Origin of the sequence: Pseudomonas sp. WS 5027 (assembly GCF_012985695.1) — a bacterium.
Lineage (GTDB): Bacteria > Pseudomonadota > Gammaproteobacteria > Pseudomonadales > Pseudomonadaceae > Aquipseudomonas > Aquipseudomonas hygromyciniae.
Genome location: NZ_JAAQWU010000011.1, coordinates 1 through 57,671, shown reverse-complemented (window position 1 = coordinate 57,671; position 57,671 = coordinate 1). Strand labels below are relative to the sequence as shown.

Genomic DNA, 57,671 nt, shown 5'->3' with positions numbered 1-57,671 from the left:
TTACTTTTTTCATTATTAGAACTCCGAGGTGATCACCGCTGCGGAAAGTACCAATAAAATTAACTCAGCGCTATAGGCTGTAATGTAGGAGATAGAGCAGTTTTGTAGGACAATCCGACCAAAATTGCCGATTTTTGCCGAACCTTGCAAAGTGCCCGATCAGCAGGCGACCTGATTCATTGGGTTTACACAGGTTTGCCAGGCCTGGGTGTAATCGCGCAGCCGGCCCTGGGGATGAAATATTTCTTTCCAGATACGGGCCATGGCGAGCACGTCATCGGGTTGGGGGAGTTCGGGGCGATGTTGTTCCACCAGCAGCCAGGCGATGGCGGTGGCGTAACGCAGGTTGACCGTCAGTTCCAGTTGCGGCCCGCTGAGGAAGGCATGTTGGCTGGCGAGGCCGCGCACCAGGCTGGCCCGTTCCGGGTCGAGGGCCAGGTAGTCGTCCCACAGGGCCCTGTGGCGCGGTTCGGTAATGCGATACAGGCCGTGGCCGCGCCGGTCGTGCAAGGCTGAGCCCAGTTCCGATTGGCTGGCGGCAACCCCCAGTAGCAGGGTCTCTGCGGTCTGACTGTGGCGGCCCAGGTAGATCAACGTGGGTCGGATCACATAACGACACAACTCGCCGGCGGCAATGCCCATAAAACCCTCGAAACGTTGAAAGTGGTCGACGAGGCCTGAGAAGGGGAGGGCTTGGCAGCGGTGGATCGGATCTCAGGCTCGCCGGAGGCGGAACAGGCCGCCTGAGTTGAAGTGTAGTGTCAGATTCACGACGTAAAGGACTGTTTTTAAAATATTTCCCGCCGCTGGTTATAAGCTTTATATCTGTTTGGCCTAAGGGCAGCCGTTAAAAAGCCGAATCGCAGGCAATAAAAAACCCTGCCTTGCGGGCAGGGTTTTCGATGTTCAGCGTCGGGTCAATCAGGCAACCAGGGCCTGACGGGTACGCTCGATCACGGCCTGCAGCGGTTCTGCGCTGGAGTATTGATCGGGGTACAGGCGTTCGCTGTGACGAGCGATGCCGTGTTCGTTGACCAGGGTGAAGCTGAAGCAGCCTTTGCGAGCGGCCATGATCAGGCAGTTCATTGGAGCAAAAGCATTGGTTAGGGTGCGAATGGCATCCTGAGTATGGATTTGAGTGGACATATTATTGGTGTTCCTACAAATGACACGGATAAGAACCGTGCAACGTTAAAACGTTCCAGTGACGCTGATCACCATTGATCATGCGAAGAACCCGACTGGAACAAAGCAGCCAGTTTGAAGCGCTAAATAATTTGGCGCGCTTGGGCTGGCAGGTAGGTACTTAGGAGGGCAGGCAACACAACAGGGGCAAAGGTTCTGGGCCCAGGGTGAAGATCCTGATCAATTTGCAGGTTGGTTCGGTCAGAGTATGGATACTTCGCGACACCCTTTGCATTGTTCAAAGGCAGTGTCGTCGCAAGTGATACCTGGAAACCATCGAGGTGGTCGATCCCATCAAGATTGACAGAACTTCTCTTTAGGGAAGCTACGTCGCGGGGATTAGTTCGACCAGAATTGACTTTCAGCTTGGTACTAACGCTGCGGATAGTAATGGCTTGAAACAGGTAAAGCAAGTGTGTTAGCACAAATACTTTAATCAGCCGCCCATCAGCCCGCGATAAATCAGCACAGTGGACGCTGCGGCCAACGAACAGCCCAGTGCATAGGCGGCGAGGGTCAGACGCAGGGATTGGCCGGTTTCGATGACCTTCACCACATCGCGCATGTCGTTGACCCGCCCGTCACCCAGCTCGATACACAAGCTGACTGCCGTGAAGGCGGCCGACAACAGGATAGCAATGGCAAACAACGCGCCATCAGGGGACGGCAGCGCGGCATTGGTGCCCAGGGAAATCACACAAACGGCGAGCAGCAATAACGCGAACACTAGGATTCCTTTCATGAAGTGGCGCACCTCCTTGCTGTAGGACGAACAGTGTGGCGAGCGCACGGACCTTTGAAAAGTGGCGTTTGTGTGTCACCCGTAACGTTTTGTTGTGCCCTTGGCCCACAAAAGCATGGGGATATAGCCGCCAGGCAGGTAGTTGTGCACATTGGTTGCGTAGTGTGTCACCGGGATGGTGCGGCGCTGGCTTGGCCCGTGAATGCCTGCATCAAAAATTTAAGTCAATGAAAAATCTGGCTTTTTTTTATTGGTGAAAAAATCGTCAGTTTAAGCGCGGCCCCCGCCCCATGGGCCTTTGCGCGAGTTAAAGCATGGTTGTCCACTGAGTTATCCACAGCTTCTGTGGATTGTCCCAAGCGCTTGCTCTAGAACGGGCGTGCAGGTTTTTTTCAGCTTTACCCGTACGAAAAAAGGAGTAGAGTGGCGCGCCTTCCGTTCTGCCCTACAGTGCTTTATGAAGTTTCGCTCAGTATCATCTTCTGTTACCGACAACCCACCGAGTGTTACCGCACCCAAGCGTTTCTCCTTGAAAGTGGCCTTGTGGTTGCTGGATAGCCCGCGCATTGGCGATCACCCCAATATCAAGCATTTCGCCGGACGTTTGCTCAAGCAGCCGGCGCGTGAAGGGGTGGTCGTGGCACAGAGCCGCCTGGGTCTGTTGATGTGTCGCGAGTGTGGCAGCGCCCGGGACCGCCGCATCGGTCACGACCTTCTGCGCCAGGCCGCCCGTGCCGGCGACGTGGGCGCCCAGCGTGAACTGGGCCAGATCAAAGACTGAGCTGTCCACGAAGCGCCCGCTTGGTTAACCTTCCTCTTTTTCCGTAATGGCAGGAATGGCTATGGCTTTTGACTGGACCAGTGTTGCACTGGGCCTCGCCGCTGCGGCGTTGCCTCTGTCGGTCCTGTGCTGGCAGATCCAGCGCCGCCTGAATGCACGCAGCGCCGGCTGGGAACTGTTGGAGGAGCGCCTGGCCACGGCGCAGATGGCCCAGGAAGGACTGGCCGCGCAACTGGACGCCAGCCGTGACGAGATCAGCTACCTGAGCCAGGCCAATGCTGCCAAGCAGGCAGATCTGGCAGCAGTACGCCGGGAAGTCGAGTTGCTGCAGATCGACCGCGACAATGCGCGTGATGCCGCTCATGCCTGGAACATCGAGCGCGGCGCGAAGGAAGGCGAGCTACGCCGCCTGGACGCCTTGTCGGCCTCCTTGCGTGCCGAGCTGCGTGAGCAGCAGGACAGCCATCAACAACGCCTCAACGACCTGCAAGGCTCGCGTGACGAGTTGCGAGCGCAGTTCGCCGAACTGGCCGGGAAAATCTTCGATGAGCGCGAGCAGCGGTTTGCCGAGACCAGCCAGCAGCGCCTGGGGCAATTGCTCGACCCGTTGAAGGAACGCATCCAGTCGTTCGAAAAACGCGTGGAAGAAAGCTATCAGAACGAGGCGCGGGAGCGTTTTTCCCTGGCCAAGGAGCTGGAGCGCCTGCAGCAACTGAACCTGCGTCTGTCGGACGAGGCCACCAACCTCACCCGTGCCCTCAAAGGGCAGAAGACCCAGGGTAACTGGGGCGAGTTGATTCTGGAGCGGGTGCTGGAGCATGCCGGCCTGGAGAAGGGTCGCGAGTACCAGACCCAAGTCAGCCTCAAAGGCCCGGATGGCGAGCGCTTCCAGCCGGACGTGTTGATCATGTTGCCCGGCGACAAGCAGGTGGTGGTGGACTCCAAAGTCAGCCTGACGGCCTACCAGCAGTACGTGGCGGCCGATGACGAGGTGATCGGCCAGGTCGCGCTCAAGCAGCACGTGTTGTCTTTGCGCAACCATGTCAAAGGCTTGGCCGGCAAGGACTACAAGCGTCTGGAAGGCCTGCACAGCCTGGATTTCGTGTTGTTGTTCGTGCCCATCGAAGCGGCGTTTTCCGCCGCGTTGCAGGCCGAGCCGAACCTGTTCCAGGAAGCCTTCGACCGCCACATCGTGATTGTCAGCCCAACCACCTTGCTGGCGACCCTGCGGGTGATCGACAGCCTGTGGAAGCAGGAGCGGCAAAGCCAGAACGCCCGGGAAATCGCCGAGCGCGCCGGCTGGCTGTACGACAAGTTCGTGCTCTTTATCCAAGACCTGGACGAAGTGGGCAATCGATTACAGCAGCTGGATAAGGCTTACAGTGCAGCGCGCAATAAGCTCACAGACGGTCGCGGCAATCTGGTCAGCCGGGTTGAGCAATTGAAGCTGCTGGGCGCGCGCGCAAGCAAAGGCTTGCCGTCCGATCTGTTGGAGAAAGCGATGACCGATGAAGATGGCGTCGCACAGCTACCTGACTAAACGCAGAGCCCAAGTGTGGCATCGGGTATCTACACAACGTTCAGAAACTGACGACTCTCCCTGTGGCGAGCGGGCTTGCCCCGCGCTGGGCTGCGCAGCAGCCCCACCCCAGGCACCGCGGTTGTTTAAGACATACCGAGCCGGCAGGTTTTGGGGCGGCTGCGCCACCCAACGCGGGCGATACGGCGTTCCGACAAGCCCGCTCGCCACAGCAGCCCTATCTGCTTGGGTTTAAACAAGCTACAGCGGCAAATGCCGATTCAACAGCGCCCGCAACGCCGCTGGCTTCACCGGCTTGGCCAGGTAATCCAACCCCGCTGCATGCACTTGGGCCACCATCTCCGGCCGGCCATCGGCGCTGATCACCACCCCTGGAATCGGCTCTGCCAGTTGTGCCCGCAGCCAGGCCATCAACTCGGTGCCCGTCTCGCCGTGGTCCAGGTGGTAATCCACCAGTGCCAATTGCGGGCGCATGCCCTCGGCCAGCAACACCGCGCATTGCGCCTGGTCGCGTGCGGTCCAGACCTGGCAGCCCCAACGACTCAACAGGCTGCGCATGCCAATCAGGATGCTGTCTTCGTTGTCCACGCACAGCACTTGGGCGCCGCTCAGTGGCAGGCCCTTGTCCGGTGTGACCTGCACCTGCACGCTGGTTTGCGCCTTGGCCAGCGGCACGCTGACGCTGAACACGCTGCCTTTGCCTGGCCATGAGCGCACGCGCAAGCGGTGGCCGAGTACGCGGCACAGCCCGTCGGCGATGGCCAGGCCGAGCCCCAGGCCCTTCTCGGCACGGGTCTGGTGGCTGTCCAGGCGCTTGAACTCTTCGAAGATCACTTTCTGCTTATCCAGTGGAATACCAGGGCCACGGTCCCACACCTCCAAGCGCAGTTCGCCGCGACGGCGTCGTACTCCCAGCAGCACTGGGCCGTGGGCATAACGGAAGGCATTGGTCAGGAAATTCTGCAGGATTCGCCGCAGCAGCTTGATATCACTGTCGATGCGCAAGTGGCTGCCGCGCAGGCGGAAGCGCAAGCCTTGTTCCTGGGCCAGCACCTTGAACTCCGCGCCCAGGGCGTCGAACAGTTCGCTCAAGGCAAACGGCTGGCGATGGGGATTGATCTTGCCGTTTTCCAGGCGCGAAATATCCAGCAAGTCGCTGATCAGATCTTCGGCCGAACGCAGCGAGCTGTCCAAGTGGTGCACCAGTTGCCGGGCCTCGCCGGACAATCCTTCGCTCTGGTGGGAGAGGGCAGCCGAGAACAGTCGCGCAGCGTTCAGCGGCTGCATCAGGTCATGACTGACTGCGGCGAGGAAGCGGGTTTTCGATTGATTGGCCGACTCGGCCACGCCTTTGGCATCGGTCAGGGCGACGTTGAGTTGCGACAGTTCATGGGTGCGCTCGGTGACCCGTTGTTCCAGGCCTTCGTTGGCTTCGGTCAGGGCCTGTTCGGCCTCGCGGAAGGCAGTAATGTCGGTGAAACTCATGACAAACCCGCCGCCCGGCATCGGGTTGCCGATCAGCTCGATCACCCGTCCGTTGGGAAACAGCCGCTCCGAGGTATGCGCCCGGCCCTGGCGCATCCAGTGCAGGCGCCGCGCCACATGCACTTCGGCCTCGCCGGGGCCGCACAGGCCACGCTCGGCGTTGTAGCGAATAATGTCGGCAATCGGCCGACCGACACTGATCAGGCCGTCGGGGTAGTTGAACAGTTCCAGGTAGCGGCGGTTCCAGGCCACCAGCTTGAGGGACTGATCCACCACGCTGATGCCCTGGGTAATGTTCTCGATTGCACCTTGCAACAGTGCCCGGTTGAACTGCAGCACTTCGGAGGCTTCGTCAGCGATACGGACTACGTCCTCCAGCTGCATTTCGCGGCCCTCAATCGCTGCTTTCACCACCGCCCGCGTGGATGAGGCGCCCAGTACGCCGGCCAACAGCCGCTCGGTGTGGGCAATCCAGTCGTTGTCGGCATTCTGGTTGGGGTTAAAGCCCTTGCCTTGGCGGTAGGCGAAGCGGATGAAGCTCTGCTGCGCCCGTTCCTCGCCGACAAAGCGCGCCGCCAGGCTCAACAGGTCATTGATCTGCACCGACAACATGGAGCGGGCGCTGGCGCGCTGGCTGGTTTCCTGGCCGATAAATCGCCCGGCCTGCCAATGCTCCGACACCCGAGTGCGCGACAGGACCGAGACCCAGGCAAACAGGGTGAAGTTGCCGGCCAGGGACAGCACCACACCCTGGGTCAGCGGGGTGATCGGCAGTCCCAGCGGGTTGCCGTGTAGCCACGAGAGGCCCGGGAAGATATTCAGCGACCAACCCAGGCTATGGGCGGCAATTGGCAGCACCAGGGTGTAGAACCACAGGAACGTGCCCGCCGCCAGACCGGCAAACACGCCACGCCGGTTGGCCTGCTTCCAGTACAGCGCGCCGAGCATCGCCGGGGCCAGTTGGGTCACGGCGGCAAAGGCAATCTGGCCGATGGTCGCCAGGCTCGCGGTGGAGCCGAGCAGGCGATAACTCACATAGGCCAGCAGCAGAATAATCACGATACTGACCCGACGTACCGAGAGCATCCAGTGGCGGAAAACTTCGAACGGGCGCTCGGCGTTGGTGCGACGCAGCAGCCAGGGCAGCAGCATATCGTTGGAGACCATGGTCGACAGCGCCACGCTCGCGACGATAACCATGCCGGTCGCCGCCGAAGCACCGCCGATAAATGCCAGCAGCGCCAGGGCCGGATGGGCTTCTGCCAGGGGCAGGCTGATCACGTAGGAGTCCGGCAGCACCGAGCTTGGCAGCAGCATCTTGCCGCCCAGTGCAATCGGCACCACAAACAGTGCGGCCAGCACCAAGTAGGCCGGGAACACCCACTTGGCCAGGCGCAGGTCCTGGGGCTCGATGTTCTCCACCACGGTGACGTGGAACTGCCGGGGCAGGCAGATAATCGCCATCATCGCCACGCCGGTCTGCACCACCATGGATGGCCAATTGACGGTCTCTTTCCAGTACTCCTCAAGCCTCGGCGCGAGCATTGCCTGGCTGAACAGGTCATTGAAACCGTCGTACAGGCCGTAGGTGACAAACGCGCCGACTGCAAGAAACGCGAACAGCTTGACCAGGGATTCGAAGGCAATCGCCAGCACCATGCCACGGTGGTGTTCCGTGGCGTCGAGGTTGCGGGTGCCGAACACGATGGTGAACAGCGCGAGCACCAGGGACACGATTAATGCGGTGTCCTGGGCTCGTGTGCCGGTGGCATCGGCCCCGGCGCCAATCAGCAGGTTGACCCCCAGCACGATGCCTTTGAGTTGCAGGGCAATATAAGGCAACACGCCCACTAGGCAGATCAGCGCCACGACCACGGCCAGGGACTGGGATTTGCCATAGCGTGCGGCAATAAAGTCGGCGATGGAGGTGATGTTTTCCTGCTTGCTGATCAGCACCATCTTCTGCAGGACCCAGGGCGCCAGTACCAGAAGTAGTACGGGTCCCAGGTAGATCGGTAAAAAAGCCCATAACTGTTCGGCGGCCTGGCCTACGGCGCCGAAGAAGGTCCAACTGGTGCAGTACACCGCCAGCGACAGGCTATACACCCACGCACGCACCCGTGGCGGCAGCGGCGCGTGGCGGCGGTCACCGTAGAAAGCGATGGCAAACATAATGGCCATATAGGCCAGGGCAACGGCGGCGATCAGCCCGCTGGACAGCGTCATGAGTACTCCGGACATAAGAACACCCAGGCATTCCAGGCCCGGGGTGACAGTCTCGCATGATGCTCGGGGTTAGTCAGTGTCGACGAAGGTCGTGTAGGTGCCGTCATGCGGGGTGGATGGGCTTGTCGTGGCGAGGGGGCTTGCCCCCCGTTGGGCTGCGCAGCAGCCCCAGAACCATCCCCCCCGGTATACCTGACACTACTCGGTGGGACTTATTGGGGCTGCTGCGCAGCCCAACGGGGGACAAGCCCCCTCGCCACGGGTCAGTTGGGTCGTGGAGGCAGGGTTTTCTGGCGCAGGATATAGATCGTCACCAGCACCGCACTGGTCAACATGAACCCGCGTGCCCAGGGCAATGGCACCAGGTAGCAGGACAGGCCGATGCTCAGCCACATCAGGCCGATGGCGTAGACCTTGCCCTTGAGAGGGATGCCGTTGCCATCCAGGTAATCCCGAATCCATGGGCCCAGGCGCGGATGGTTGACCAGCCAGGCGTAGAAACGCGGTGAGCTACGGGCAAAGCAGCCAGCAGCCAGGAGCAGGAAGGGAGTGGTCGGCAAGACCGGCAAGAAGATTCCGATCACGCCGAGCACCACGCTCAACCAGCCAATGGCCAGAAGCGCGTAGCGCACAATCGGGGAGCGGTTGCCCATGGGCGCCACGGGCGGGGGACTCAGTGGTGGCGAGGCTTGAGGATCGCCGGTTTTTCGTCGGGGGCATTGCACAGCAGGTACAGGGCGGTCAGCGCTTCCGGGATTTGTACGATCATGTCGTCCATCAGGTTGGCGTCGCTGGCGATATCGGCGAACTCAGGCTGGTCATCGAACAGGCCGGAACCGACCATGATCGGCAGCAACATTTCGCTGACTTCTTCCTCGGCGGTTTCGAACCAGGCCGCTTCACGCAGGAACACGCCTTCCATGAAGCCAATGCACCAGCCGCGCAGGTCGGAGTCGTCCGGCTCTTCGCCCAGGTCGAGGTCGCATGGCAGCTCGAACTCTTCATCGGCTGCGAGTTGGCGAGAGATGTGCGCCTTGAGCTGGACCAGGGTTTCTTCGATTTCGGTGCGCTGGGCCTCGTCCTTGTAGTGTGGCTCTTCGGCGAACAGCGCGTCGATCCATTCGCGATCAGGTACAACCTCGGAGCAGATCGACAGCGCGGTCAGGTAGCCGTGGGCGGCCACATAGTCCAGCGCCTCGTCATGCAGCTCATCGGCATCGAGGAAGGCTTGCAGGCGGTTTAGTTGCTCAGCGAAGGACATTGAAAGACTACCTTGGGAATAAACGATGCTGAATTCTAGGCCTTCTTGAGCGTGCAGGCCAGCCGCACTGCATATTTGCAAGGTTTTCGGATGGGCCGCTATTCGTCAGTGGCGCCCTTTGCCGGGGAGTGCTCGGGTATACTGCCGCGTTTTGTGATGCCCCTGCAGGCCGGAGGCGGTTGCGGGAAAAGTTCGCTTACGGATTATTTCCCGGCCAAGCGCGCTTTTTCAGCCAGCCTGTACAGAGGGATTTCGGTGGAATTTGGAGTTTTTCATGCTTGAACAGGCTCAACGCGTCCTCAAGGACATCTTCGGCTACGACAGCTTTCGTGGCCGCCAGGGTGCGATCATTGAGCGCGTGGCCAGCGGCGGTGATGCGCTGGTCCTGATGCCTACCGGTGGTGGCAAGTCGTTGTGCTTCCAGGTGCCGGCATTGTTGCGTGAAGGGCTGGCGGTGGTGGTTTCGCCGTTGATCGCACTGATGGACGACCAAGTGGCCACCCTCGAAGAACTGGGTGTCGCCGCTGCCGCATTGAACTCCACCCTCAGCGCCGAGCAGCAACGTGACCTGGCGGCGCGGATCCGCCGGGGCGAAGTGAAGATGCTCTACCTTGCGCCCGAGCGTCTGGTGCAGCCGCGGATGCTGGCGTTCCTGCAAAGTCTGGAAATTTCCCTGTTCGCCATCGACGAGGCCCACTGCGTTTCCCAGTGGGGCCACGATTTCCGGCGTGAATACCTGCAATTGGGGCAACTGGCCGAGCTGTTCCCCAATGTGCCACGCATCGCCCTGACCGCCACGGCCGACAAGCGGACCCGCGAAGAAATCGTCGAACGCCTGCATCTGCAGAACGCCGAGCGCTTTCTCTCCAGCTTCGACCGGCCGAATATCTTTTATCGCATCGTGCCCAAGGAGCAGCCGCGCAAGCAATTGCTGGCGTTCCTCTCGGAGCGGCGTAGCGATGCCGGGATTGTCTACTGCCTGTCGCGCAAGAAGGTCGATGAAGTGGCTGCGTTCCTCTGCGAACAGGGCTACCCCGCGTTGCCCTACCACGCCGGCCTGCCCAACGAGTTGCGGGCCTATCACCAGAAGCGCTTCCTCAACGAGGAAGGCCTGATCATGGTGGCAACCATTGCGTTTGGCATGGGCATCGATAAGTCCAACGTACGCTTCGTCGCGCACATGGACCTGCCCAAGTCCCTTGAGGCGTACTACCAGGAAACCGGTCGTGCCGGCCGCGATGGCCTGCCGGCGGATGCCTGGATGGTCTACGGCCTGCAGGATGTGGTGATGCTCAAGCAGATGCTGCAGAACTCCGAAGGCGATGAGCGCCACAAGCGCCTGGAGCAGCACAAGCTCGATGCCATGCTGTCGCTGTGCGAAGAAACCCGCTGCCGCCGCCAGACCTTGCTCGCCTATTTCGATGAAGACATGCCCCAGCCGTGCGGGCATTGCGATAACTGTGTGGACGGCGTGCAGACCTGGGACGCAACCGAACCGGCACGCCAGGGGCTGTCGGCGATCTTCCGTACCGGCCAGCGTTATGGCGTCGGTCATCTGGTGGATGTGCTGCTGGGCAAGGACAACGAAAAAATCCGCAGTTTCGGTCACCAGCATCTGTCGGTGTATGGCGTGGGCAAGGCGCGGGCTGAAGGCGAATGGCGGTCTTTGTTCCGCCAAATGGTGGCCCGTGGCCTGGTGGATATTGACCTTGAAGGTTACGGCGGCTTGCGCCTGAACGACAGTTGCCGGCCACTGCTCAAGGGCGAGGTCAGCCTGGAGCTACGTCGGGATCTCAAGCCGCAGACCACCGCCAAATCCAGCAGCACCAGCCAGGCCAGTCAACTGGTACGTGGCGAAGAACGCGAACAGTGGGAAGCCCTGCGTGCGTTGCGGCGCAAGCTGGCGCAAGAGCACAGCGTGCCGCCCTACGTCATTTTCCCCGATTCCACCTTGCTGGAAATGCTGCGCGAGCAGCCGACCACCATGGCTGAAATGGCCCGGGTCAGTGGCGTTGGCGCACGTAAGCTGGAGCGTTATGGCCAGGCCTTCCTGGAAGTCCTTGGCGGCCAGACCGAGGCACCGAAGGAAATCGCCGATATCCGTCACGAACTGATCAGCCTGGCCCGCGCCGGCATGACACCGATCCAGATCGCCGGGCAGTTGCAGTGCTCGGAAAAGAACGTCTACACCTTGTTGGCCGAGTCCATTGGCAAGCAGCAGTTGTCTCTGGAGCAGGCCCTCGACCTGCCAGAAGACTTGCTCGGTGAAATCCAGGACGCGTTTCTTGATGGCGAGGGGGAATTACCCCCGGTTTCCGATATAGCGCCGCTGTTTACCGGACGGGTACCCGAGGGCGTTTTGTACTGTGTACGGGCCGCTTTGCAGTCGGAATTCGAGATTTAATGTGTCAATTACGACAATGTAACGAATCAGTACATTGCAAACCTTGCCTACTGTCATGGGTCATGCTTAGCTGACTAATAATTAGCCATACTTTATTTTCAGTCTAACCCACGAGTTTTTTATGCCGTTAACCGATCAACACCGTTTTGGCATGCAGTTGGCGCAAATGTCCCGTGGCTGGCGCGCCGAACTGGATCGCCGCCTGGCGGGGCTGGGATTGTCTCAGGCCCGCTGGTTGGTGCTGCTGCATCTGGCCCGCTTTGAAGAAGCACCGACCCAGCGCGAATTGGCGCAGAGCGTCGGGGTAGAAGGGCCAACATTGGCTCGCCTTCTCGACAGTCTGGAGAACCAGGGCCTGGTGCAACGCCAGGCTGTGGTGGAAGACCGACGTGCCAAGCGTATTGTGTTGTGTGATCCCGCCCGCCCGTTGATCGATCAGATCGAGACCATTGCCACGGCCTTGCGCCAGGAGCTGTTTGTGGGTGTCGATGAAGAAGACATGCGGGTGTGCATGCGGGTGCACGGGCATATCCTGGCGAACCTGGAAAAGACCTGATCCGATTACGCCGCTGATCAAAATGTGGGAGCGGGCTTGCTCGCGAAAGCGGTGTGTCAGTCAATATATTCGGTGACTGAACCACTGCTTTCGCGGGCAAGCCCGCTCCCACACAAGCCCGCTCCGTCTTGGTTAAGTGTCGTTAGAAGGTCTGGCCGAGGTTCAGGTACACCGCCTTCTGATTGTCATCATTAAACCCATAGCTGAAGTTCAACGGCCCCAGCGGCGTATCGAACCCGAGGAAGATGCTCGCGGCATTGATATAGCCACTGTCGAACTCATTGTCGTTGTTCCACGCCCGCCCGCGCTCCAGGGAGGCTCCCAGGTACAGTGGGAAGTCCAGCGGCAAGTATGAGCGTGGTGTCAGGCGACGGTAGTAGACGGCGCGCATCAGGCTGACGTTTTGCCCGGAAATCGCATCCTGGCGGAACCCTGACAACTGCCGCGCGCCGCCCAGCAGGAAGCTGGAAATCACCACGTCGGAATTATCCAGGGTGCGCCCGTAGCGACCGCCCAGCACCAGGGTGTCGGGGCCGTGGCTCATGGCCTTGTCCAGCTTGAATTCCCATTGCCGGTAGCGCTGGTCGGAGCCCAGGCCAGGTTCGAATTCCCGGTAGGCCAGGCCGATATCTTCGCCGGTGTGAGGGAAGTACACGTTATCCAGGGAGTCGAACGAGTACTTCAGTTCGTAGAAACCCTCGCTGAAGCTCACGCTTGGCAAGTCGCGGTCGCCAATACGCACATCGGCCTTGCCCCACGCCTCGCCGACGCCGAAGCGGATTTCGCCGCTGTTGCCGATCTGCCGACCGACGTTCAGGCCAAACCCGTAGCGCTCAAGGCGGTATTCGGAGATCGGGTCGTTGTCCAGGATCAGTTCGACGTTCTGCGCCTGGGCGCTGATATAGGGGGCGACGAAATAACGTGAGCCGGTATCCATCGGCTGATAGAACTCGCTGTACAGCTCCTGGCGATCACCGATCTGTACCCTGGTCAGCCATTCGGCGCCGAGGCGGTTGATGCCGTTGACCCGATAGCTGGCGCCGAGGTTGAAAGCGCTGTCGCCGCGCATGTCATCGGACAGGTTGAGCCCCAGGCGCAGGTAATCGGTGCCGCTGCGTTTGCCACGGGCGCTGATGACCAGGGTGTTGTCCGGGCCCTTTTTCACCACGCGGTATTGCACCTGCTCGAAGTAATCCAGGCCGTACAGGGTGCCCATGTCAGATTGCAGGCGGGCCAGGTTCAGCGGCTCGCCGATGGGTTGGCGGATGTAGTAGCGAATCACGTCGTCGCCGACTTTCGAGTCGTTCTCTACCTTGATCGCGGTCACTATCGGGTTGCGCTGGCCGGGCGTACGGGCGGCGGTCAGTTCGGCATCCACCGAGCCGTTGGGGCGCAGGCGTGCCAGGCGTGCATCCAGGACCCGGGTGGCGCGGTAGCCAGCGTCGATCATGTCTTTGGCGCGGCCAAAGTCCGTCACGCCATAGGCGGCCAACGGTGGTTGGATCAGCACGTCGCCGGGAAGCAGGGCCTTGAGTTGCTCCTCGGAATTTCGGCGGGTCATCAGGGTGATGGATTGGTTGAGCACATCCACCACCGTCGCCAGTTGCTTGCGGCTGCGCAATGGCGTGCCGATATCCACCACGATGGCGATATCGACCCCCATCTCACGTGCCACATCCAGGGGAATGTTGTCGGTCATGCCGCCATCCACCAGCAGTCGGCCGTCCAGTTCCACCGGGGCAAACACCGCCGGGATCGACATGCTGGCGCGAATCACCTGGGGCAGGTGGCCCTTGCGAAACACCACTTTCTCGCCGCTGGTGATATCGGTGGCCACGGCGCGGAATGGAATCGGCAGCTTGTCGAAGTCGCGGGTGTTACTGCTGTGGGCGAACATGCTCTCCAGCAGCAGCGCCAGGTTCTGGCCTTGGATCACGCCCAAGGGTAGCCCGAGGCTGCCGTCGTCGCGAAAGCTCAGTTTCTGCTTGATCAGGAAGTCCCGGTCATCCTGCTTGCGCCGGAATGGCACGTCTTCCCTGGGCGGGGCATCGGACAGCGCCAACTGCCAGTCGATGCTCAGTGCCAGCTTTTCCAGTTCGTCAATCTTGTAGCCCGACGCGTACAGCCCGCCAATCACCGCCCCCATGCTGGTGCCGGCAATTGCATCAATGTGGATGCCTTGCTCTTCCAGGGCCTTGAGCACGCCGATGTGCGCCAGGCCACGGGCGGCACCGCCGGACAACACCAGGCCGACTTTCGGGCGGGGTGCTTCCACGGCTTGGGCAAGGACAGGGAGCAGGCACAGCAACAGGCAGGACAACAGGCGGCGCATCATCAATCTCGGGGCTGGACGGCAAAGGCCGGTATTATAGCCATCCGATCCAGCTGTCTCGTCATCTCAGGAGTTCTTCATTTTATGTCCGCATCCAAGCCCGAGATTGTCATCACCTATTGCACCCAATGTCAGTGGCTGCTGCGCGCCGCGTGGCTGGCCCAGGAACTGCTGAGCACCTTTGCCGATGACCTCGGCAAAGTGGCCCTGGAACCGGCGACCGGTGGGGCGTTTCGCATTACCTGCGACGGCGTGCAGATCTGGGAGCGCAAGGCTGATGGCGGCTTCCCGGAGGCCAAGGTGCTCAAGCAGAGGGTTCGCGACCAGATCGATCCAGAGCGTGACCTGGGGCACAACGACCGGACCTCGTAAGCGGCACTGCCGGCGTGCGGCCGGCAGTGCCAGTGGGTTTACTTGGCGGCCATTTTATTTTTGATCCAGCCGACGACAAACGTCAGCACCAGGCCGCCGACACCGCCGCCGACGATATTGCTGCCCACCGCCGCGACATCCAGCGCGCCGCCAGGAGGCAGGCCGCTGATGGCCGAGACGATCTGCCCCAGCACCAGGCCGCCGACGCCGCCAACCACGGTATTGAGCCCGGAGCCCAGGCCTTGCTTGCTCAGGCCAGCCAGGTTGCCGCCAACGGCGCCACTGATGATCTGAATGATCAGGGTGATAAACATGTCCATGGTGAAACTCCTGCATAGCGTTAGGGGAGCGACCACTCGCATGCAGCAACTTCAAGGATCACGGCTGTCGTCGAGGAGTCTGTATCCGTTGAACGACAGCTGACTGTTGCGGATAGGAAAAGTATAGATCAGGCCATGGCCGATGGCTGTTTGGCCTTGACGGGGCGGCTCATCAAGCCAGAAACGACGATGGCGGCAATGATCAGCGCGCCGCCCAGCAGCATGCGCAGGGTCGGGGTTTCGCTGAACAGCAGCCAGGCCACGGTGATGCCATACACCGGCTCCATGGCGAACACCACGGCAGCGGTGCGCGCCTTGAGCACTTTAAGGCTGGCGACAAACAAACTGTGGGCCAGGCCGGTACAGAACACCCCCAGCAGGCCGATCCATAGCCAGTCTAGAGCGCGTACTTCGCCCAGGCCCGGGGCGGCGACGGGCAACAGGCACATCGCCACCACCACGTTTTGACAGAGGGCCGCCTGCACTGGCGGGATGCTGCCGCTGGCCCGATTGTTCAACGACAGCAGCGAGAACAACAGGCCCGAGACCACGGCCCAGATCAGGCCGCTGGTGGCCTGGCTGGCGAGATCGAAGTCCGGGGTGACCAGCACCAGGCCGATGCTGACCAGCAGCACCAGCACCATTTCATTAGCGCGAATCCGTTCGCGGAAGATCAGGCCTTCGAGGATCACGGTAAATGCCGGGAATGTGGCAAACCCCAAGGTCGCAATCGCCACGCCGGCCACTTTCACCGCGATAAAGAAGCTCACCCAGTGCCCGGCCAGCAGCAGGCCACTGAGCAGCAGGCGCCGCAGGTCGTTGCTGGAGAGTTTTTGCCACGGCGTGCTGCTGGCAAAACGTGCGAACAGCGCCAGGGCGAGCACCGCGAAAGCGGCACGGCCAAACACGATGATGCTGGGCGATGCGGCGGCAAGCTTGCCGAAGACGCCGGTCAGGCCAAACATCAGTGCACCGATGTGCAGGGCGCCGAGGGCAGTGCGTGGAGTCATGACAGTCCTTAAAACAGTAAGCAGGCAGGCATCCAGTCTAGAGCGCCGGGCGCTTGGCTGTCTGTCGTGAGAGTCGCCGGTTTTATCGCAGGACTAGCGCCCGTTGTCGAGCCGGCGCAGGGCCCCGGGCGAGCTGCCGAACTCGCGCAACACGGCCGCGGAAAACGCGCTTTGCGAGCTATAGCCGACCCGTGCGGCAATCTCGCCAATGGGCAGTTGGCTGTGGCGCAACAAGCCGCGGGCCATTTGCAGGCGGCGGGTGCGGATGTAGTCCATAGGGGTCAGCCCGCATTCGGCGATAAAGCGTGCGTGCAGGCGGGCGACGGACATATCTGCCAGTCGTGCCAGATCCGCGACCTGCAGCGGGTAGGCCGCGTGCTGGTCGATATGGGCGTTGAATGCGCCATAGGGCAGGCGTCGCACGCTGGCTTGAGCAGGCGGCTGGCCATTGAACGTAGCCAATAACAGCACCGCACCTTGCTGGGCGATCAGAGGGTCATCCAGTGCGCCGCTCGCCAGCCAGTTGACCAATTGGCCCTGACGGGCATTCAGCGACACCCGTGCCGGTTGGTTCAGCAGGCGGCGACTGGCATCCGCGTGCTCGCCCAAAGATTGCATTACCCACTGTTCGTCGGGCACATCCAGCACCAGGCATTGGCTGCCTCGGGGGCTGCCACAGCTGTGTTGGGTGGAGAAGGGCAGAACCATCACCCCTTGCGGGCAAACTTCGCCGCCGATGCCTTCCACCTCGAAGTCCAGGCGACCGGCCAGGCCAAACACCAGTTGCGCGTGGTCATGGCTATGGGTGATCAGGTCATGGGTGTAATGGCGCAGCGTGAGGGTCGGTCTCATCGCAATCTCCCGGGCAGGCCGGCAGTTTACACCGCCCGACGCGCGGCCGGCGCTGTCATCTGACTGACGCAAGACTGTCATGGGCTATTAATTGCCCGGGAGCAAGCTGGCGAAAACACCCTCGAGGTATGCCCATGACCAGCGCCGAGCTCGCCAAACCCAGTCGCAAGCAACGGGTTCGCACCCTGTGGATCTCCGACGTGCACCTGGGCACCCGGGATTGCCAGGCCGAACACTTGTCGCAGTTTCTCAAGGGCTACCACGCCGACAAGGTGTACCTGGTGGGCGATATCATCGACGGTTGGAAAATGCGCGGCGGCATGTATTGGCCCCAGGCCCATACCAACGTAATCCGCCGCCTGCTGACCATGAGCAAGCGCGGCACCGAGGTGATCTACGTCACCGGCAACCACGACGAGTTCCTGCGCCGTTATTCAAAGCTGATTCTGGGCAATATCCAGTTGGTGGACGAAGCGGTGCATGTGACCGCCGATGGCCGGCACCTGCTGGTGATCCACGGCGACCAGTTCGACGTAATCACCCGCTACCACCGCTGGCTGGCGTTTCTTGGCGATTCGGCCTACGAATTCACCCTGACCCTCAACCGCTGGCTGAACCACTGGCGGGCGCGCTACGGCTACGGCTACTGGTCGCTGTCGGCGTACCTCAAGCACAAGGTGAAGACGGCAGTGAGCTTTATCAGCGATTTCGAGGAAGCCATCGCCCATGAAGTGACCAAGCGCGAGTTGCACGGCGTGGTGTGCGGGCATATTCATCATGCGGAGATTCGCAAGGTGGGCGAGGTGGACTACCTCAATTGCGGGGATTGGGTGGAGTCGTGCACGGCGTTGATCGAGCACTGGGACGGGCATATCGAGCTGTATCGGTTGGCGGATGCCCAGGCCAAGGAGGCGCAGGTCAAGGCCGAGATGGTTGCGGGCTGAAGATCGCCTCGGTCAAAAATGTGGGAGCTGCGGTGCGACGATTCGACTTGCTCGCGAATGCGGTGGGTCAGTGATGGATATGTTGACTGATACACCGCATTCGCGGGCAAGTCGAATCGTCGCACCGCCGCTCCCACACAGGGCAATGCAGATTCGCGCTGTGGCCTTGCTGTTGCTCTGCTTTTGATCTGGCTTTTGACCTTGGGCGCCCCGTCAAACCACGATGGCCGCAGGCAGGTATTGCGCAGTGGGCACCCCGGCATGGATGCCGGGGTAGCCGCGACACGGCCATGGATGGCCGATCGCGGCGGGCCCACGGAGCAATGCCTGACTGCGGGCATGCCGAGCCTAGGCGAGGCACCGAGTGGTGGGGCAAGAGCCTTTTGGTTACTTTGGGGCTTTTCCAAAGTGACCCGCCGTCAGGGCGGAACCCTAAGTGGCCCTGACCGCAGCAACGGATATGTACACATCCCCAAGAACCATCAAAGAGTTGCGTAGATACTCATGCCGCGATAGCTGTGTGTCAGTCACTGCATGTATCGACTGACACACCCTCATCGCGAGCAAGCCCGCTCCCACATTTGATTCGGTTTCGTCAGTTGCGGCACACGTCTGCAATGGCCTCGGCCAGCAACCCCAGCCGCGTCTCATCAATCCCCGCCACGTTAGCGCGCCCGGAGCTGACCATGTACACGCTGTGTTTTTCCCGCAGTTGCTTGACCTGTTCGGCGCTCAGGCCGGTATAGGAAAACATCCCGCGCTGCACGCCGACATGGGCAAAACGCTCGGCCAGTCCATGGGGCACCAGAGCTTCAACCAATCCCGAGCGCAACTGCGCAATACGCGAACGCATGCCTTCGACTTCGGCGCTCCACAGCTGTTTGAGCTCGGTATCGCCGAGGATAGTCGCGACCACGGCAGCCCCGTGATCCGGCGGTGTCGACCACAGGTTGCGCGCAATAAACGCCAGTTGGCTGCGCACATCCAGCAGCTTCTCGGCATCGTTGGCGCACACGATCAGCGCGCCGACGCGGTCGCTGTACAAGCCGAAATTCTTCGAGCAGGAACTGGTGATCAGCACCTCAGGCAGCTCGTCGGCAAACAAGCGTACCGCCCACGCGTCCTGCTCCAGGCCGTCGCCAAAACCCTGGTAGGCGAAGTCGATCAGCGGCAGCAGGTGGCGCTCGCGCACGATCTGCAGCACCTCGCGCCAGTCGTCCTGGGACAGGTCAAAACCGGTGGGGTTGTGGCAGCAAGCGTGCAGCAGTACCACGTCGCCCTCGGGCACGGTGGCCAGGGTGGCGAGCATGGCCGGCACGTCCAGGCGGTTGTCACTGCCCACATAGGGGTAGTGACTGACCTTGAGCCCGGCCTTGGCGAAGATGGTTTCGTGGATCGGCCACGTCGGGTTGCTCAGCCACACGCCACGGCCTGGCAGGCTGTGGGCGATAAAGTCGGCGCTCAGGCGCAGGGCGCCGGTGCCACCCGGGGTTTGCGTGGCGCCAGCGCGTTGTGCCTTGAGCAGTGCCGAATCGGCGCCCAGCACCAGCTCACTGACCAGCCGGCCAAAAGCCGGGTCGCCATGCCCGCCGATATAGGTCTTGGTGGTTTGCTGCTCGACCAGGCGTTGCTCGGCGCGCTTTACCGCCTGCAGGATCGGGGTCAGGCCCTGGGCATCCTTATAGACACCCACGCCGAGGTCGAATTTTTGCGGGTTGGCGTCCTTGGCATAGGACTCCATCAGGCCCAGGATCGGATCACCCGGCACCCGGCCAATCGCGGCGAAATGCATCACTTGCGGCCCTCGGCATCCTTGGCCACTTCGTCGGTGCGCGCGGCCATGATGAAGTCGTTGCGGTGCAGGCCTTTGATCGAATGGCTCCACCAGGTCACGGTGACTTTGCCCCACTCGGTCAGCAGGCCTGGGTGGTGGCCTTCAGCCTCGGAGATTTCGCCCACCGCGTTGGTAAAGGCCAGGGCAAATTTGAAGTTCTTGAACAGGAAGACTTTTTCCAACTGCATCACGCCGTCGCGCACTTCGATGTTCCAGTCGGGGATCTGCTTGATCAACACCGGCAGTTCTTCGTCGCTGACTTGTGGGGCATCGGCGCGGCAGGCTTCGCAATGGGCTTGGTTCAAGGTGGTCATAAAGGTGTTCCTGAAATCGAGTATGTGGAATTCGGTTGCCAGTGGCGTCACCCTAAAGCAACGCGCGGCCAGGGAACAGACTCACCTGGCCTTTAAAGCATCAGTTCAAGCCGCCTTGGGCTTGGGTGGGAACAGCGGCGCGTGCAGACCCAACTGCATACCGCGCTCGACCATGCCCATGATGTCTTCCTGCGCCACTTCAAACAGGCGCTTGAGGTTGGGCAGGACAAAATACAGCGGCTGCAGGATGTCGATGCGATAGGGCGTGCGCATGGCTTCCAGCGGGTCGAAGGCTTGGTGCTTGGGCTCATCCGAGAGGCAGTACACCGTCTCCTTGGGTGACGACAGAATGCCGCCACCATAGATGCGTCGGCCTTCAGGGGTGTCCACCAGGCCGAACTCGATAGTCATCCAGTACAGGCGCGCCAGGTACACGCGCTGCTCCTTGGTGGCGGCGAGGCCGAGCTTGCCGTAGGTGTGGGTGAATTCGGCGAACCAGGGGTTGGTCAGCAGTGGGCAGTGGCCGAAAATCTCGTGGAAAATATCCGGTTCTTGCAGGTAATCCAGTTCTTCGCGGGTACGAATAAAGGTCGCCACCGGAAACTGCTTGTTGGCGAGCAATTCAAAGAAGGTCTGGAAGGGGATCAGCGCCGGCACCCGCGTCACTTGCCAGCCGGTGGTTTGGGCTAGCACTTTGTTGATTTGGGCCAACTGCGGAATACGGTCGTGGGGCAGGCCGAGCTTGTCGATGCCGTCCAGGTATTCCTGGCACGCACGACCCTCGATCACTTTCAGTTGGCGGGTGATCAGGGTGTTCCACACCGCATGTTCTTCGGGCGGGTAGTGGATAAAACCTTGCGCATCGGGCTCGCGGGCCACGTAGTGCGTCTGCTTCATACGGCTCTCCTGCTAGGCATTCGTTCTTGTTATGTCCTGCTATGGCCTTATTGATACTCCGCCTGGCGGTGGATTCCACCTGTCATTAGGGCTGGGCTGTAGGAAAATTCACTGATTATTGTAAAGTATTCGTTACGGATTAAGCGTGGCGCACGCTGCATTGTGATTTCCGGATGGGAAAAGGTCGTTGACTGTCACATAATCTTGACGACTATCTGCGTCCGGCGACAAAAAGACGCAGCCCCGATCAGCCCTCCTACAACAAACCGGGCCTTTACATGCGTATTAAAGTGCACTGCCAGAACCGCATCGGCATCCTGCGGGACATCCTCAACCTGCTGGTGGAGTACGGCGTCAACGTGGCCAAGGGCGAGGTCGGTGGCGAGCATGGCAATGCCATTTACCTGTACTGCCCGAACCTGGTGAACATGCAGTTCCAGGCCCTGCGCCCGCAGTTCGAGGCGATCGCCGGGGTGTTTGGCGTCAAGCGGGTAGGGCTGATGCCCAGCGAGCGTCGGCACATGGAACTCAACGCCTTGCTCGGAGCGTTGGAGTTCCCGGTGCTGTCCATCGACATGGGCGGCTCGATTGTCGCGGCCAACCGGGCGGCGGCGCAGTTGCTCGGGGTGCGGGTGGACGAAGTGCCGGGCATTCCCTTGTCGCGCTACGCCGAGGACTTCGACCTGCCGGAACTGGTGCGCGCCAGCAAGTCGCGGATCAATGGCCTGCGGGTCAAGGTCAAGGGTGACGTGTTTCTGGCCGATATCGCCCCGCTGCAATCCTCAGAGCATGACGAGAGTGAAGCCATGGCTGGCGCGGTATTGACCTTGCACCGTGCCGACCGCGTCGGTGAGCGTATCTACAATGTGCGCAAGCAGGAGCTGCGGGGCTTCGACAGCATCTTCCAGAGTTCCAAAGTGATGGCTGCGGTGGTGCGTGAAGCCCGGCGCATGGCGCCCCTCGACGCCCCTCTATTAATAGAAGGTGAAACCGGCACCGGCAAGGAACTGCTGGCCCGCGCCTGTCACCTGGCCAGCCCGCGCGGGCAGTCTCCGTTGATGGCGCTCAATTGCGCGGGCTTGCCGGAGTCGATGGCCGAGACCGAGCTGTTTGGCTACGGTCCCGGCGCATTTGAAGGGGCGCGTGCAGAGGGCAAGCTCGGGCTGCTGGAGCTGACGGCAGGCGGTACGTTGTTTTTGGATGGCGTGGGCGAAATGAGCGCGCGCTTGCAGGTGAAGTTGCTGCGCTTTCTGCAGGACGGCTGCTTCCGACGTGTAGGCAGTGATGAAGAGGTCTATCTGGATGTGCGAGTGATCTGCGCGACCCAGGTGGATTTGTCGGAACTGTGTGCCCGGGGGGAGTTTCGCCAGGACCTGTATCACCGGCTCAACGTGTTATCGCTGCATATCCCGCCGCTGCGTGAATGCCTCGACGGTTTACCGCCGTTGGTCGAGCACTTTATCGACCAGGCCAGCCGCCTGATTGGTTGCCCGCTGCCCAAGCTGGCGCCGGCGGCCATGGAGCGGCTCAGTCACTACCATTGGCCGGGTAACGTGCGGCAGTTGGAAAACGTGCTGTTCCAGGCGGTGTCGTTGTGTGAAGGCGGCACGATCAAGGCTGAGCATATTCGCCTGCCGGACTACGGCGTGCGCCAGCCCCTTGGCGATTTCTCCCTGGAGGGCGGCCTGGAGGAGATTGTCGGGCGGTTTGAAAAGGCGGTGCTGGAAAGCCTGTATGCCGAGCATCCCAGCAGTCGGCTATTGGGTAAGCGCCTGGGTGTATCCCACACCACCATCGCCAATAAACTGCGCGATTACGCAGTGCTCAAGGCCGACAAATAACCCCTGACACAAGCCCACTCCCCATTGAATTTGTATAGCTGCCAAGACCGGTGTTTGCCGCAACCGGCAGAACTCCGCCGTTTTTCCGACTCGTCCTGTCCCTGCAATAATCCTCGATACGCCCCAACCCCTTGCCCCACCTGCCTTTCCCCAACTTTTAAAAAGTTGGTGCGCAAATTGCTAAAGACTCCTCAGTACATCGGTGGGCGGCAAACGTCCGTCAGTAAGAGGAATGAGCGTGGACAAGTACCTTTATGTGGCAATGACCGGCGCCAGCCAGAATGCACTGGCGCAAAAGGCCCATGCCAACAACCTGGCGAACATTTCCACCAACGGTTTTCAGCGTGACCTGGAACAGGCCCGCTCGATGCCGGTGTTTGGTGACAGCTTTCCGGCGCGGGCGTTTGCCCTGACCGAACGCCCTGGCACTGACTTTTCCCCTGGCTCGATGGTCCAGACCGGTCGTGACCTGGACGTCGCCGTCGGCGGCGATGGCTGGATCGCGGTGCAAACCCCCGATGGTGGCGAAGCCTACGTGCGTACCGCCAGCATGAATATTGATGCGCTCGGCGTCCTGCGGGCCGGCAACGGCATGCCGATCATGGGCAATGGCGGGCCGATTTCCGTGCCGCCCGAGCAGAAGGTCGAAATCGGCGAAGACGGCACCATCAGCATCCGCGCCATGGGCGAAGGCCCGCGGGTGATGGCTGAAGTGGACCGCATCAAGCTGGTCAAGCCGGACCTGGCCAATATGACCAAGGGCCTGGACGGCGCGATCCACACCAAGGACGGCCAGCCGGCGGTGGCCGATGCCAGCGTCAAGGTGAATTCGGGCTTTTTGCAGTCGAGCAACGTCAATGCCGTCGAAGAAATGACCGCGGTGCTGGCCCTGTCCAAGCAGTTCGAATTGCACGTGAAAATGATGAACAGCGCCAAAGAAGACGACCAGGCCATGACCCGCGTCATGCAGATGAGCTGATTGCAGCGCCACTGACTACCAATTTCGTAACGCGGCGCCAACAAACAGGCGCACGAAGGAGAACAGCATGCTTCCGGCTCTATGGGTTGCCAAAACCGGTCTGTCCGCCCAGGACACCAACCTGACCGTTATTTCCAACAACCTGGCGAACGTTTCGACCACGGGCTTCAAACGTGATCGCGCCGAATTCCAGGACCTGCTCTATCAGATCAAGCGCCAGCCGGGTGCACAGTCGACCCAGGACAGCGAATTGCCGTCGGGCCTGCAAGTGGGTACGGGTGTGTCCATCGTCGGCACCCAGAAGAACTTTACCGCCGGTAACCTGCAACAGACTGGGCAGCCGCTGGACATGGCGATCAATGGCCGTGGTTTCTTCCAGATCCTGCAACCGGATGGCACTACTTCCTACACCCGTGACGGCACCTTCCACCTGGACTCCAATGGCCAGGTCGTGACCGCCAACGGCTTTGCCCTGGAACCGGCGATTGTCGTGCCCAACGATGCCCAGACCTTCACGGTCGGTGCCGACGGCACCGTGTCCGTCACCATCGCCGGCAACCCGGCGTCGCAAGTGATCGGCAACCTGCAGACCGCCGACTTCATCAACCCGGCCGGCCTGCAAGCCACCGGCAACAACCTGTTCCTGGAAACCGCCGCCAGCGGCGCGCCGCAAGTCGGCACCCCGGGCCTCAACGGGTTTGGCACCACCCTGCAAAGCACCCTGGAAACCTCCAACGTCAGCACCGTGGAAGAGATGGTCAACATGATCACCACCCAGCGTGCCTACGAGATGAACTCCAAGGTGATTTCCACCGCCGACCAGATGCTTTCGTTCGTTACGCAGAATCTGTAATCCAGTCTATGGGGCGCTCAGAAGGCGCCTGCAACACCGTGAGGTAAGGGTCATGAGTCGCTTTGTTTCTGTTCTGGCATTGAGTGGGATTGCCGTGCTCGCGGGCTGTGTCGCCCCGACGCCAAAACCCAATGACCCGTACTACGCGCCAGTGTTGCCGCGCACGCCGCTGCCTGCCGCCGCCAACAACGGTTCGATCTACCAGGCCGGCTTCGAACAGAACCTGTACAGCGACCGCAAGGCGTTCCGCGTCGGTGACATCATCACCATCACCCTTAACGAGCGCACCACGGCGAGCAAGAACGCCAACTCCCAGGTGGCCAAGAACAGCAAGACCGGCATCGGCCTGACTTCGCTGTTTGGGGGGGGCTTGAACACCAATAACCCCTTGGGCAGCGGTGACTTGAGCTTGGACGTGGGCTACAGCGGCGACCGTGCCACCAACGGCAGCAGCAAGGCCGGGCAGGGTAACAGCCTGGTGGGCTCGATCACCGTGACCGTGGCTGATGTGCTGCCCAACGGCATCATCGCCATACGCGGCGAGAAGTGGATGACCCTCAATACCGGTGACGAGCTGGTGCGCATTGCCGGCATGGTGCGGGCGGACGATATCGCCACCGACAACACCGTGCCGTCTACGCGGATTGCCGATGCACGCATTACCTATTCGGGTACGGGTTCGTTTGCCGACGCCAGTCAGCCGGGTTGGTTTGACCGTTTCTTCCTTAGCCCGCTGTTCCCTTTCTAGGTGATCACTTTGAATCTCAAACAGCTGATGGCAGCGGTGTTGTTGCTCTCCCTGAGCGTCGCTGCCCAGGCCGAACGCCTGAAGGACATCGCCAGTATTTCCGGGGTGCGCAGCAACCAGTTGATTGGCTACGGCCTGGTGGTGGGGCTCAACGGTACGGGCGACCAGACCACCCAGACCCCGTTCACCTTGCAGACCTTCAATAACATGCTCTCGCAGTTCGGGATCAAGGTGCCGGCAGGCTCGGGCAACGTGCAGTTGAAAAACGTCGCGGCGGTGTCGATCAGTGCCGATCTGCCGGCGTTCTCCAAGCCGGGGCAGGTGGTGGATATCACCGTGTCGTCCATCGGGAACTCCAAAAGCCTGCGCGGCGGCACCTTGCTGATGACGCCGCTCAAAGGTATCGACGGCAACGTCTACGCCATCGCCCAGGGCAACCTGGTGGTGGGCGGGTTTGATGCTGAAGGTCGCGACGGTTCGAAGATCACTGTCAACGTGCCATCGGCCGGGCGGATTCCTGGCGGCGCCACGGTGGAACGCACCGTGCCCAGCGGGTTCAACCAGGGCAACAGTCTGACCCTGAACCTCAACCGTTCGGACTTCACCACCGCCAAGCGTGTGGTGGACAAAATCAACGACATGCTCGGCCCAGGCGTGGCCCAGGCCATCGATGGCGGTTCGATCCGTGTGACCGCGCCGCTGGACCCGAGCCAGCGTGTGGACTACCTGTCGATCCTGGAAAACCTTGAGGTTGATCCGGGCCAGGCGGTGGCCAAGGTCATCATCAACTCGCGTACCGGCACCATCGTGATCGGGCAGAACGTCAAGGTATCGCCAGCGGCCGTGACCCACGGCAGCCTGACCGTGACCATTACCGAAGACCCGATTGTCAGCCAGCCTGGGGCGTTCTCCAACGGCGAGACCGCCGTGGTCCCGCGCTCGCGGGTCAATGCCCAGCAAGAAGCCAAGCCGATGTTCAAGTTCGGCCCCGGCACCACCCTGGATGAAATCGTGCGTGCGGTGAACCAGGTGGGCGCGGCGCCCGGCGACTTGATGGCGATCCTTGAAGCCCTGAAACAGGCCGGCGCCTTGCAAGCCGACCTGATCGTGATTTGAGGTCGTGGCCATGGACATGCGCAAGAGCGGTATCGCCAGCACTGCAGACTCGGGGTCTTACTCGGACCTGAACCGGCTTAACCAGCTCAAGTTCGGCGACAAGAACAGCGACGGCAACATGCGCAAGGTGGCGCAGGAGTTCGAGTCGCTGTTTCTCAACGAGATGCTTAAATCCATGCGCTCGGCCACCGATGCCCTGGGCAAGGACAACCCGCTGAACACCCCGGCGGCCAAGCAGTATCAGGAAATGTACGACCAGCAACTGGCAGTCTCGCTGTCCCGCGAGGGCGGCGGCATCGGCCTGGCGGACGTGCTGCTGCGCCAGATGCAAAAGAACAAGCCGGTGGAAGGGCAGGCCTCGACCTTGCAGGGCCCCGACGCGGTAGAGAAGAAAGTCGACGTACCGACGCCGATTGCCGCTGGCACCCAGGCGGTTGGCCCGCTGGGTCGTTCCAATGGCCAGCGCGCGCTGTGGGCGGCGCGGGTCGAGGTGGCGCCGCGGGCCGATGATGGCACCCTGCGCAATGACATGGCCCTGATGAATCAGCGGCGCATTGCCTTGCCAAGCAAACTCACCGATCGCCTGCTGGCTGGCATCGTGCCAGGTGTCGAGGCGACGGGCGCTGCCAAGGCGGCGCCATTGCGCAACAGTGCCGCCGAAGATGGCGTGATCAACGGTGCGGCGCGCACCTTTGCCGCCCGCGATTCGCGCATGCAGATCTATGGCCGTGCCGTGGCCCAGCCACCGCTGGCCCCAGCTAAAAAAGCCTTTAGTTCCCAAGACGAGTTTGTCGCCACCATGCTGCCGATGGCCAAGCAGGCGGCCGAGCGTATTGGTATCGACCCACGCTACCTGGTGGCCCAGGCCGCCCTGGAAACCGGTTGGGGCAAATCGGTGATGCGCCAGCAAGACGGCAGCAGCAGCCACAACCTTTTTGGCATCAAGGCAGGCCAAAGCTGGCAGGGTGCCCAGGCGCGGGCGATCACCAGCGAGTTTCGCAATGGCGAGATGGTCAAGGAAACGGCGCAGTTCCGCTCCTACGACTCTTACCAGGACAGCTTCCACGACCTCGTGACCTTGCTGCAAAGCAATGAAAGATATCAAGAAGTCCTGAAGTCGGCCGATAACCCGGAACAGTTTGTACGCGAGTTGCAAAAAGCCGGTTATGCAACGGATCCGGCGTACGCCAGCAAGATTTCGCAGATCGCCAAAACCATGAACAGCTATCAAAACTACGCTGCCGCTGGCGCATCCACTCATTTATAAGGTTTGAACCATGGGTTTGCTCAATATCGGGATGTCAGGACTCAATGCGGCTCAGGGATCGCTTGCGACCTTGAGTAACAACATTGCCAACGCCAAGACCCCTGGATACTCGCGTCAGCAGACCATGCAGACGGCCAATGGTATGACTGCGGCCGGCGGGGTCTTTGTCGGCACCGGCACCACGCTGTCGGATGTGCGCCGGGTGTATAACCAGTTTCTTGACACCCAGTTGCAGACCACCACGTCGCTGAACTTCGACGCCAAGGCTTATCTGGACCAGATCGGTTCGGTGGACAAGCTGCTGTCCGATAAGTCCACCGGTGTCGGCGCGGCCTTGAACAGCTTCTTCGCCGCGTTGCAGACGTCTTCGGCCAACCCCAGCGACAACTCCGCGCGCCAACTGGTACTGACCATTGCCCAGACCCTGGGCAATCGCTTCAACTCGATTGCAACCGAACTGAACAAACAGAAAGAAGGCATCAACAGCCAGTTGGAGACCATCACCGGTCAGGTCAACCAGTTGACCTCCTCGATCGCTGCCCTCAATCAGCAGATTTCCCAGGCCAAGGGCCAGGGCAATGGCGAGCCGGCGAACCTGCTGGATGCGCGCAACGAAGCGGTGCGCTCGCTCAACGAGCTGGTTGGGGTCAAGGTCACTGAGTCGGACGGCCATTTCAATGTCTCCCTGGGCTCCGGGCAAACCCTGGTCGCGGACGGCGTATCGAACAAGCTGTCGGCGGTGCCGAGCAAGGATGACAAGAGCCAGTACTCGGTGGTGTTGACCACCGGCGGGCAACCGATGGACGTCAGTTCGGTGGTCAGCGGTGGCTCCATCGGCGGCTTGCTGCGTTATCGCCAGGACGTGCTGATGCCGGCCATCAACGACCTGGGGCGTACCGCCATGGTCGTTGGCGAGGCCATCAACACCCAGTTGGGGCAGGGCCTGGACGCCAATGGGCAGTTCGGCGCCGCGTTGTTCAATGACATCAACAGCGTGTTTGCCATTGGCCAGCGCAGTGTGGGCGACTCGAACAACAGTGCGAACTCCGGCAACCTGAACGTTACGATCAAAGACACCAGCAAGCTGAGCACCTTTGACTACAAGGTGACCTTCAGCGACGACAAGATGTACAGCGTCCTGCGTTCGGACGGCAAGTCCATGGGCCCCTTCGACGTCACCCAGACGCCACCGGAAATCGATGGCTTCACCCTGGCCCTCGATGGCAAGGGACCAGTGGCTGCGGGCGATACGTTCAAGGTCAGCCCGACCGCCGGTGGCGCGATGGACCTCAAGGTGGTGATGACCGACCCCAACAAGCTGGCGTTTTCTGCGCCGTTGCTGGCCGAGGGCAACAAGAACAACAGTGGCACTGGTGTGTTTGGTCCGCCGACCCTGACACTGCCCCTGGATATCCATGGTGGTGCCGGTACGGCGCAGTTGGAAGCGGCGATCAAGAGCTCGATGCCGGTCAAGATGACCTTCGGCAAGCCGGCCGCTGATGGCACCCAGAGCTATGTGATCAATAACGCCCAGGGCCAGCCCATTGGCAACGGTACCATCGTGCCGGGCCAGGACAACAAGCTGACGATCAATGTGCCCTACGTCGACGCCGCCGGTAATGCGCAGACGTTCGGTGTGGACACGGTGATCCGTGGCGAGCCGAAAGCCGATGACAGCTTCAGCGTGTCGTTCAACAGCGGCGGCAAGCTCGATAACCGCAACGCCCTGCAATTGCTCGACCTGCAAACCCGCAAGACCGTGGGCGCCACCGATGGCAATGCCGGTGTGAGCATGACCACCGCGTACAGCCAGTTGGTCTCGTCCGTGGGCGGCAAGGCCAGCCAGGCCAACGTCGATAACAACGCGACCGGGGCCATGCTTGCGGCCGCCACGTCCAATCGCAGCTCCGTGTCCCAGGTCAACCTGGACGAGGAGGCCGGCGACATGATCCGTTTCCAGCAGTACTACACCGCGTCGTCGCAGATCATTAAAGCTGCGCAAGAAACCTTCAGCACGCTGATCAACAGTCTTTAAGGGAGTTTGAGACGATGCGAATCTCGACCGAACAGTATTTCAACACTACGACTGCGCGTTATACCAACAACTTCTCCAACGTCACCAAGACCCAGCAGCAGATCGATTCCGGCGTGCGTATCCAGACGGCGGCGGATGATCCGGTGGGCGCAGCGCGTTTGCTGCTGCTGCAACAGCAGCAGGATATGTTGGGGCAGTATGCGGGCAATATCAGCAGCATGAAGAACTCGCTTAATAGCGAGGAAAGCGTGCTTGACGGTATCAACACGGCCCTTCAACGTGCCGGCGAACTGGCTCTGCAGGTTGGGGGCAAGGGCGGCGGGGGCATTAGCGATGCGGAGCGAAAGGCGGTAGCCGTCGAAATTGGTGAAATCGAGAAGCAGGTTCTGAGCCTGCTCAACAGCAAGGACTCGTCCGGCCATTACCTGTTTGCCGGCGGCAAGAGCGACACGCCGCCCTACGCTCGCAACAGCGACGGCACTTACAGCTACCAGGGTGATGAAACACCCCTGAGCCTGAAGGTTTCGGACACCTTATCGATGGTGGTCAACGACACCGGTAAATCGATTCTTGAAAGTACGGTCAATGCCGGCCGTACTCAGGCGACAGCCACCGTCAACGATGGCAAGGTGCTGGTCTCGGGCGGTATCGTGACGTCGCCGTCTACCTATGACAGCAGCTTCACTGACGGCCAGCCGTACAAGCTGACCTTTATCAGCAGCACCGAGTACACCGTATCGGATGCGGCGGGTAACGACATCACCTCGCAGACCCCGGGTAATGGCAAGTTCGACGCGACCAAGGAAGGAAGTGCGTCGGTCACTGTGCATGGTGTGACCTTTGATATCAGCCAGAAGCTAGGGGATACCAAGCCCGGCGCCGAGTCTGATGCGGTGTATAAGGACCGGGAATTTACCCTACAAAGCAAACCGGACAGCTTCAGTATCTCGCGTACGCCGAGCAATACGTCCTCCGCGCAATTGGCGGGAGGTACTATCACCAGCCAGGCGGAATACGGTAGCACCTTCCCGAACAAGGGCGCGGTGATCAAATTTACCTCGAGCACCGCCTACGAGGTGTATGCCCAGCCGATCACGGCCGACAGCAAGCCGGTCTCCAACGGTACTGTGGTGCCTGGCACGCCAGCACAGCCGGGGCCGCCGCCTGTGCTCGCGACGCCAGACAGCATCACGGCGGCAGGGGTGAAGTTCGACCTCACTGGTGCGCCAGGTATTGGTGACCAGTTCGCCGTGGGTTCCAATACCCACAAGACGCAAAATGCGCTGGATACCCTAAGCCAGTTGCGCCAGGCCCTCGAAACGCCTTCCGATGGCGACCCGATTGCTCAGGCCATGGTGACTGACGTGGTCAACTCGGCCATCACCAATATCAAGACCTCTATGGCTCAAGTTGACAGTGTGCGGGGTTCCATTGGTGCTCGATTGAACTCGCTGGCGATTCAGGAAACTGAGAACACCAGCATGGTGTTGGCCAATAAATCGACGACCGCTGCCATTGGTGACACCGACATGGCTACGGCCTCCGTTGATCTGGCGTTCCAGAAGGCAATGCTGGAGGCTTCGCAGTTGGCCTTTGTGAAAATCTCCCAATTAAGCCTGTTCAGCAAGATGTAATTGTCCCGGAAATCCCCGACGGCTCACCCTGGAAACAGGGTGGGCCGTTGTCGTTTCTGGCGCAGGCTTTTAAACAAAGCGCACAAAAATGAGTGACCTATGAGTCATAAAGCGCATCTTCACTGTATCGTGTGAAAAGGCCAGACCGCTTTCCAGGCTTTGGCTTCGGTAGTTTCGGCGGGTTTTTGCGGGGTTATCCCCTTTATTGTCAGCGCTCCTGAAGGATTTTCAGGGGTGTTCTCCAGCTATTTTGTATTGGGAAGCCACAATGATTGGCATAAAAAGCATCGCCAGCTACGTGCCGGCAGAAGGGCTGGACAACTACGCCCAGGGTGCAAAATTCGCCAAGGATGAAGAGTTCATCATTGGCAAGATCGGTTCGGCATTCCTGCCGCGCAAGGATGTTGCACAGGAGACCTCGGATTTGTGCGTCGAGGCGGTCAATGCCTTGTTTGCCAACAACCCCGAGCTCAAGCGTGAGTCGATCGACGCGCTGATCGTCGTGACCCAGAACGGCGACGAAGAAGGGCTGCCGCACACCGCCGCCATCGTCCAGGACAAGCTGGGCCTGCCGACCCACGTCGCGGCCTTCGATATCTCCCTGGGCTGCTCCGGCTACGTCTACGGCATCTACGCGATGAAAGGCTTCATGGAAGCCGCCGGCCTGAAAAACGGCCTGCTGGTAACCGCCGACCCGTACTCGAAGATCGTCGACCCGGAAGACCGCAACACCACCATGCTGTTCGGCGACGCTGCCACCGCCACCTGGATGGGCGAAGACGCCCCCTGGCAGTTGGGCAAGGCCAAGTTCGGTACCGACGGTTCCGGCGCACCGCATTTGAAGGTCAGCGATGGGGTGTTCTTCATGAACGGCCGCCAGGTGTTCAACTTCGCCCTGCTTAAGGTGCCAGCGCACCTGCACGAGTTGCTCAACGAATCGGACCTGAAGGCCGATGATATTGACGCGTTCTGCATCCACCAGGGCAGTGCGGCGATTGTCGACGCCGTGGCCCGCCGTTTTGAAGATGCACCGGTGGAGAAGTTCATCAAGGATATGGTCGAGACCGGTAACACCGTGTCATCGAGCATTCCGCTGCTGCTGGAAAAGCACGTGATGGACGCCGAGTGGAAGCGCGTGGCCATCAGTGGCTTTGGTGTTGGCTTGTCCTGGGGATCGGCGATTATATACCGGCTTTAATGTAGAGTTTTGCTTGGTTCCTCAAGCGCCCAAGGTCAATCGCCTTGGGCGTTTTCATTATTCTGTAGGAAATTTCTCAAGAAATTATCAGGCGCGACGATAAGTATGACGAAGGTTTTCTAGGCCGACCCAGGCGCTTGCCCCGGCCGGAAGCCGTAGCACTCAATCCACGAGGGACTCGTCATGGCTTTATCCGTAAACACCAACATCACGTCCTTGGGCGTTCAGAAGAACCTGAACAAGGCTTCCGACGCACTGAGCACCTCGATGAGCCGCTTGTCTTCCGGCCTGAAAATCAACAGCGCCAAAGACGATGCTGCCGGCATGCAGATCGCTAACCGCCTGACCAGTCAGGTCAAAGGCCTGACTGTCGCTGTGGCTAACGCCAACAACGGCGTGTCGATTGCCCAGACTGCTGAAGGCGCGATGCAAGAATCGACCAACATTCTGCAGCGTATGCGTGAACTGGCCCTGCAATCGGCGAACGGTTCGAACAGCGATGATGACCGTACGTCCCTGCAGCAGGAATTCACAGCGTTGACTGGTGAGTTGACCCGTATTTCCCAAACCACCAACTTCGGTGGCCGTAAGCTTCTGGACGGTTCGTTCGACAACGTAGGCTTCCAGATCGGCGCCAACGCCAACGAAACCATTTCGTTTGGTATGACTGATATCAGTGCTACCGGCCTGAAAGGTTCCTACGGCGAAGCCAAAGCTGCCGGTGTTGCGACTGACCTGTCGGCCAAAGTGACCGGTGGTGAAGGTAGCTTCGCCAGTGGCTTCGCTACCTCCACCGCGTACACCACCACTACTGCTGCCCGGGTGCTGACGGTCAATGGTACTGGGGTCAACATCGGCAGCGGTATAGATCGTGCTGGCGCTATTGGCCTGATTAACGCTCAAACGGGTACTACTGGCGTGAGGGCTGAGGCTGATGGTGCCAGCAACATCAAGATGATCTCTTCGACGGCTTTCGCGGTTGTGGGTGACAACGTCGAAGTGGCTCCGGTCACCGCGACTAACGCCGCGGCCTTCAGTGGTCTATCCAGCGCTTCTGAAATCAGCATCAACGGCACCACGATTTCTATCGCGGCAGGTCAGACGTTGGCCCAGGCGATTACTACCATCAATACTCCAGCTACCGTAACGGCTACAGGCGTAACTGCTTCCCAGCAGGATGGTCGCTTGGTTCTGACCTCCGTTGACGGCAAGGCTATCAAGCTGGATAACGGTGCAAACGCGACTAACGGGCCTGGTGCTCTGGCTCGCCTGGGGCTGCAATCCGGTACTACCCAAGCCAAGCTGACTGCCGACACTTCAGTGGTTCTGAACGGCGTAGAAGTGAAGTTCAAGAAGGGTGACACCGCTGACGCGATCGTTTCCTCGATCAACAGCGCAAGCACCGGCGTAACGGCCAGCAAAAATGCTGACAATACCCTGGCGCTGTTCTCCAACAAGACCTTCACCGTTGCCAATGGCAGCGCTGGCACTGGTCTGGCTCAACTGGGTCTGACAGCTGCCACGTCGGCGGCAGTTACCGTGGAAACCACCGTTTCCAACCTGAGCATCCAGGACGCGGCGTCTTCGCAGCGTTCGGTTCAGGCGTTGAACGATGCGATCCAGCAGATTGACAGCCAGCGTTCCCAGTTGGGTGCGGTGCAAAACCGTTTCACCAGCACCGTTGCCAACCTGCAAAGCATTTCGGAAAACTCCACCGCCGCCCGTAGTCGTGTGCAGGACGCCGACTTTGCTTCGGAAACTGCCGAGCTGACCAAGCAGCAAACCCTGCAACAGGCTTCGACTGCCATCCTGTCGCAGGCTAACCAACTGCCATCGTCGGTACTGAAACTGCTTCAGTAATCGCTTAAGGCTGTTTAAAGACGGAAGGGCGCCTAGTGCGCCCTTCCGTTTTTTTTGGCTTGATCCCCGTAGCTCCAGCAGGCGCCATGAATATTCCTACAAATAAATCAGAAAGATCTCAAGAAGCCAGCATGGCTGACGATAACCACTATGAAGGTTTTCAAACCATGCCAGGCGGTTGCCCGGCCGGAAGCCGCAATACCCCATTTACGAGGATTTCGTCATGGCTTTATCCGTAAACACCAACATCACGTCCTTGGGCGTTCAGAAGAACCTGAACAAGGCTTCCGACGCACTGAGCACCTCGATGAGCCGCTTGTCTTCCGGCCTGAAAATCAACAGCGCCAAAGACGATGCTGCCGGCATGCAGATCGCTAACCGTCTGACCAGTCAGGTCAAAGGCCTGACTGTCGCTGTGGCCAACGCCAACAACGGCGTGTCGATTGCCCAGACTGCTGAAGGGGCGATGCAAGAGTCGACCAACATTCTGCAGCGTATGCGTGAGCTGGCCCTGCAATCGGCGAACGGTTCGAACAGTGATGACGACCGTACGTCCCTGCAGCAGGAATTCACGGCGCTGACCGGTGAATTGACCCGTATTTCCCAAACCACCAACTTCGGTGGTCGTAAGCTTCTGGACGGTTCGTTCGACAACGTAGGCTTCCAGATCGGCGCCAACGCCAACGAAACCATTTCGTTTGGTATGACTGATATCAGTGCTACCGGCCTGAAAGGTTCCTACGGCGAGGCCAAGGCTGCTGGTGCGGCGACTGACCTAGCTGCGACTGTGGTAGGCGGCGAAGCCGAGATCGGCCAGTTCTCTACAGTCAACGCTTTCACTCCGACCGATGGCACCTTGACGCTCAACGGCACTTCGATTGCGCTGCTGGCTGCCGATACCCTTGCGCAGTCGATTACTAAAATCAACGACCAAAGTGCTGTTACTGGCGTCAAGGCCCAAGCTGTTGGCGCGACGCTGCAGTTGACCTCGGCTTCTAGCTTCACTGCAGCCGGTTCTGCTGCGGGCATTCTTCCCGGGGCGGCAGTTGTTGCCAAAACCACGACCACCAACAGCGCCGCGCAAATCAGCATCAATGGCACCGAAATCACCATTGCAGCGGGTCGTACACTGGCTCAGGTTGCTGCCGATATTAATGGCGCTGCAGGTGCAAACACCACCCTGACCGGTGTTACCGCGACAGCTGCCGACGGTCGTCTGACCCTGACTTCGGCTGATGGTAAAGCTATCAAGCTGGATAACGGCTCTAATACCACCGATGGTCCAGGTGCTCTGGCCAAGCTGGGTCTGCAAGCAGGTACGTCCCAGGCCAAGCTGACTACCGATACTTCGGTGGTTCTGAACGGTGTAGAAGTGAAGTTCAAGAAGGGTGACACCGCTGACGCGATCGTTTCCTCGATCAACAGCGCAAGCACCGGCGTAACGGCCAGCAAAAATGCTGACAATACCCTGGCGCTGTTCTCCAACAAGACCTTCACCGTTGCCAATGGCAGCGCTGGCACTGGTCTGGCTCAACTGGGTCTGACAGCTGCCACGTCGGCGGCAGTTACCGTGGAAACCACCGTTTCCAACCTGAGCATCCAGGACGCGGCGTCTTCGCAGCGTTCGGTTCAGGCGTTGAACGATGCGATCCAGCAGATTGACAGCCAGCGTTCCCAGTTGGGTGCGGTGCAAAACCGTTTCACCAGCACCGTTGCCAACCTGCAAAGCATTTCGGAAAACTCCACCGCCGCCCGTAGTCGTGTGCAGGACGCCGACTTTGCTTCGGAAACTGCCGAGCTGACCAAGCAGCAAACCCTGCAACAGGCTTCGACTGCCATCCTATCGCAGGCTAACCAACTGCCATCGTCGGTACTGAAACTGCTTCAGTAATCGCTTAAGGCTGTTTAAAGACGGAAGGGCGCCTAGTGCGCCCTTCCGTTTTTTTTTGGCTTGATCCCCGTAGCTCCAGCAGGCGCCATGAATATTCCTACAAATAAATCAGAAAGATCTCAAGAAGCCAGCATGGCTGACGATAACCACTATGAAGGTTTTCAAACCATGCCAGGCGGTTGCCCGGCCGGAAGCCGCAACACCCCATTTACGAGGATTTCGTCATGGCTTTATCCGTAAACACCAACATCACGTCCTTGGGCGTTCAGAAGAACCTGAACAAGGCTTCCGACGCACTGAGCACCTCGATGAGCCGCCTGTCTTCCGGTCTGAAAATCAACAGCGCCAAAGACGATGCTGCCGGGATGCAGATCGCAAACCGTCTGACCAGCCAGGTCAAGGGTTTGACTGTTGCAGTGGCCAACGCCAACAACGGCGTGTCGATTGCCCAGACTGCTGAAGGGGCGATGCAAGAGTCGACCAACATTCTGCAGCGTATGCGTGAGCTGGCCCTGCAATCGGCGAACGGTTCGAACAGTGACGACGACCGTACGTCCCTGCAGCAGGAATTCACGGCGCTGACCGGTGAATTGACCCGTATTTCCCAAACCACCAACTTCGGTGGTCGTAAGCTTCTGGACGGTTCGTTCGACAACGTAGGCTTCCAGATCGGCGCCAACGCCAACGAAACCATTTCGTTTGGTATGACTGATATCAGTGCTACCGGCCTGAAAGGTTCCTACGGCGAAGCCAAGGCTGCTGGTGCGGCGACTGACCTGTCGGCTAAAGTGACGGGTGCTGAAGGCCAGTTTGCGGGCTTTGGTACCACCAACGCCTTCACCACCACCACAGCCGCTCGCGTTTTGACCGTCAACGGTACTGACATTGCAATGGGCTCGGGTACTACCCTGGCTCAGGCGGTTGATCTGGTTAACCAGCAGTCGAGCAAAACAGGCGTGACCGCTGTAGTTGATGCTGGTCAGTTGAAGATGACTTCGGCAACCGCCTTTAGTGTCCAGGGCAGCACTACCGAAGTCGGCCCGGTGGCGGCTACCCCTGCTGTTGCGTTCACTGGCCTGGTCAGTGGCGCTGAAATCAGCATCAACGGCACAGCGATTTCTATCGCGGCAGGTCAGACGTTGGCCCAGGCGATTACTACCATCAATACTCCAGCCACCGTAACGGCTACAGGCGTAACTGCTTCCCAGCAGGATGGTCGCCTGGTTCTGACCTCTGTTGACGGCAAGGCTATCAAGCTGGACAACGGTACTAACGCTACTACCGGTCCTGGCGCACTGTCCAAGCTGGGTCTGCAAGCCGGTACGTCCCAAGCCAAGCTGACTGCCGACACTTCAGTGGTTCTGAACGGCGTAGAAGTGAAGTTCAAGAAGGGTGACACCGCTGACGCGATCGTTTCCTCGATCAACAGCGCAAGCACTGGCGTAACGGCCAGCAAAAATGCTGACAATACCCTGGCGCTGTTCTCCAACAAGACCTTCACCGTTGCCAATGGCAGCGCGGGCACTGGTCTGGCTCAACTGGGTCTGACAGCTGCCACGTCGACGGCAGTTACCGTGGAAACCACCGTTTCCAACCTGAGCATCCAGGACGCGGCGTCTTCGCAGCGTTCGGTTCAGGCGTTGAACGATGCGATCCAGCAGATTGACAGCCAGCGTTCCCAGTTGGGTGCGGTGCAAAACCGTTTCACCAGCACCGTTGCCAACCTGCAAAGCATTTCGGAAAACTCCACCGCCGCCCGTAGTCGTGTGCAGGACGCCGACTTTGCTTCGGAAACTGCCGAGCTGACCAAGCAGCAAACCCTGCAACAGGCTTCGACTGCCATCCTGTCGCAGGCTAACCAACTGCCATCGTCGGTACTGAAACTGCTTCAGTAAGCGCTTGAGGTTGGTTAAAGATGGAAGGGCGCCTAGGGCGCCCTTTTTTTGTCTGGAGTCAAGCTGAAAACACTCTTCTAGAGCAAGGTTCAGTGATATTTGCAAGTGGAAAAGGGTCGGGTTGCAAAAAAATCTAAAGAAGCTGGCGATGTCGACGATAACTCTTGTGTAAGGTTTTCACTATCAAGCCAGGCGGTTGCCCGGTCGGAAGCCGCTAATACCATTTACGAGGACTTTTTCATGGCTTTATCTGTTAATACCAACATCACTTCTTTGGGCGTTCAGAAGAACCTGAACAAGGCTTCCGACGCACTGAGCACCTCGATGAGCCGCCTGTCTTCCGGTCTGAAAATCAACAGCGCCAAAGACGATGCTGCCGGGATGCAGATCGCAAACCGTCTGACCAGCCAGGTCAAGGGTTTGACTGTTGCAGTGGCCAACGCCAACAACGGCGTGTCGATTGCCCAGACTGCTGAAGGGGCGATGCAAGAGTCGACCAACATTCTGCAGCGTATGCGTGAGCTGGCCCTGCAATCGGCGAACGGTTCGAACAGTGATGACGACCGTACGTCCCTGCAGCAGGAATTCACGGCGCTGACCGGTGAATTGACCCGTATTTCCCAAACCACCAACTTCGGTGGTCGTAAGCTTCTGGACGGTTCGTTCGACAACGTAGGCTTCCAGATCGGCGCCAACGCCAACGAAACCATTTCGTTTGGTATGACTGATATCAGTGCTACCGGCCTGAAAGGTTCCTACGGCGAAGCCAAGGCTGCTGGTGCGGCGACTGACCTGTCGGCTTCGGTGGTTGGAAGCTCATCACTGCCGTTTGCGGCGCAAGGTGCTGCGGCATACACCACGGCAACAGCCAACAACACCCTGAAACTCAATGACACCACTATTGATCTGGCTACGGGCACCACTGCCGGTCAGGCCGTGGCGCTGATCAATGCCAAAACTTCCTCCACTGGCGTCACCGCCTCGCTGAGTGCTGCGAATGAGTTGGTACTTCAGTCTGATAGTGCCTTCACTGCCACAAGTAACAGTGCAGAAGCGGGCTTTGGAACTGCGACCGCGGCTGCGCGCACGCTGGTTGGTGATACCGACATCAGCGTCAATGGTACCCTGGTCAATCTCACGAATGGCATGGACCTGACTGCTATCGCGGGTGCCATTGAGGCCGAAAAAGCCACCACTGGTGTAGGTGCTAGCGTTGCAAACGGTCGTCTGTTGCTGACTTCTGAAGATGGCAAGGCTATCAAGCTGGATAACGGTGGCACTGCCAACGGCCCAGGTGCTTTGGCCAAAATTGGTCTTCAAGCAGGTACTACCCAAGCCAAGCTGACTGCCGACACTTCAGTGGTTCTGAACGGCGTAGAAGTGAAGTTCAAGAAGGGTGACACCGCTGACGCAATCGTTTCCTCGATCAACAGCGCAAGCACCGGCGTAACGGCCAGCAAAAATGCTGACAATACCCTGGCGCTGTTCTCCAACAAGACCTTCACCGTTGCCAATGGCAGCGCTGGCACTGGTCTGGCTCAACTGGGTCTGACAGCTGCCACGTCGGCGGCAGTTACCGTGGAAACCACCGTTTCCAACCTGAGCATCCAGGACGCGGCGTCTTCGCAGCGTTCGGTTCAGGCGTTGAACGATGCGATCCAGCAGATTGACAGCCAGCGTTCCCAGTTGGGTGCGGTGCAAAACCGTTTCACCAGCACCGTTGCCAACCTGCAAAGCATTTCGGAAAACTCCACCGCCGCCCGTAGTCGTGTGCAGGACGCCGACTTTGCTTCGGAAACTGCCGAGCTGACCAAGCAGCAAACCCTGCAACAGGCTTCGACTGCCATCCTATCGCAGGCTAACCAACTGCCATCGTCGGTACTGAAACTGCTTCAGTAATCGCTTAAGGCTGTTTAAAGACGGAAGGGCGCCTAGTGCGCCCTTCTGTTTTTTTATGGCTTCGTTTGCGGGCGAGGTCGATATGATTGAGCGCGCAGCCTATAGTCGGTTTAGGAAAATAATCCAAAAAAACTCTCAAGCTACAAGTTTTTGGGTCGATATATCCTACGAGGCTTTGTAAATCACCTCAGGCAGTTGCTAGGTAGACAGCACGATTTTGAAAAAAACGGCCTGCCCTGAAGTCAAGGCTTGAGTAGGGCGGTACGGCAATTGGCTGGGGCACACTGTGGCGTAGCCTTCTATTTTTTCACTTGAATAATTAGGTGGCACAGATGGATATGAGCGTGAAGCTGAACTTATCCTACCCGACCGCTGCAGCGGCCCAAGTCGTGAAGACGCCCGAGATCGTCAATCAGCCTAAAATCGAGGTGATGGCCCAGGCCGCCCGCGAGCCCAGGCGGGACGATTTGGAGAAGGCTGTGACAGATATTCGCGAGTTCGTACAGGCGGCAAGACGTGAGCTGGATTTTTCCATCGATGACTCTACAGGAAAGGTGGTGGTCAAAGTCATTGCTACCGACAGTGGGGAGGTGATTCGACAAATTCCCTCGGAAACCGCATTGAAATTGGCGCAGAGTCTGACCGATGCCAGCAGCCTGCTGTTTGATATGAAAGCCTGAATTGGCATGAAAATTGTTGGTGTCTGCGCTTGAAGGGGCTTTTGTCAAGAAAGCAGCAGTCGCCGGTTAAGGAGCAAAAAGATGGCGAGTTCAACGATCAGTGGCGTGGGATCTGGCGTCGATACACAGGCAATCGTCAAGGCTTTGGTAGCGGCTGAAAAGGCACCAAAGCAAGCGCAGATTACCGCACAGCAAAAGACCACGACTACCCAGTTGTCCGCTGTCGGCAGTGTTAAGTCTGCGATGGAGGCTTATCGTGCAGCTATCGCCAAGCTGAATACGGCCTCCTCATTCACGGGCCTGGCCGCCACATCGTCTGAAGAGAAGTTCGCCAAGGTTACCTTGGGCGACTCCGCCTCCAGCGGCAGTTATGCGTTGCATGTAGAGAAACTCGCTACTGCATCCAAAACCCAATCGTCGGTGTTTGCCGATGGTGCTTCGACGGTCGTTAACACCGGTTCGGAGGCTCAGATACTTACGATTTCCCAATCTGACACCGATCATAGGGTGTCAATCCCGGCGGGTGCCACGCTGCAACAGACGCGTGATCTGATCAATACCCAGTTACAGTCCAAAGGGCTTAGTGCGAATATCCTGACCGACGCCAATGGTTCGCGCTTGGTGATGACTTCGCAAACCACTGGCAAGGGCAGCGACATTACCGTTGCTTCCGGTACGCTTGGCCTGGGCACTTTCACGAGAGTGGGTGAGCTTGCACAAAATGCTGAGTACACCATTGATGGCATTTCAATGGAGTCCACCAGTAACAAGGTTACGTCGGCGATCAGTGGTGTGAATCTGGAGTTGATTGCCAAGGGCGACAGCTCCATCAAGGTGGCCAGCAATACCGATACCCTCAAGACCTCGGTGCAGTCGTTTGTCACGGCCTACAATGCCTTGATTGGCTCGATCAACAGCCAGACCAAGGTGACTGCCACTGGAGAGACGGCGACTACCACAGCGGGTGCTCTGACTGGTGATGCGACTATGCGTCAGTTGGTTTCGACCTTGCGTGGCGAACTGCTTAACGGCTCGGGTTCGGGCGCCCTGGCCAGCTTGTCGCAGATTGGCCTAAACACTGACCAGAAGACTGGTCTGTTGTCCCTTGACAATAAAAAGTGGGACAAGGCGGTAGCCACTGGTGGTGCGGATGTTGCGGGTTTGTTTACCGGCGATAAGGGTTTGATCACCCGCATGACTAAAGCCACTGACAGCTATGTGGGCACAACTGGCGTTCTGGCGTCGCGTACCAGTAGCCTGGACGCTAAACTAACTGATCTGGACGCTGAGCAGAAGGCTCTTGACCGTCGAATCGAGAGTCTGCAGTTGTCCCTGAGCGCAAAGTACAATGCCATGGATTCCCTGGTCGCTAAGCTTCGGGCCAGCAGCAGCAGTATCATGACTACGCTCAACTCATTGAATAACCCCAAGACGACCTAGTTCCAGCTTGGCTCTTTAGGCTTGGATCAATTGTGTTTTTTGATCTGGGCCTATGTGCTAGCGTTTTAAAGTTTTTTGTCACGTGGTCGAAATAATAGTTAGAGCAATTTTTCAGCTATTTCCGGTAGGGAGTTAGAGATATGAACCCCATGAGAGCCCTTCGTCAGTATCAGAAGGTCAATTCCCACGCGCAGATTTCCGAAGCCAGTCCGCACCGTCTTGTGCAGATGCTGATGGAGGGTGGTTTGGATCGTATGGCGCAGGCAAAAGGCGCCTTGAGTCGTGGCGATGTGGCACAGAAAGGGTTGATGCTCGGTAAGGCGATTGAAATCATTTCAGGGCTGCGCGAAGGTCTGGATCCGGAAAAGGGTGGAGATCCGGCGTCGATCAAGCGTCTGGATGAGCTTTACGCCTACATGACATCTCGTTTGGTTGAGGCCAACAGTGGCAACGACGCTCAGATGATTGATGAGGTTGCAGGCCTGCTGATCACTGTTAAAAGCGGTTGGGATGCCATTGCTGCCGAGGCAGCCAATTAAGGCCGCCGGCCTTGAGGAACACAGCATGAGCCACGCATTGCAACGCATTGACGAAACCCGCGACGCCTTGGTGGGCGCGCTGGCAGAGCGCAATTGGGATGCTATCAGCGAATTGGACATGGGCTGCCGCGTCTGGATCGACGAGGTGCTCACCGAAGCGCCGGTGGACGAGGGTGCGCTGCGCGAGAAGCTGGAGAGCCTGTTAGCGGTCTACCAACAACTGCTGGAGGTCACGACCGGCGAGCGCCAGGCGATATTTGAAGAGATGTCGCAGATCAACCAAGCGAAAAATGCGTCAAAGGTTTACCATCTGTTCGGCTGATCTGGCTCAGTTAATCCGAACATGGCGCGTCATAAATTTGACTGTTCGCATAATTTTGACTTAACTAGTGCTATTTTCAGACGTCAGGTATCCGTAGTGCAGAAAACGCCTACAGCTATCTAGATTGCCCCGATTCGAGGGCATTTGAGTTTTACTAGGGAAGTTGCTATTGCATGTGGCGTGAAACCAAAATTCTGCTGATCGATGACGATAGCGTTCGCCGCCGCGACCTGGCGGTGATTTTGAATTTTCTTGGCGAAGAAAATTTACCCTGCGGCAGCCACGATTGGCAGCAGGCCGTCAGCTCTTTGTCGTCGAGCCGTGAAGTCATCTGTGTGCTGATCGGGACGGTAAACGCTCCTGGCGCAGTTCCTGGCCTGTTAAAGACACTCTCAACCTGGGATGAGTTCCTTCCCGTGTTGCTGATGGGTGATGTTTCTTCCGTGGATTTGCCGGAAGACCAGCGCCGCCGTGTGCTTTCCACCCTGGAAATGCCCCCCAGCTACAGCAAATTGCTCGACTCCCTGCACCGTGCCCAGGTCTATCGCGAGATGTACGACCAGGCCCGCGAGCGCGGTCGTCACCGCGAACCCAACCTGTTCCGCAGCCTGGTCGGCACCAGCCGTGCGATTCAGCATGTGCGCCAGATGATGCAGCAAGTGGCCGATACCGACGCCAGCGTGCTGATCCTCGGCGAGTCCGGCACCGGCAAGGAAGTGGTTGCGCGTAACCTGCATTACCATTCCAAGCGTCGCGACGGACCTTTCGTGCCGGTCAACTGCGGGGCGATCCCGGCAGAACTGCTCGAAAGCGAACTGTTTGGCCACGAGAAGGGCGCCTTTACCGGGGCGATCACCAGCCGTGCCGGGCGTTTTGAGCTGGCCAACGGCGGCACCCTGTTCCTCGACGAAATCGGCGATATGCCGTTGCCGATGCAGGTCAAGCTGCTGCGCGTGTTGCAAGAGCGCACCTTCGAGCGCGTGGGCAGCAACAAGACCCAGAGCGTCGATGTGCGGATCATCGCCGCCACCCACAAGAACCTCGAAAGCATGATAGAGGTCGGCAGCTTCCGCGAAGACCTGTACTACCGCCTCAACGTATTCCCCATCGAGATGGCCCCGCTGCGCGAGCGTGTGGAAGACATCCCGTTGCTGATGAACGAGCTGATCTCGCGCATGGAGCACGAAAAGCGCGGCTCGATCCGTTTCAACTCCGCCGCAATCATGTCCCTGTGCCGCCACGGCTGGCCGGGCAACGTGCGCGAGCTGGCCAATCTGGTGGAGCGCATGGCGATCATGCATCCGTACGGGGTGATCGGCGTGGTCGAGTTGCCGAAGAAATTCCGCTACGTCGACGACGAAGACGAGCAACTGGTGGACAGCCTGCGCAGCGACCTCGAGGAGCGGGTGGCGATCAACGGCCATACCCCGAACTTCGGCGCCACCGCCATGTTGCCGCCCGAAGGCCTGGACCTGAAAGACTACCTCGGCAGCCTCGAACAAGGGCTGATCCAGCAAGCCCTGGACGATGCCAATGGCATCGTCGCCCGCGCCGCCGAGCGCCTGCGTATCCGCCGCACCACGTTGGTGGAGAAGATGCGCAAGTACGGCATGAGCCGTCGTGAGGGTGATGAACAGGCGGATGATTGACGCCTGTTTTTTAACTTGCTGAAAAATAAGGATATTTTTTCCGGCACGGGTATTGCTATAGCACTCGCAACGTTCCGTTTAACTGACGGTCAGCCAAGCGAGAGAGCACGATGCCCCACGCCGCCCACCTTTCTTCAGTCCCTGACACCCAGGGACTTGTCCCGTCCGTAGAGCAGATCAGCCGGCAAGGGCTTGAGCAGGCGTTTTCGCTGTTCAGCCAGATGTCCAGCCAGTTGACCGACTCCTACAGCCTGCTGGAAGCCCGGGTTTCTGAGCTCAAAGGCGAGCTGGCCGTGGTCAGTGCCCAGCGCATGCAAGAGCTGGCCGAGAAAGAACGCCTGGCCAATCGTCTGCAAAATCTCCTCGACCTGTTGCCCGGTGGCGTGATCGTCATCGATGACCAGGGCCGTGTGCGCGAAGCCAATCCCGCGGCCTGCGACCTGCTGGGCCTGCCGCTGGAAGGCGAGCTGTGGCGCCATGTCATCACGCGCTGCTTTGCCCCCCGCGAAGACGACGGCCACGAAATTTCCCTCAAGGACGGGCGCCGCCTGTCCATCGCCACCCGTTCCCTGGACGCCGAGCCCGGCCAATTGGTGTTGCTCAACGACCTGACAGAAACCCGTCACCTGCAAGACCAATTGGCGCGCCACGAGCGCTTGTCGTCCTTGGGGCGGATGGTCGCTTCTTTGGCGCATCAGATCCGCACGCCGTTGTCTGCCGCGTTGATCTACGCCAGTCATTTGACTGATGAGCAATTGCCAGCCGCCACCCACCAGCGTTTTGCCGGGCGGCTCAAGGAGCGCCTGCATGAGCTGGAGCACCAGGTGCGCGACATGCTGGTATTTGCCCGGGGCGAGCTGCCGCTGACCGACCGGGTCACGCCTGCCGCCTTGATGCAGTCGCTGCAAGCCGCCGCCGCGACCCATGTGCAGGAAGCCTCGGTGCGCTGGCAGTGCGACAGCCATTGGGGCGAGTTGCTGTGCAATCGCGACACCCTGGTGGGCGCGCTGCTCAACCTGATCGAAAACGCCAGCCAGGCCAGCGGCCCAGGGGCACGGCTCAAAGTGCACTTGTACAGCCGCGAGCAAACCCTGCGCCTGTGCATCAGCGACAGCGGCAGCGGGATTGATCCGGCAGTGTTGCAGCGCCTGGGCGAACCCTTCTTTACCACCAAGACCAATGGTACCGGCCTGGGGCTGACCGTGGTCAAGGCAGTGGCCCGTGCCCATCAGGGAGAATTGCAGTTGCGCTCCCGTGTGGGGCGCGGCACCTGTGCATTGATAACGCTGCCGCTGTTTTCCGGCGCGGCAAGCGCGGAGTAAGGATAAATGGCTATCAAGGTTTTACTGGTTGAAGACGATCGCGCCCTGCGTGAAGCACTGGCTGACACGCTGTTGTTGGCGGGCCATGACTATCGGGCGGTCGGTTCGGCCGAGGAAGCCTTGGAGGCGGTGGAGCAAGAGTCCTTCAGCCTGGTGGTGAGTGACGTCAACATGCCAGGCATGGACGGCCACCAGTTGCTTGGCCTGCTGCGCGCACGTCAGCCGCAACTGCCGGTGCTGTTGATGACCGCCCACGGCGCGGTAGAGCGGGCAGTGGATGCCATGCGCCAGGGCGCGGCAGATTATCTGGTCAAGCCATTCGAGCCCAAGGCCTTGATCGAGCTGGTGGCACGCCATGCCCTCGGCGTCGTGGGGGCGGCAGACAGCGAGGGGCCGATTGCCTGCGAGCCGGCCAGTGCGCAGTTGCTGGAGCTGGCGGCCAAAGTCGCCCGCAGCGATTCCACCGTGCTGATCTCCGGCGAGTCGGGTACCGGCAAGGAAGTGTTGGCGCGCTACATCCACCAGCAATCCCACCGGGCCAGCCAGCCGTTTATCGCGATCAACTGCGCGGCGATCCCCGACAACATGCTCGAAGCCACCCTGTTCGGCCATGAGAAAGGCTCCTTTACCGGCGCCATCGCCGCCCAGGCCGGCAAGTTTGAGCAGGCCGATGGCGGCACCATCCTGCTCGACGAAATCTCCGAAATGCCCCTCGGCCTGCAGGCCAAGCTACTGCGCGTGCTGCAAGAGCGCGAAGTGGAGCGGGTGGGCGCACGCAAGCCAATCCAGCTGGATATCCGTGTGGTCGCCACCACCAACCGTGACCTCGCCGGCGAAGTGGCGGCGGGGCGCTTTCGTGAAGACTTGTTCTACCGGCTCTCAGTCTTCCCGTTGGCCTGGCGCCCGCTGCGTGAGCGCCCGGCCGATATCGTGCCGCTGGCCGAGCGCCTGTTGAGCAAGCACGTCAATAAAATGAAACACGCCCAGGCGCGGCTGTCGGCCGAGGCCCAGGCTTGCCTGATCAGTTACCCATGGCCGGGCAACGTGCGCGAGCTGGACAACGCGATCCAGCGCGCACTGATTTTGCAGCAGGGCGGCCTGATCCAGCCCCAGGACTTCTGCCTGGCGGTCGGCACCGCTGCGGCGCCGCTGCCGAGCCTGGCCCCGGCGCCGTTGGCAAGCGCCCCGGCTGAGGCTGCCGGTGGCCTGGGCGACGACCTGCGCCGCCGCGAATTCCAGATGATTATCGACACCCTGCGTGCTGAACGTGGCCGTCGCAAAGAGGCTGCCGAGCGCCTGGGCATCAGCCCGCGCACTTTGCGCTACAAGCTGGCGCAAATGCGCGATGCGGGGATGGACGTGGAAGCGTTCCTTTTCGCTAGCTGAGATACACATCAGCCGACAAGGTTTGTCGGCTTTTCTTACGAGTTGCCATGGAGCTGGCACCCTTGTTGCTACCACCCCTACTAACCGCTGCGTAGTGTCAAAAAATTGCGGGTCGTCGGAGAGAGAAGTTCATGAGCCAAGGTGTTGAGTTCAATCGGTTGATGTTGGATATGCGATCCATGCAAATGGACGCCATGTCCCAGCCGAAATCCGTCGCGCAAGTGCCGGAATTGGGCCAAAGCAGCTTTGCCGACATGCTCGGTCAAGCCATCAACAAAGTCAGCGATACCCAGCAAGCGTCCAGCCAACTGTCGACCGCTTTCGAAATCGGCAAGAGTGGCGTCGACCTCACCGACGTGATGATCGCATCCCAGAAAGCCAGCGTTTCCTTCCAGGCCTTGACCCAAGTGCGCAACAAGCTGGTTCAGGCTTATCAAGACATCATGCAGATGCCGGTTTAAGGACGAGATTTAAGTCATGGCAGAAGCAGTCGTGGATAACGTACCCGCCAAGACAGACGGCAAGCCGCCGCTGTTTGGCCTGTCGTTCCTGGAAAACCTCTCCGAAATGACCATGTTGCGTCAGGTGGGCCTGATGGTCGGCCTGGCTGCCAGCGTGGCGATTGGTTTTGCCGTGGTGTTGTGGTCCCAGCAACCCGATTACCGGCCACTCTATGGCAGCCTGGCGGGGATGGATGCCAAGCAGGTCATGGAAACCCTGGCCGCCGCCGATATCGCCTACACCGTGGAGCCCAACTCCGGCGCCTTGCTGGTCAAGGCCGATGACGTCGCCCGTGCCCGCTTGAAGCTGGCCGCCGCCGGCGTGGCACCGACCGATGGCAACATCGGTTTTGAGATTCTCGATAAAGACCAGGGCCTGGGTACCAGCCAGTTCATGGAAGCCACCCGTTACCGCCGTGGCCTGGAAGGCGAACTGGCGCGCACCATCTCTAGCCTGAACAACGTCAAGGGTGCCCGTGTGCACCTGGCGATTCCGAAAAGCTCGGTGTTTGTGCGCGACGAGCGCAAGCCCAGCGCTTCGGTATTGGTCGAGCTGTTTGCCGGTCGCTCCCTGGAGCCGGGCCAGGTCCTGGCCATCGTCAATTTGGTGGCGACCAGCGTGCCCGAGTTGAGCAAGTCACAGATCACCGTGGTCGACCAGAAGGGCAACCTGCTCTCCGACCAGGCGGAAAACTCCGCGTTGACCATGGCCGGCAAGCAGTTCGACTACAGCCGCCGCATGGAAAGCATGCTCACCCAGCGCGTACACAACATCCTGCAACCGGTACTGGGCAACGACCGCTACAAGGCTGAAGTGTCCGCCGACGTGGACTTCAGCGCCGTCGAGTCGACTTCCGAGCAGTTCAACCCCGACCAGCCAGCCCTGCGCAGCGAGCAATCGACCAGCGAACAGCGCACTGCCGCCAATGGTCCTCCGCAAGGCGTACCCGGCGCCCTGAGCAATCAGCCGCCCGCGCCGGCCAGTGCCCCGCAAACCACCGGTGGCGCCGCCGCGACCGCCAGCGCGATCCAGCCCGGCCAGCCGCTGTTGGACGCCAATGGTCAGCAAATCATGGACCCGGCCACCGGCCAGCCGATGCTCGCGCCTTACCCGGCCGACAAGCGTCAGCAGTCCACCAAGAACTTCGAACTGGACCGCTCCATCAGCCACACCAAGCAACAGCAAGGGCGCTTGAACCGCCTGTCGGTGTCGGTGGTGGTGGATGACCAGGTCAAGATCAACGCCGCCAACGGCGAAACCACCCGCGCCCCGTGGACCGCCGATGAATTGGCGCGCTTCACTCGCCTGGTGCAGGACGCCGTGGGCTTCGATGCCAGCCGTGGCGACAGCGTCAGCGTGATCAACATGCCGTTCTCCCTGGAGCGCGGCGAGGTGATTGCCGATATTCCGTTCTACTCTCAACCCTGGTTCTGGGACATCGTCAAACAAGTGCTGGGGGTGTTGTTCATCCTGGTGCTGGTGTTCGGCGTGCTGCGCCCTGTGCTCAACAACATCACCGGCCACGGCAAGAAGCAGTTGGCGCCGTTCGGTGATGTCGAGTTGGGTGGCATGGGCGGCCTGGATGGCGAACTGGCCAACGACCGCGTCAGCCTTGGCGGGCCGCAGAGCATTCTGCTGCCAAGCCCGAGCGAAGGGTATGACGCGCAGTTGAATGCAATCAAAAGTCTGGTGGCAGAAGACCCGGGTCGTGTGGCCCAGGTCGTGAAAGAGTGGATCAACGCAGATGAGTGATAATCGAGCCTCTGTTGCCAAGCTGACCCGGGTCGACAAAGCCGCCGTGCTGTTGCTGTCCCTGGGTGAGACCGACGCGGCCCAAGTGCTGCGCCATATGGGCCCCAAGGAAGTGCAACGGGTCGGCGTCGCCATGGCGCAGATGCGCAATGTGCACCGCGAGCAAGTCGAGCAGGTGATGAGCGAGTTCGTCGAGATCGTCGGCGACCAGACCAGCCTGGGCGTTGGCTCCGACAGCTATATCCGCAAGATGCTCACCTCGGCCCTGGGCGAAGACAAGGCCAACGGCCTGATCGACCGCATCCTGCTGGGCGGCAACACCAGTGGCCTCGACAGCCTCAAGTGGATGGAACCGCGGGCGGTGGCGGACGTGATCCGTTACGAGCACCCGCAGATCCAGGCGATTGTCGTGGCTTACCTGGACCCGGACCAGGCCGGCGAAGTGCTCGGCCATTTCGACCACAAGGTGCGCCTGGATATCATCCTGCGCGTCTCGTCGTTGAATACCGTGCAGCCGGCGGCCTTGAAAGAATTGAACACGATCCTGGAGAAGCAGTTCTCCGGCAACTCCAACGCGGCACGCACCACCCTGGGTGGTATCAAGCGCGCGGCCGACATCATGAACTTCCTCGACAGCTCGGTGGAAGGCCAGTTGATGGACTCGATCCGCGAGATCGACGACACCCTGTCGGTGCAGATCGAAGACCTCATGTTCGTGTTCAACAACCTCTCCGATGTCGACGACCGTGGCATCCAGGCGTTGCTGCGCGAAGTGTCCTCCGATGTGCTGGTGCTGGCCCTCAAGGGCTCGGACGAGGGCGTCAAGGAAAAGATCTTCAAGAACATGTCCAAGCGTGCCTCGGAACTGTTGCGCGACGACCTCGAAGCCAAGGGCCCGGTGCGCGTCAGCGACGTGGAAACCGCGCAGAAAGAAATCCTCACCATTGCCCGCCGTATGGCCGAAGCCGGAGAAATCGTTCTCGGCGGGAAGGGCGGCGAAGAAATGATCTAAGGCGCAGCGCATGTCGAACAATGATGAGACGCCCAGCGACTTGATTCGCGCCCGGGACGTCGGCGGGTTCGACGTCTGGTCGCTGCCCAGCTTCGACCCGCATAAGCCCGAACCCGAGCCCGAGCCGGTCGAAGAGACGCCGATGGAAATGGAAGAAGTGCCCCTGGACGAAGTCCAGCCACTGACCCTTGAAGAGCTCGAAAGCATCCGCCAGGAGGCTTACAACGAAGGCTTTGCCACGGGCGAGAAAGAAGGTTTCCACAGCACCACCCTCAAGGTCCGCCAGGAAGCTGACGCAGCCTTGAATGTGAAGCTGGCCAGCCTGGAGCGCCTGATGGGCAACCTGTTCGCGCCGATTGCCGAGCAGGACTCGCAACTGGAAAAGGCCATGGTGGGCCTGGTGGAACACATCTCCCGCCAGGTTATCCAGCGTGAACTGGCGCTGGACTCCAGCCAGATTGAAAGCGTGATGCGCGAAGCCCTCAAGCTGTTGCCCCTGGGCGTCGGCAACGTGCGGCTGTACATCAACCCGCAGGATTTCGAGCAGGTCAAAGCCCTGCGCGAGCGGCATGAAGAAACCTGGCGCATTGTTGAAGATGCCGCGTTGCAGCCCGGTGGTTGCCGGGTCGAGACCGAGCACAGCCGGATCGATGCCACGGTCGAGACGCGTATCACGCAGATCATGGCCAAGCTGTTCGACCAGTTGCACGAACAAGCGCTGCACCCGGCTGCGCCTGATCTGAGCACTGACCTGGACGCGCCTGATGCGCCTTGATCGCACCAGCTTCGCCAAGCGCCTGGGCGGTTATATCGAAGCCACCGAGTTGCCCGGCCAGCCGATCCTTGAAGGCCGCCTGCTGCGCATGGTCGGTCTGACCCTCGAAGCCGAAGGCCTGCGCGCCGCCATGGGCAGCCGCTGCCTGGTGATCAACGATGACAGTTACCACCCGGTGCAGGTGGAAGCGGAAGTCATGGGCTTTTCCGGCAGCAAGATTTTCCTGATGCCGGTCGGCAGCCTCGCCGGTATTGCGCCAGGCGCACGCGTGGTGCCGTTGGCCGATACCGGGCGCCTGCCGATGGGCATGAGCATGCTCGGGCGCGTGCTCGACGGCGCCGGTCGTGCGCTGGACGGCAAGGGCGGGATGAAGGCCGAAGACTGGGTGCCGATGGACGGCCCGACCATCAACCCGCTCAAGCGCAACCCCATCAGCCAGCCGCTGGACGTGGGCATTCGTTGCATCAACGGTTTATTGACGGTCGGTCGCGGCCAGCGCCTGGGCCTGTTTGCCGGTACCGGCGTGGGTAAGAGTGTGCTGCTGGGCATGATGACGCGCTTTACCGAGGCCGACATCATCGTGGTCGGCCTGATCGGTGAGCGGGGCCGTGAGGTGAAGGAGTTCATCGAGCATATCCTCGGTGAAGAGGGCCTCAAGCGCTCGGTGGTGGTGGCTTCCCCGGCGGACGATGCGCCGCTGATGCGTCTGCGAGCAGCCATGTATTGCACGCGGATTGCCGAATATTTTCGCGACAAGGGCAAGAATGTCCTGTTGCTGATGGACTCCCTCACACGTTTCGCCCAGGCCCAGCGGGAAATCGCCCTGGCCATTGGCGAGCCGCCCGCCACCAAAGGCTATCCGCCGTCGGTGTTTGCCAAGCTGCCCAAACTGGTGGAGCGGGCGGGGAATGCCGAGGCCGGTGGTGGCTCGATCACTGCGTTCTACACCGTGTTGTCCGAAGGCGATGACCAGCAGGACCCGATTGCCGACTCGGCGCGGGGCGTGCTCGATGGGCACATCGTGCTGTCGCGGCGCCTGGCCGAGGAGGGGCATTACCCGGCTATCGATATCGAAGCGTCCATCAGCCGGGTGATGCCGTCGGTGGTCAGCGCCGAGCATATGACCCGCGCCCAGCAGTTCAAGCAGCTGTGGTCGCGCTATCAACAAAGCCGCGACCTGATCAGCGTCGGCGCCTATGTGGCCGGTGGCGACCGCGAGACTGACCTGGCGATTGCCCTGCAACCGCAACTGGTGACCTACCTGCGCCAGGGCCTGAACGACAACATCAGCATGGCTGAAAGCGAAGCGCACCTGGCGTCGGTGTTCGCGCCTGCGCCTGGCGGCTAACCTCCCATGGCCACTAGTCGCGCCGCACGCCTTGCCCCCGTGGTGGAAATGGCCGAAAGCGCCGAACGTACCGCCGCCCAGCGCCTGGGGCATTTCCAGGGTCAGGTGCGCCTGGCCGAGAGCAAGCTGGGCGACCTGGAGCGCTTTCGCGGCGAATACCAGCAGCAGTGGATCGATCGCGGCAGCAAGGGCGTTTCCGGGCAGTGGCTGATGAACTACCAGCACTTTCTCAACCAACTGGAAAGCGCCGTCGGCCAGCAGCGTCAGAGCCTGGTCTGGCACCAGAACAACCTCGACAAGGCCCGCGAAGGCTGGCAACAGGCCTACGCCCGGGTCGAAGGCCTGCGCAAGCTGGTACAGCGTTACATCGACGAAGCCCGCGCTCTGGAAGACAAACGCGAACAGAAGCTGCTCGACGAACTGTCCCAGCGCCTGCCGCGCCAGGATCAATACTAGCCGGACCCAAGGTGCTTTTTGTGGCAAGGGGGCTTGTCCCCCGCTGGGCTGCGTAGCAGCCCCAAGACCTGCCGGCCCGGTCTATCTGAAAAACTCAGCGGTCTTATTGGGGCTGCTACGCAGCCCAGCGGGGGACAAGCCCCCTCGCCACGACAGCGCCTTGCCCACAACAAACACCACATTTGCTGCTGCTTGTTGCCCACTCTGCGATCACCTGCTACACCTTGTTGCACATACCCACGACAAGGAACCAGTCGTATGTCAGTCGCCTCAGAAGTATCCCTGGATGGGAAGAAGTTGACGATTGCCGTCAAAGGCCGATTCGATTTCGGCAGCCACCAAGCCTTTCGTGATTCCTACGAGCGGTTCTACAAGGTCCCCCAGACCTACGTGGTGGACTTGAAAGAGGCCACCTATCTCGACAGTTCTGCCCTGGGCATGCTCCTGTTGCTGCGTGATCATGCTGGCGGCGATGACGCTGAGGTGCAGGTGATCAATAGCAGCCCCGATGTGCGCAAGATCCTCGCTATCTCCAACTTCGAAAAGCTGTTCGATATCACTTGAGCACTCAAGTGTCTGAAACCCTGACCGTGCTGATCGCCGAAGACAGCGCCACCGATCTGCTATTGCTCTCGACCATCGTGCGCCGCCAGGGCCATCAAGTGCTGACCGCCAGCAACGGCGCCGAAGCGGTGCAGGTGTTTGCCCGCGACCGCCCGCAATTGGTGTTGATGGATGCCCTGATGCCGGTGATGGACGGCTTCGAGGCGGCCCGGCAGATCAAGCAGCTGGCTGGCGAGGCGCTGGTGCCGATCATCTTCCTCACCTCCCTGCGTGAGAGTGAAGCCCTGGCGCGTTGTCTGGATGCCGGCGGCGACGACTTTCTGGCCAAGCCCTACAACCAGGTCATCCTGGCGGCGAAGATCAACGCGATGGATCGCCTGCGCCGGTTGCAGGCCACGGTGTTGCAGCAGCGCGACCAGATCGCCCGTCACCATGACTACCTGCTGCATGAGCAGCGGGTGGCCAAGGCGGTGTTCGACAAGGTCGCCCATTCCGGCTGCATCAATGCCGCGCCGAACATTCGCTATCTGCAATCACCCTATGCGCTGTTCAATGGCGACCTGCTGCTGGCGGCCTATACCCCATCGGGCGATATGCATGTGTTGCTGGGCGATTTCACCGGTCATGGCCTGCCGGCTGCCGTCGGCGCGATGCCTTTGGCCGAAGTGTTCTATGGCATGACCGCCAAGGGCTACGGCCTGACGCAGACCCTGCGGGAGATGAACGCCAAGCTCAAGCGCATCCTGCCAGTGGATATGTTCTGTTGTGCCACGCTGCTGTGCCTCAGTGTGCAGCGGCGGGTGGTGGAGGTATGGAATGGCGGCATGCCCGATGGCTATGTGCATGAAGTGGCCACGGGAAAGCGCACGCCATTGGTGTCACGGCATTTGCCGTTGGGCGTGTTGGCGCCCGAGGTGTTTGACGATGGCACTGAAGTCTGGCCCATGGCCCTGGGGGATCGGGTGTTCCTGCTGTCCGATGGGGTGATTGATACGGCGGATGCCAGCGAACAATTGTTTGGGGTAGAGCGCTTGCTTGAGGTGTTCGCCGCCAACCGTGAGCCTGAGCGCCTGTTTGAGGAAATCGAACAAGCCCTTGCCGGGTTTCGTGGCCAGGTACGCGATGATGTCAGTCTGGTGGAAATCAGCCTGTTGCCCGAGCAGGCGCTGCGGTCGTCGACCGTGCAGTACACCGACAGCGGCCAGTCGTGCCCGCTGGACTGGTCGGTGAGTTTTGAGTTTCGCGCCGAAACCCTCAAGCGTTACAACCCGTTGCCGTACCTGCTGCAGTTGCTCCTGGAAATCCACGGTCTGCGGGGCCAGAGTGGTGCGCTGTACAGTGTGATGGCTGAGTTGTATTCCAATGCCCTGGAGCATGGCGTGCTGGGCCTGGATTCCCAGCTCAAGCGCGATGTGCAGGGGTTTGCCCGCTACTATGGCCTGCGCAACGAGCGGCTCGACCAGCTAGACAGTGGCTATGTGCGCGTGCATGTGGACGTTGTGCCGACCGAGGTGGGCGGTTGTTTGAGCCTGCGAATTGAAGACAGTGGGCCGGGTTTTGATGTGGAAGCGGTGCTGGCTCGGCCGCTGGATATCGACCGTCTGTCTGGGCGCGGATTGAACCTGGTTCGGCAACTGAGCAGCAATGTACGCTGGACCGATGGCGGGCGCAGTGTGTGCGTGGAGTTTTGCTGGGCGGCTCTGGCATAATCCGCCGATTCTTGATCAAGGAGCGAACAAGTGACGCAGATACATATGGACCCTGAAGTGTTGGTGGGTTTGCAGGACGTGATGGAGGGTGAATACCCCCATTTGCTCGACACCTTTCTTGATGACTCGCAAAAGCGCGTCGAAGAACTGCGTAAGGCGCGCGGTGACGCCAAGGCGCTGGGGCGGATTGCCCATAGCTTCAAAGGCAGTAGCGGCCACCTCGGTGCGGTGCGCCTGGCGGAGCTGTGCCAGCGCCTGGAGATTGAGTCGACCAGCGCGCAGGTCGCCGATCTGGCCGATTTGGTGGATCAGATCGACCACGAGTTTGCCTTGGTCAAGCCGTTGTACGAGTCGGAGTGCCAGCGGTTCTGGGTTGGTTGAAAAACTGGCCCGACTTTTGCTCTCTATCTTCTGCCTGCGCCCTCGACCCTGCGCAGCGGAGACCAATTATGCCTCTAGCCCCCAACTCGCTCCTGCAGGCCGCCCCCACGGTCAAGCCGCAGGCTTCCCCCGCCAATGCGCAGGCAACGGCCGCGGACACGCGGGCTAGAGCGCCAGGCTTTGCTCAGGTGTTCGCCAAGGAGTCCAAGGCGGCACCCGCCAAGGCTCTGGATATGGCGCCCAAGCCGAGCCGCGACAAACCGGTCGAGACCAGTGCAAAGAAGGATGTCGGCAACGACAAGCCTGCCGCTGGCACTCCAGCAGTTGCCGATAGCGGCAAGAATTTGCCTGCCACCGCGCCCACCAAGGCGGACGCAGCAGCCAGCAGCGATGACGATAAAAGTGCGGACAAGGATCTGGCGCAAGCCCAGCCACCGACAGTCGACCCGGTGCTCGATCCGGCCTTGGCGGCGGCAGTGACACCCGTCCCGGTCGCGGCCCAGGCTGGCGTGGCAGATGACGTCAGCACGCCGCTGCTGGTGACCACGCCGCCGGTCACTGAAGAGGTCGCTCCGGCCTTCGACCCCGAAGCCGATCCATTGGACTCGTTGCCCGCCGTGCGCCTGGCGATGGAGCAGGGCGGCCATGTGTCTGCCAGCAGCCAGGCGGCGCAAAAGAACCTGCCGACCCAGGCTGAACCCACCGCCGCGCAGAACTTCACCAACGGCCTGGCGGCCATGGTTGACCAGCAGGCGGCCAAGGACAGCACTGACCAGGGTGGCGAAAAGGCCTTCAGCGGCCTGCTCGAAGATGGCCTCAAGGATTTGAAGGGGGCGAGCAGCGACACCCGCGTCGATGACTTCGCCAATCGCCTGGCCGCCTTGACCCAGGCCGCCACGCCCAAGACGGCCAACGCCTTGCCACTGAATAATCAGCCGCTGGCCATGCACCAGGGTGGCTGGACCGAGGAAGTGGTGAACCGGGTCATGTACCTGTCCAGCGCCAACCTCAAGTCTGCCGATATCCAATTGCAGCCGGCCGAACTGGGGCGCCTGGATATCCGCGTGAACATCACCGCCGACCAGCAGGCCCAAGTGAACTTCATGAGCGGCCATGCCGCCGTGCGCGAAGCTTTGGAAAGCCAATCCGGGCGCCTGCGGGAGATGTTCGCCCAGCAGGGCATGGGCCAGGTTGATGTGAACGTGTCCGACCAGTCCCGTGGCTGGCAAGGCCAGGGCCAGGACCAACAGCAGAGCCAGGCCCGTGGTGTCAGCGGTAGCGGTGGGCACAGCGATGGGCATGACACAGGCCTTGCTGGCGACGTCACCGAAGTGGCGGCACCGATAGCCCAGTCCGTTATCGGCTCCAGCGCTGTGGACTACTACGCCTAAAACCTGACCTGGCTTGCCTGCGATAGCGGTATCCACACATAAATCCAAGCAGACAAGGCCCCTGTGGCGAGCGGGCTTGCCCCGCGCTGGGCTGCGAAGCAGCCCAAAAACCAGCCGCTACGGTTCACCTGATACACCGCATTCGGCTTATTGGGGCTGCTTCGCAGCCCAGC

The 57,671-nt window shown here is 60.2% G+C and carries 50 protein-coding genes (1 of these 50 running past the window's edge); 36 read left to right on the top strand and 14 right to left on the bottom strand.

From position 1 onward, the window contains the following. From HBO09_RS14915 to HBO09_RS14900, 4 genes are all read right to left on the bottom strand, one after another. Window positions 1–13: the beginning of an outer membrane protein transport protein gene (locus HBO09_RS14915; protein WP_169993308.1), read on the bottom strand. The gene continues 1,280 nt to the left of window position 1, outside the view; 13 of the gene's 1,293 nt are visible here — the first part of the coding sequence; it begins with the start codon at window positions 11–13; its stop codon lies off the left edge, out of view. A gap of 146 nt (window positions 14–159) precedes the next feature. Further along, window positions 160–642 carry a hypothetical protein gene (locus HBO09_RS14910; RefSeq protein ID WP_169993305.1) on the bottom strand — a complete coding sequence of 161 codons (483 nt, stop codon included), beginning with the start codon at window positions 640–642 and terminating at the stop codon, window positions 160–162. Window positions 643–921: 279 nt separating this feature from the next. Further along, entirely contained in the window at window positions 922–1,146 is a 225-nt protein-coding gene (locus HBO09_RS14905; protein ID WP_007898912.1) for a hypothetical protein, read from the bottom strand. A gap of 475 nt (window positions 1,147–1,621) precedes the next feature. Beyond that, window positions 1,622–1,927 (bottom strand): hypothetical protein, encoded by a 306-nt coding sequence (locus HBO09_RS14900; protein WP_169993302.1) that lies wholly within the window; start codon window positions 1,925–1,927, stop codon window positions 1,622–1,624. 457 nt (window positions 1,928–2,384) lie between these two features. Between HBO09_RS14900 and HBO09_RS14895 the strand changes: the two genes are divergently transcribed. Both HBO09_RS14895 and rmuC read left to right on the top strand, forming a co-directional pair. Next, entirely contained in the window at window positions 2,385–2,708 is a 324-nt protein-coding gene (locus HBO09_RS14895; RefSeq protein ID WP_169993300.1) for a sel1 repeat family protein, read from the top strand. Between the two features lie 175 nt (window positions 2,709–2,883). Then, entirely contained in the window at window positions 2,884–4,248 is a 1,365-nt protein-coding gene (gene rmuC / locus HBO09_RS14890) for a DNA recombination protein RmuC (RefSeq protein WP_169993626.1), read from the top strand. Window positions 4,249–4,488: 240 nt separating this feature from the next. Here the strand turns inward: rmuC and HBO09_RS14885 are convergent, their stop codons facing one another. From HBO09_RS14885 to HBO09_RS14875, 3 genes are all read right to left on the bottom strand, one after another. Then, window positions 4,489–7,959: a PAS domain-containing hybrid sensor histidine kinase/response regulator gene (locus HBO09_RS14885; RefSeq protein ID WP_169993298.1), complete on the bottom strand. Its 3,471-nt coding sequence runs from the start codon at window positions 7,957–7,959 to the stop codon at window positions 4,489–4,491. A 263-nt stretch (window positions 7,960–8,222) separates the two neighbouring features. Beyond that, window positions 8,223–8,612: a YbaN family protein gene (locus HBO09_RS14880; RefSeq protein ID WP_169993295.1), complete on the bottom strand. Its 390-nt coding sequence runs from the start codon at window positions 8,610–8,612 to the stop codon at window positions 8,223–8,225. A gap of 20 nt (window positions 8,613–8,632) precedes the next feature. Then, complete coding sequence (locus HBO09_RS14875) at window positions 8,633–9,220, bottom strand: YecA family protein (RefSeq protein WP_169993293.1); 588 nt, start codon at window positions 9,218–9,220, stop codon at window positions 8,633–8,635. A 274-nt stretch (window positions 9,221–9,494) separates the two neighbouring features. Between HBO09_RS14875 and recQ the strand changes: the two genes are divergently transcribed. After that, a complete protein-coding gene (gene recQ, locus HBO09_RS14870) occupies window positions 9,495–11,624 on the top strand; it encodes a DNA helicase RecQ (protein WP_169993290.1) in 2,130 nt (709 codons plus the stop codon). A 121-nt stretch (window positions 11,625–11,745) separates the two neighbouring features. Further along, on the top strand, window positions 11,746–12,180 hold the full coding sequence (locus HBO09_RS14865; RefSeq protein ID WP_029292449.1) for a MarR family transcriptional regulator: 435 nt from the start codon (window positions 11,746–11,748) through the stop codon (window positions 12,178–12,180). Between the two features lie 142 nt (window positions 12,181–12,322). Here HBO09_RS14865 and HBO09_RS14860 read toward each other — a convergent pair whose 3' ends face one another. Then, the gene (locus HBO09_RS14860; RefSeq protein ID WP_169993288.1) at window positions 12,323–14,512 is read right to left on the bottom strand and encodes a patatin-like phospholipase family protein; all 2,190 of its coding nucleotides are present in this window, start codon (window positions 14,510–14,512) and stop codon (window positions 12,323–12,325) included. A gap of 84 nt (window positions 14,513–14,596) precedes the next feature. On the opposite strand from HBO09_RS14860, the gene HBO09_RS14855 reads away from it, so the two are divergent. Continuing rightward, window positions 14,597–14,884: a SelT/SelW/SelH family protein gene (locus HBO09_RS14855; protein ID WP_169993285.1), complete on the top strand. Its 288-nt coding sequence runs from the start codon at window positions 14,597–14,599 to the stop codon at window positions 14,882–14,884. A gap of 38 nt (window positions 14,885–14,922) precedes the next feature. On the opposite strand, the gene HBO09_RS14850 is transcribed toward HBO09_RS14855, so the two are convergent. The 3 genes from HBO09_RS14850 to HBO09_RS14840 all read right to left on the bottom strand — a co-directional run bounded on the left by HBO09_RS14850 (window position 14,923) and on the right by HBO09_RS14840 (window position 17,066). Beyond that, window positions 14,923–15,204, bottom strand: a complete 282-nt coding sequence (locus HBO09_RS14850; protein WP_029292456.1) for a hypothetical protein — start codon at window positions 15,202–15,204, stop codon at window positions 14,923–14,925. 128 nt (window positions 15,205–15,332) lie between these two features. After that, window positions 15,333–16,214: an EamA family transporter gene (locus tag HBO09_RS14845; protein ID WP_169993283.1), complete on the bottom strand. Its 882-nt coding sequence runs from the start codon at window positions 16,212–16,214 to the stop codon at window positions 15,333–15,335. Window positions 16,215–16,307: 93 nt separating this feature from the next. After that, window positions 16,308–17,066, bottom strand: coding sequence for an AraC family transcriptional regulator (locus tag HBO09_RS14840; RefSeq protein WP_169993280.1), 759 nt, complete (start codon window positions 17,064–17,066; stop codon window positions 16,308–16,310). 134 nt (window positions 17,067–17,200) lie between these two features. Between HBO09_RS14840 and HBO09_RS14835 the strand changes: the two genes are divergently transcribed. Continuing rightward, window positions 17,201–18,010 (top strand): UDP-2,3-diacylglucosamine diphosphatase, encoded by an 810-nt coding sequence (locus HBO09_RS14835; RefSeq protein ID WP_032857082.1) that lies wholly within the window; start codon window positions 17,201–17,203, stop codon window positions 18,008–18,010. A gap of 595 nt (window positions 18,011–18,605) precedes the next feature. On the opposite strand, the gene HBO09_RS14830 is transcribed toward HBO09_RS14835, so the two are convergent. From HBO09_RS14830 to phhA, 3 genes are all read right to left on the bottom strand, one after another. Next, window positions 18,606–19,805, bottom strand: coding sequence for an amino acid aminotransferase (locus HBO09_RS14830; protein ID WP_169993278.1), 1,200 nt, complete (start codon window positions 19,803–19,805; stop codon window positions 18,606–18,608). Then, window positions 19,802–20,158 carry a 4a-hydroxytetrahydrobiopterin dehydratase gene (locus HBO09_RS14825; RefSeq protein WP_106576439.1) on the bottom strand — a complete coding sequence of 119 codons (357 nt, stop codon included), beginning with the start codon at window positions 20,156–20,158 and terminating at the stop codon, window positions 19,802–19,804. Before HBO09_RS14825 ends, HBO09_RS14830 begins: the two co-directional genes overlap by 4 nt. A 105-nt stretch (window positions 20,159–20,263) precedes the next feature. Beyond that, entirely contained in the window at window positions 20,264–21,055 is a 792-nt protein-coding gene (phhA, locus tag HBO09_RS14820; RefSeq protein ID WP_169993275.1) for a phenylalanine 4-monooxygenase, read from the bottom strand. A gap of 278 nt (window positions 21,056–21,333) precedes the next feature. On the opposite strand from phhA, the gene HBO09_RS14815 reads away from it, so the two are divergent. The 30 genes from HBO09_RS14815 to HBO09_RS14670 all read left to right on the top strand — a co-directional run bounded on the left by HBO09_RS14815 (window position 21,334) and on the right by HBO09_RS14670 (window position 57,498). Beyond that, window positions 21,334–22,896: a sigma-54-dependent transcriptional regulator gene (locus HBO09_RS14815; protein WP_169993272.1), complete on the top strand. Its 1,563-nt coding sequence runs from the start codon at window positions 21,334–21,336 to the stop codon at window positions 22,894–22,896. A gap of 238 nt (window positions 22,897–23,134) precedes the next feature. Beyond that, window positions 23,135–23,875 carry a flagellar basal body rod protein FlgF gene (locus HBO09_RS14810; protein WP_169993269.1) on the top strand — a complete coding sequence of 247 codons (741 nt, stop codon included), beginning with the start codon at window positions 23,135–23,137 and terminating at the stop codon, window positions 23,873–23,875. Window positions 23,876–23,942: 67 nt separating this feature from the next. Further along, window positions 23,943–24,728 carry a flagellar basal-body rod protein FlgG gene (flgG, locus tag HBO09_RS14805; RefSeq protein ID WP_057958870.1) on the top strand — a complete coding sequence of 262 codons (786 nt, stop codon included), beginning with the start codon at window positions 23,943–23,945 and terminating at the stop codon, window positions 24,726–24,728. Window positions 24,729–24,780: 52 nt separating this feature from the next. Then, a complete protein-coding gene (gene flgH / locus HBO09_RS14800) occupies window positions 24,781–25,476 on the top strand; it encodes a flagellar basal body L-ring protein FlgH (protein WP_169993266.1) in 696 nt (231 codons plus the stop codon). Between the two features lie 27 nt (window positions 25,477–25,503). Next, window positions 25,504–26,592 carry a flagellar basal body P-ring protein FlgI gene (locus HBO09_RS14795; RefSeq protein WP_169993624.1) on the top strand — a complete coding sequence of 363 codons (1,089 nt, stop codon included), beginning with the start codon at window positions 25,504–25,506 and terminating at the stop codon, window positions 26,590–26,592. A 4-nt stretch (window positions 26,593–26,596) separates the two neighbouring features. Further along, window positions 26,597–27,859, top strand: coding sequence for a flagellar assembly peptidoglycan hydrolase FlgJ (flgJ, locus tag HBO09_RS14790; RefSeq protein WP_346266433.1), 1,263 nt, complete (start codon window positions 26,597–26,599; stop codon window positions 27,857–27,859). A gap of 10 nt (window positions 27,860–27,869) precedes the next feature. Next, a complete protein-coding gene (gene flgK / locus HBO09_RS14785; protein WP_169993260.1) occupies window positions 27,870–29,894 on the top strand; it encodes a flagellar hook-associated protein FlgK in 2,025 nt (674 codons plus the stop codon). A 14-nt stretch (window positions 29,895–29,908) separates the two neighbouring features. Further along, the gene (locus HBO09_RS14780; RefSeq protein WP_169993258.1) at window positions 29,909–31,528 is read left to right on the top strand and encodes a flagellar hook-associated protein 3; all 1,620 of its coding nucleotides are present in this window, start codon (window positions 29,909–29,911) and stop codon (window positions 31,526–31,528) included. 268 nt (window positions 31,529–31,796) lie between these two features. Continuing rightward, window positions 31,797–32,726 (top strand): ketoacyl-ACP synthase III, encoded by a 930-nt coding sequence (locus tag HBO09_RS14775; protein ID WP_169993256.1) that lies wholly within the window; start codon window positions 31,797–31,799, stop codon window positions 32,724–32,726. Window positions 32,727–32,909: 183 nt separating this feature from the next. After that, entirely contained in the window at window positions 32,910–34,586 is a 1,677-nt protein-coding gene (locus HBO09_RS14770) for a flagellin (RefSeq protein ID WP_169993254.1), read from the top strand. Between the two features lie 223 nt (window positions 34,587–34,809). Then, entirely contained in the window at window positions 34,810–36,477 is a 1,668-nt protein-coding gene (locus HBO09_RS14765; RefSeq protein ID WP_169993252.1) for a flagellin, read from the top strand. A 224-nt stretch (window positions 36,478–36,701) separates the two neighbouring features. Next, the gene (locus HBO09_RS14760) at window positions 36,702–38,372 is read left to right on the top strand and encodes a flagellin (RefSeq protein WP_169999555.1); all 1,671 of its coding nucleotides are present in this window, start codon (window positions 36,702–36,704) and stop codon (window positions 38,370–38,372) included. A 240-nt stretch (window positions 38,373–38,612) separates the two neighbouring features. Next, complete coding sequence (locus HBO09_RS14755; RefSeq protein ID WP_169999556.1) at window positions 38,613–40,271, top strand: flagellin; 1,659 nt, start codon at window positions 38,613–38,615, stop codon at window positions 40,269–40,271. Between the two features lie 332 nt (window positions 40,272–40,603). After that, the gene (locus HBO09_RS14750) at window positions 40,604–40,951 is read left to right on the top strand and encodes a flagellar protein FlaG (protein ID WP_169994435.1); all 348 of its coding nucleotides are present in this window, start codon (window positions 40,604–40,606) and stop codon (window positions 40,949–40,951) included. A gap of 81 nt (window positions 40,952–41,032) precedes the next feature. Continuing rightward, window positions 41,033–42,391: a flagellar filament capping protein FliD gene (fliD, locus tag HBO09_RS14745; protein WP_169994433.1), complete on the top strand. Its 1,359-nt coding sequence runs from the start codon at window positions 41,033–41,035 to the stop codon at window positions 42,389–42,391. 140 nt (window positions 42,392–42,531) lie between these two features. After that, a complete protein-coding gene (gene fliS, locus HBO09_RS14740) occupies window positions 42,532–42,930 on the top strand; it encodes a flagellar export chaperone FliS (protein WP_169994431.1) in 399 nt (132 codons plus the stop codon). A 25-nt stretch (window positions 42,931–42,955) separates the two neighbouring features. After that, window positions 42,956–43,252, top strand: coding sequence for a flagellar protein FliT (locus tag HBO09_RS14735; protein ID WP_169874581.1), 297 nt, complete (start codon window positions 42,956–42,958; stop codon window positions 43,250–43,252). A gap of 173 nt (window positions 43,253–43,425) precedes the next feature. Further along, window positions 43,426–44,901, top strand: coding sequence for a sigma-54 dependent transcriptional regulator (locus HBO09_RS14730; protein WP_169994429.1), 1,476 nt, complete (start codon window positions 43,426–43,428; stop codon window positions 44,899–44,901). 110 nt (window positions 44,902–45,011) lie between these two features. Beyond that, window positions 45,012–46,223: an ATP-binding protein gene (locus tag HBO09_RS14725; RefSeq protein ID WP_178120272.1), complete on the top strand. Its 1,212-nt coding sequence runs from the start codon at window positions 45,012–45,014 to the stop codon at window positions 46,221–46,223. A gap of 6 nt (window positions 46,224–46,229) precedes the next feature. Further along, complete coding sequence (locus tag HBO09_RS14720; protein ID WP_169994427.1) at window positions 46,230–47,609, top strand: sigma-54 dependent transcriptional regulator; 1,380 nt, start codon at window positions 46,230–46,232, stop codon at window positions 47,607–47,609. Window positions 47,610–47,740: 131 nt separating this feature from the next. Beyond that, complete coding sequence (fliE, locus tag HBO09_RS14715; RefSeq protein ID WP_169994425.1) at window positions 47,741–48,070, top strand: flagellar hook-basal body complex protein FliE; 330 nt, start codon at window positions 47,741–47,743, stop codon at window positions 48,068–48,070. Window positions 48,071–48,086: 16 nt separating this feature from the next. Continuing rightward, window positions 48,087–49,862 (top strand): flagellar basal-body MS-ring/collar protein FliF, encoded by a 1,776-nt coding sequence (gene fliF / locus HBO09_RS14710; protein ID WP_169994423.1) that lies wholly within the window; start codon window positions 48,087–48,089, stop codon window positions 49,860–49,862. Further along, window positions 49,855–50,874 (top strand): flagellar motor switch protein FliG, encoded by a 1,020-nt coding sequence (gene fliG / locus HBO09_RS14705; RefSeq protein ID WP_029292514.1) that lies wholly within the window; start codon window positions 49,855–49,857, stop codon window positions 50,872–50,874. The genes fliF and fliG overlap by 8 nt, the downstream gene beginning before the upstream one ends. 10 nt (window positions 50,875–50,884) lie before the next feature. Beyond that, entirely contained in the window at window positions 50,885–51,649 is a 765-nt protein-coding gene (gene fliH / locus HBO09_RS14700) for a flagellar assembly protein FliH (RefSeq protein WP_169994421.1), read from the top strand. Then, a complete protein-coding gene (gene fliI, locus HBO09_RS14695) occupies window positions 51,639–52,997 on the top strand; it encodes a flagellar protein export ATPase FliI (protein WP_029292518.1) in 1,359 nt (452 codons plus the stop codon). Before fliH ends, fliI begins: the two co-directional genes overlap by 11 nt. Before the next feature lie 6 nt (window positions 52,998–53,003). After that, window positions 53,004–53,453 (top strand): flagellar export protein FliJ, encoded by a 450-nt coding sequence (gene fliJ / locus HBO09_RS14690; RefSeq protein ID WP_169994419.1) that lies wholly within the window; start codon window positions 53,004–53,006, stop codon window positions 53,451–53,453. A gap of 258 nt (window positions 53,454–53,711) precedes the next feature. After that, complete coding sequence (locus HBO09_RS14685; RefSeq protein ID WP_169994417.1) at window positions 53,712–54,017, top strand: STAS domain-containing protein; 306 nt, start codon at window positions 53,712–53,714, stop codon at window positions 54,015–54,017. Between the two features lie 8 nt (window positions 54,018–54,025). Then, the gene (locus HBO09_RS14680) at window positions 54,026–55,726 is read left to right on the top strand and encodes a fused response regulator/phosphatase (protein WP_169994415.1); all 1,701 of its coding nucleotides are present in this window, start codon (window positions 54,026–54,028) and stop codon (window positions 55,724–55,726) included. 30 nt (window positions 55,727–55,756) lie between these two features. Then, a complete protein-coding gene (locus tag HBO09_RS14675; RefSeq protein WP_169994413.1) occupies window positions 55,757–56,107 on the top strand; it encodes an Hpt domain-containing protein in 351 nt (116 codons plus the stop codon). 68 nt (window positions 56,108–56,175) lie between these two features. Beyond that, a complete protein-coding gene (locus tag HBO09_RS14670; protein WP_169994411.1) occupies window positions 56,176–57,498 on the top strand; it encodes a flagellar hook-length control protein FliK in 1,323 nt (440 codons plus the stop codon). Window positions 57,499–57,671: the final 173 nt, after the last annotated feature.

Excerpts from the sequence above, each read along its gene's own strand:
- HBO09_RS14910 (WP_169993305.1), bottom strand. The coding sequence starts at position 642 with ATGGGCATTGCCGCCGGCGAGTTGTGTCGTTATGTGATCCGACCCACG.
- HBO09_RS14905 (WP_007898912.1), bottom strand. The coding sequence starts at position 1,146 with ATGTCCACTCAAATCCATACTCAGGATGCCATTCGCACCCTAACCAAT.
- HBO09_RS14900 (WP_169993302.1), bottom strand. The coding sequence starts at position 1,927 with ATGAAAGGAATCCTAGTGTTCGCGTTATTGCTGCTCGCCGTTTGTGTG.
- HBO09_RS14895 (WP_169993300.1), top strand. The coding sequence starts at position 2,385 with ATGAAGTTTCGCTCAGTATCATCTTCTGTTACCGACAACCCACCGAGT.
- HBO09_RS14885 (WP_169993298.1), bottom strand. The coding sequence starts at position 7,959 with ATGACGCTGTCCAGCGGGCTGATCGCCGCCGTTGCCCTGGCCTATATG.
- HBO09_RS14880 (WP_169993295.1), bottom strand. The coding sequence starts at position 8,612 with ATGGGCAACCGCTCCCCGATTGTGCGCTACGCGCTTCTGGCCATTGGC.
- HBO09_RS14875 (WP_169993293.1), bottom strand. The coding sequence starts at position 9,220 with ATGTCCTTCGCTGAGCAACTAAACCGCCTGCAAGCCTTCCTCGATGCC.
- recQ (WP_169993290.1), top strand. The coding sequence starts at position 9,495 with ATGCTTGAACAGGCTCAACGCGTCCTCAAGGACATCTTCGGCTACGAC.
- HBO09_RS14865 (WP_029292449.1), top strand. The coding sequence starts at position 11,746 with ATGCCGTTAACCGATCAACACCGTTTTGGCATGCAGTTGGCGCAAATG.
- HBO09_RS14860 (WP_169993288.1), bottom strand. The coding sequence starts at position 14,512 with ATGCGCCGCCTGTTGTCCTGCCTGTTGCTGTGCCTGCTCCCTGTCCTT.
- HBO09_RS14855 (WP_169993285.1), top strand. The coding sequence starts at position 14,597 with ATGTCCGCATCCAAGCCCGAGATTGTCATCACCTATTGCACCCAATGT.
- HBO09_RS14850 (WP_029292456.1), bottom strand. The coding sequence starts at position 15,204 with ATGGACATGTTTATCACCCTGATCATTCAGATCATCAGTGGCGCCGTT.
- HBO09_RS14845 (WP_169993283.1), bottom strand. The coding sequence starts at position 16,214 with ATGACTCCACGCACTGCCCTCGGCGCCCTGCACATCGGTGCACTGATG.
- HBO09_RS14840 (WP_169993280.1), bottom strand. The coding sequence starts at position 17,066 with ATGAGACCGACCCTCACGCTGCGCCATTACACCCATGACCTGATCACC.
- HBO09_RS14835 (WP_032857082.1), top strand. The coding sequence starts at position 17,201 with ATGACCAGCGCCGAGCTCGCCAAACCCAGTCGCAAGCAACGGGTTCGC.
- HBO09_RS14825 (WP_106576439.1), bottom strand. The coding sequence starts at position 20,158 with ATGACCACCTTGAACCAAGCCCATTGCGAAGCCTGCCGCGCCGATGCC.
- phhA (WP_169993275.1), bottom strand. The coding sequence starts at position 21,055 with ATGAAGCAGACGCACTACGTGGCCCGCGAGCCCGATGCGCAAGGTTTT.
- HBO09_RS14815 (WP_169993272.1), top strand. The coding sequence starts at position 21,334 with ATGCGTATTAAAGTGCACTGCCAGAACCGCATCGGCATCCTGCGGGAC.
- flgG (WP_057958870.1), top strand. The coding sequence starts at position 23,943 with ATGCTTCCGGCTCTATGGGTTGCCAAAACCGGTCTGTCCGCCCAGGAC.
- flgH (WP_169993266.1), top strand. The coding sequence starts at position 24,781 with ATGAGTCGCTTTGTTTCTGTTCTGGCATTGAGTGGGATTGCCGTGCTC.
- HBO09_RS14795 (WP_169993624.1), top strand. The coding sequence starts at position 25,504 with ATGGCAGCGGTGTTGTTGCTCTCCCTGAGCGTCGCTGCCCAGGCCGAA.
- flgK (WP_169993260.1), top strand. The coding sequence starts at position 27,870 with ATGGGTTTGCTCAATATCGGGATGTCAGGACTCAATGCGGCTCAGGGA.
- HBO09_RS14780 (WP_169993258.1), top strand. The coding sequence starts at position 29,909 with ATGCGAATCTCGACCGAACAGTATTTCAACACTACGACTGCGCGTTAT.
- HBO09_RS14775 (WP_169993256.1), top strand. The coding sequence starts at position 31,797 with ATGATTGGCATAAAAAGCATCGCCAGCTACGTGCCGGCAGAAGGGCTG.
- HBO09_RS14770 (WP_169993254.1), top strand. The coding sequence starts at position 32,910 with ATGGCTTTATCCGTAAACACCAACATCACGTCCTTGGGCGTTCAGAAG.
- HBO09_RS14765 (WP_169993252.1), top strand. The coding sequence starts at position 34,810 with ATGGCTTTATCCGTAAACACCAACATCACGTCCTTGGGCGTTCAGAAG.
- HBO09_RS14760 (WP_169999555.1), top strand. The coding sequence starts at position 36,702 with ATGGCTTTATCCGTAAACACCAACATCACGTCCTTGGGCGTTCAGAAG.
- HBO09_RS14755 (WP_169999556.1), top strand. The coding sequence starts at position 38,613 with ATGGCTTTATCTGTTAATACCAACATCACTTCTTTGGGCGTTCAGAAG.
- HBO09_RS14750 (WP_169994435.1), top strand. The coding sequence starts at position 40,604 with ATGGATATGAGCGTGAAGCTGAACTTATCCTACCCGACCGCTGCAGCG.
- fliD (WP_169994433.1), top strand. The coding sequence starts at position 41,033 with ATGGCGAGTTCAACGATCAGTGGCGTGGGATCTGGCGTCGATACACAG.
- fliS (WP_169994431.1), top strand. The coding sequence starts at position 42,532 with ATGAACCCCATGAGAGCCCTTCGTCAGTATCAGAAGGTCAATTCCCAC.
- HBO09_RS14735 (WP_169874581.1), top strand. The coding sequence starts at position 42,956 with ATGAGCCACGCATTGCAACGCATTGACGAAACCCGCGACGCCTTGGTG.
- HBO09_RS14730 (WP_169994429.1), top strand. The coding sequence starts at position 43,426 with ATGTGGCGTGAAACCAAAATTCTGCTGATCGATGACGATAGCGTTCGC.
- HBO09_RS14725 (WP_178120272.1), top strand. The coding sequence starts at position 45,012 with ATGCCCCACGCCGCCCACCTTTCTTCAGTCCCTGACACCCAGGGACTT.
- HBO09_RS14720 (WP_169994427.1), top strand. The coding sequence starts at position 46,230 with ATGGCTATCAAGGTTTTACTGGTTGAAGACGATCGCGCCCTGCGTGAA.
- fliE (WP_169994425.1), top strand. The coding sequence starts at position 47,741 with ATGAGCCAAGGTGTTGAGTTCAATCGGTTGATGTTGGATATGCGATCC.
- fliF (WP_169994423.1), top strand. The coding sequence starts at position 48,087 with ATGGCAGAAGCAGTCGTGGATAACGTACCCGCCAAGACAGACGGCAAG.
- fliG (WP_029292514.1), top strand. The coding sequence starts at position 49,855 with ATGAGTGATAATCGAGCCTCTGTTGCCAAGCTGACCCGGGTCGACAAA.
- fliH (WP_169994421.1), top strand. The coding sequence starts at position 50,885 with ATGTCGAACAATGATGAGACGCCCAGCGACTTGATTCGCGCCCGGGAC.
- fliI (WP_029292518.1), top strand. The coding sequence starts at position 51,639 with ATGCGCCTTGATCGCACCAGCTTCGCCAAGCGCCTGGGCGGTTATATC.
- fliJ (WP_169994419.1), top strand. The coding sequence starts at position 53,004 with ATGGCCACTAGTCGCGCCGCACGCCTTGCCCCCGTGGTGGAAATGGCC.
- HBO09_RS14685 (WP_169994417.1), top strand. The coding sequence starts at position 53,712 with ATGTCAGTCGCCTCAGAAGTATCCCTGGATGGGAAGAAGTTGACGATT.
- HBO09_RS14670 (WP_169994411.1), top strand. The coding sequence starts at position 56,176 with ATGCCTCTAGCCCCCAACTCGCTCCTGCAGGCCGCCCCCACGGTCAAG.